Source organism: Sphingobium anseongense (genome assembly GCF_037725245.1).
GTDB lineage: Bacteria > Pseudomonadota > Alphaproteobacteria > Sphingomonadales > Sphingomonadaceae > Sphingobium.
Map to the genome: position 1 here is coordinate 284,960 of NZ_JBBJUL010000004.1, position 54,848 is coordinate 339,807.

At 65.8% G+C, this 54,848-nt stretch carries 59 protein-coding genes, 2 tRNA genes and 1 other RNA gene; 37 read left to right on the top strand and 25 right to left on the bottom strand.

Translation table 11 applies throughout. The features are described from left to right. Positions 1-233 precede the first annotated feature (233 nt). Complete coding sequence (locus WG908_RS07660; RefSeq protein WP_340185970.1) at positions 234-1,823, top strand: beta-helix domain-containing protein; 1,590 nt, start codon at positions 234-236, stop codon at positions 1,821-1,823. Between the two features lie 83 nt (positions 1,824-1,906). Further along, positions 1,907-4,597: a TonB-dependent receptor domain-containing protein gene (locus WG908_RS07665; RefSeq protein WP_340185971.1), complete on the top strand. Its 2,691-nt coding sequence runs from the start codon at positions 1,907-1,909 to the stop codon at positions 4,595-4,597. 109 nt (positions 4,598-4,706) lie between these two features. Here WG908_RS07665 and WG908_RS07670 read toward each other — a convergent pair whose 3' ends face one another. Then, positions 4,707-5,354, bottom strand: coding sequence for a prolyl hydroxylase family protein (locus WG908_RS07670; RefSeq protein ID WP_340185972.1), 648 nt, complete (start codon positions 5,352-5,354; stop codon positions 4,707-4,709). Positions 5,355-5,502: 148 nt separating this feature from the next. Here WG908_RS07670 and WG908_RS07675 point away from each other — a divergent pair, with 148 nt between their 5' ends. Genes WG908_RS07675 through WG908_RS07735 form a run of 13 tightly spaced genes read left to right on the top strand, consistent with a single transcriptional unit; the run spans position 5,503 to position 17,376 of the window. Next, entirely contained in the window at positions 5,503-6,345 is an 843-nt protein-coding gene (locus WG908_RS07675) for a type II secretion system protein N (protein WP_340185973.1), read from the top strand. Then, positions 6,342-8,501, top strand: coding sequence for a type II secretion system secretin GspD (gspD, locus tag WG908_RS07680; protein ID WP_340185974.1), 2,160 nt, complete (start codon positions 6,342-6,344; stop codon positions 8,499-8,501). The genes WG908_RS07675 and gspD overlap by 4 nt, the downstream gene beginning before the upstream one ends. 11 nt (positions 8,502-8,512) lie before the next feature. Then, the gene (gspE, locus tag WG908_RS07685; RefSeq protein WP_340185975.1) at positions 8,513-10,060 is read left to right on the top strand and encodes a type II secretion system ATPase GspE; all 1,548 of its coding nucleotides are present in this window, start codon (positions 8,513-8,515) and stop codon (positions 10,058-10,060) included. After that, the gene (gene gspF / locus WG908_RS07690; RefSeq protein WP_340185976.1) at positions 10,053-11,270 is read left to right on the top strand and encodes a type II secretion system inner membrane protein GspF; all 1,218 of its coding nucleotides are present in this window, start codon (positions 10,053-10,055) and stop codon (positions 11,268-11,270) included. Before gspE ends, gspF begins: the two co-directional genes overlap by 8 nt. A gap of 9 nt (positions 11,271-11,279) precedes the next feature. Further along, positions 11,280-11,804 carry a type II secretion system major pseudopilin GspG gene (gene gspG, locus WG908_RS07695; RefSeq protein ID WP_340185977.1) on the top strand — a complete coding sequence of 175 codons (525 nt, stop codon included), beginning with the start codon at positions 11,280-11,282 and terminating at the stop codon, positions 11,802-11,804. Beyond that, positions 11,776-12,306: a GspH/FimT family pseudopilin gene (locus WG908_RS07700; RefSeq protein WP_445326681.1), complete on the top strand. Its 531-nt coding sequence runs from the start codon at positions 11,776-11,778 to the stop codon at positions 12,304-12,306. Before gspG ends, WG908_RS07700 begins: the two co-directional genes overlap by 29 nt. After that, positions 12,299-12,670: a type II secretion system minor pseudopilin GspI gene (gene gspI / locus WG908_RS07705; RefSeq protein WP_340185978.1), complete on the top strand. Its 372-nt coding sequence runs from the start codon at positions 12,299-12,301 to the stop codon at positions 12,668-12,670. Before WG908_RS07700 ends, gspI begins: the two co-directional genes overlap by 8 nt. Beyond that, the gene (gspJ, locus tag WG908_RS07710; RefSeq protein WP_340185979.1) at positions 12,670-13,320 is read left to right on the top strand and encodes a type II secretion system minor pseudopilin GspJ; all 651 of its coding nucleotides are present in this window, start codon (positions 12,670-12,672) and stop codon (positions 13,318-13,320) included. The genes gspI and gspJ overlap by 1 nt, the downstream gene beginning before the upstream one ends. After that, the gene (gene gspK, locus WG908_RS07715) at positions 13,313-14,299 is read left to right on the top strand and encodes a type II secretion system minor pseudopilin GspK (protein ID WP_340185980.1); all 987 of its coding nucleotides are present in this window, start codon (positions 13,313-13,315) and stop codon (positions 14,297-14,299) included. The genes gspJ and gspK overlap by 8 nt, the downstream gene beginning before the upstream one ends. Continuing rightward, positions 14,296-15,414, top strand: a complete 1,119-nt coding sequence (gene gspL / locus WG908_RS07720; protein WP_340185981.1) for a type II secretion system protein GspL — start codon at positions 14,296-14,298, stop codon at positions 15,412-15,414. The genes gspK and gspL overlap by 4 nt, the downstream gene beginning before the upstream one ends. After that, positions 15,411-15,899 carry a type II secretion system protein M gene (locus tag WG908_RS07725; protein ID WP_340185982.1) on the top strand — a complete coding sequence of 163 codons (489 nt, stop codon included), beginning with the start codon at positions 15,411-15,413 and terminating at the stop codon, positions 15,897-15,899. The genes gspL and WG908_RS07725 overlap by 4 nt, the downstream gene beginning before the upstream one ends. After that, positions 15,896-16,618, top strand: coding sequence for a type II secretion system protein N (gene gspN, locus WG908_RS07730; protein ID WP_340185983.1), 723 nt, complete (start codon positions 15,896-15,898; stop codon positions 16,616-16,618). Before WG908_RS07725 ends, gspN begins: the two co-directional genes overlap by 4 nt. Further along, positions 16,615-17,376 carry a prepilin peptidase gene (locus WG908_RS07735; protein ID WP_340185984.1) on the top strand — a complete coding sequence of 254 codons (762 nt, stop codon included), beginning with the start codon at positions 16,615-16,617 and terminating at the stop codon, positions 17,374-17,376. Before gspN ends, WG908_RS07735 begins: the two co-directional genes overlap by 4 nt. Here the strand turns inward: WG908_RS07735 and WG908_RS07740 are convergent. From WG908_RS07740 to WG908_RS07755, 4 genes are all read right to left on the bottom strand, one after another. Beyond that, a tRNA-Thr gene (locus WG908_RS07740) sits at positions 17,367-17,438 on the bottom strand. The genes WG908_RS07735 and WG908_RS07740 overlap by 10 nt on opposite strands. 27 nt (positions 17,439-17,465) lie before the next feature. Beyond that, positions 17,466-18,335, bottom strand: a complete 870-nt coding sequence (locus WG908_RS07745) for a hypothetical protein (protein WP_340185985.1) — start codon at positions 18,333-18,335, stop codon at positions 17,466-17,468. Continuing rightward, entirely contained in the window at positions 18,332-19,645 is a 1,314-nt protein-coding gene (locus WG908_RS07750) for a replication-associated recombination protein A (protein WP_340185986.1), read from the bottom strand. The genes WG908_RS07745 and WG908_RS07750 overlap by 4 nt, the downstream gene beginning before the upstream one ends. A 29-nt stretch (positions 19,646-19,674) precedes the next feature. Next, entirely contained in the window at positions 19,675-20,853 is a 1,179-nt protein-coding gene (locus WG908_RS07755) for a glycosyltransferase family 4 protein (RefSeq protein ID WP_340185987.1), read from the bottom strand. A gap of 96 nt (positions 20,854-20,949) precedes the next feature. Here WG908_RS07755 and WG908_RS07760 point away from each other — a divergent pair, with 96 nt between their 5' ends. After that, positions 20,950-21,168 carry a hypervirulence associated TUDOR domain-containing protein gene (locus WG908_RS07760; protein WP_340185988.1) on the top strand — a complete coding sequence of 73 codons (219 nt, stop codon included), beginning with the start codon at positions 20,950-20,952 and terminating at the stop codon, positions 21,166-21,168. A gap of 76 nt (positions 21,169-21,244) precedes the next feature. Next, positions 21,245-21,901: an MOSC domain-containing protein gene (locus tag WG908_RS07765; RefSeq protein WP_340185989.1), complete on the top strand. Its 657-nt coding sequence runs from the start codon at positions 21,245-21,247 to the stop codon at positions 21,899-21,901. Positions 21,902-21,915: 14 nt separating this feature from the next. Here WG908_RS07765 and WG908_RS07770 read toward each other — a convergent pair whose 3' ends face one another. The 11 genes from WG908_RS07770 to WG908_RS07820 all read right to left on the bottom strand — a co-directional run bounded on the left by WG908_RS07770 (position 21,916) and on the right by WG908_RS07820 (position 31,005). Further along, positions 21,916-23,358 (bottom strand): DUF2142 domain-containing protein, encoded by a 1,443-nt coding sequence (locus WG908_RS07770; protein ID WP_340185990.1) that lies wholly within the window; start codon positions 23,356-23,358, stop codon positions 21,916-21,918. 101 nt (positions 23,359-23,459) lie between these two features. Next, positions 23,460-24,407, bottom strand: coding sequence for a hemolysin family protein (locus WG908_RS07775; protein ID WP_340185991.1), 948 nt, complete (start codon positions 24,405-24,407; stop codon positions 23,460-23,462). 8 nt (positions 24,408-24,415) lie between these two features. Beyond that, complete coding sequence (gene ybeY, locus WG908_RS07780; RefSeq protein WP_340185992.1) at positions 24,416-24,931, bottom strand: rRNA maturation RNase YbeY; 516 nt, start codon at positions 24,929-24,931, stop codon at positions 24,416-24,418. After that, a complete protein-coding gene (locus WG908_RS07785; RefSeq protein WP_340185993.1) occupies positions 24,928-25,932 on the bottom strand; it encodes a PhoH family protein in 1,005 nt (334 codons plus the stop codon). Before WG908_RS07785 ends, ybeY begins: the two co-directional genes overlap by 4 nt. Positions 25,933-26,033: 101 nt before the next feature. Beyond that, on the bottom strand, positions 26,034-27,383 hold the full coding sequence (gene miaB / locus WG908_RS07790; protein WP_340185994.1) for a tRNA (N6-isopentenyl adenosine(37)-C2)-methylthiotransferase MiaB: 1,350 nt from the start codon (positions 27,381-27,383) through the stop codon (positions 26,034-26,036). 9 nt (positions 27,384-27,392) lie between these two features. After that, the gene (locus WG908_RS07795) at positions 27,393-28,073 is read right to left on the bottom strand and encodes a lysophospholipid acyltransferase family protein (RefSeq protein WP_340186075.1); all 681 of its coding nucleotides are present in this window, start codon (positions 28,071-28,073) and stop codon (positions 27,393-27,395) included. A gap of 84 nt (positions 28,074-28,157) precedes the next feature. Then, positions 28,158-28,580, bottom strand: coding sequence for a Fur family transcriptional regulator (locus WG908_RS07800; protein ID WP_340185995.1), 423 nt, complete (start codon positions 28,578-28,580; stop codon positions 28,158-28,160). Positions 28,581-28,696: 116 nt separating this feature from the next. Then, positions 28,697-29,119, bottom strand: a complete 423-nt coding sequence (locus WG908_RS07805; RefSeq protein WP_340185996.1) for a Ros/MucR family transcriptional regulator — start codon at positions 29,117-29,119, stop codon at positions 28,697-28,699. Positions 29,120-29,234: 115 nt separating this feature from the next. Continuing rightward, positions 29,235-29,714 (bottom strand): GNAT family N-acetyltransferase, encoded by a 480-nt coding sequence (locus WG908_RS07810; RefSeq protein WP_340185997.1) that lies wholly within the window; start codon positions 29,712-29,714, stop codon positions 29,235-29,237. Beyond that, a complete protein-coding gene (gene tsaB / locus WG908_RS07815) occupies positions 29,711-30,334 on the bottom strand; it encodes a tRNA (adenosine(37)-N6)-threonylcarbamoyltransferase complex dimerization subunit type 1 TsaB (RefSeq protein ID WP_340185998.1) in 624 nt (207 codons plus the stop codon). Before tsaB ends, WG908_RS07810 begins: the two co-directional genes overlap by 4 nt. Positions 30,335-30,429: 95 nt before the next feature. After that, positions 30,430-31,005 (bottom strand): NifU family protein, encoded by a 576-nt coding sequence (locus tag WG908_RS07820; protein WP_340185999.1) that lies wholly within the window; start codon positions 31,003-31,005, stop codon positions 30,430-30,432. 112 nt (positions 31,006-31,117) lie between these two features. Between WG908_RS07820 and WG908_RS07825 the strand changes: the two genes are divergently transcribed. The 4 genes from WG908_RS07825 to WG908_RS07840 all read left to right on the top strand — a co-directional run bounded on the left by WG908_RS07825 (position 31,118) and on the right by WG908_RS07840 (position 35,954). Further along, complete coding sequence (locus WG908_RS07825; protein ID WP_340186000.1) at positions 31,118-31,588, top strand: pyridoxamine 5'-phosphate oxidase family protein; 471 nt, start codon at positions 31,118-31,120, stop codon at positions 31,586-31,588. Between the two features lie 282 nt (positions 31,589-31,870). Next, the gene (locus tag WG908_RS07830; protein WP_340186001.1) at positions 31,871-33,235 is read left to right on the top strand and encodes a DEAD/DEAH box helicase; all 1,365 of its coding nucleotides are present in this window, start codon (positions 31,871-31,873) and stop codon (positions 33,233-33,235) included. A 136-nt stretch (positions 33,236-33,371) separates the two neighbouring features. Further along, positions 33,372-35,222: a dihydroxy-acid dehydratase gene (gene ilvD / locus WG908_RS07835; protein WP_340186002.1), complete on the top strand. Its 1,851-nt coding sequence runs from the start codon at positions 33,372-33,374 to the stop codon at positions 35,220-35,222. A 51-nt stretch (positions 35,223-35,273) separates the two neighbouring features. Further along, positions 35,274-35,954, top strand: a complete 681-nt coding sequence (locus tag WG908_RS07840; RefSeq protein ID WP_340186003.1) for a Crp/Fnr family transcriptional regulator — start codon at positions 35,274-35,276, stop codon at positions 35,952-35,954. Between the two features lie 62 nt (positions 35,955-36,016). Here WG908_RS07840 and aguB read toward each other — a convergent pair whose 3' ends face one another. The 3 genes from aguB to rpsD all read right to left on the bottom strand — a co-directional run bounded on the left by aguB (position 36,017) and on the right by rpsD (position 38,825). Next, on the bottom strand, positions 36,017-36,865 hold the full coding sequence (aguB, locus tag WG908_RS07845) for an N-carbamoylputrescine amidase (RefSeq protein WP_340186004.1): 849 nt from the start codon (positions 36,863-36,865) through the stop codon (positions 36,017-36,019). 117 nt (positions 36,866-36,982) lie between these two features. Next, positions 36,983-37,969, bottom strand: a complete 987-nt coding sequence (locus WG908_RS07850; protein WP_340186005.1) for an agmatine deiminase family protein — start codon at positions 37,967-37,969, stop codon at positions 36,983-36,985. A 241-nt stretch (positions 37,970-38,210) separates the two neighbouring features. Further along, positions 38,211-38,825 (bottom strand): 30S ribosomal protein S4, encoded by a 615-nt coding sequence (rpsD, locus tag WG908_RS07855; protein ID WP_340186006.1) that lies wholly within the window; start codon positions 38,823-38,825, stop codon positions 38,211-38,213. 188 nt (positions 38,826-39,013) lie between these two features. On the opposite strand from rpsD, the gene WG908_RS07860 reads away from it, so the two are divergent. After that, positions 39,014-39,310, top strand: a complete 297-nt coding sequence (locus tag WG908_RS07860) for a chorismate mutase (RefSeq protein WP_340186007.1) — start codon at positions 39,014-39,016, stop codon at positions 39,308-39,310. A 9-nt stretch (positions 39,311-39,319) separates the two neighbouring features. Here WG908_RS07860 and WG908_RS07865 read toward each other — a convergent pair whose 3' ends face one another. Genes WG908_RS07865 through rpiB form a run of 5 tightly spaced genes read right to left on the bottom strand, consistent with a single transcriptional unit; the run spans position 39,320 to position 42,672 of the window. Then, entirely contained in the window at positions 39,320-40,039 is a 720-nt protein-coding gene (locus WG908_RS07865; RefSeq protein ID WP_340186008.1) for an RNA methyltransferase, read from the bottom strand. Continuing rightward, a complete protein-coding gene (locus tag WG908_RS07870; RefSeq protein WP_340186076.1) occupies positions 40,036-40,419 on the bottom strand; it encodes a GIY-YIG nuclease family protein in 384 nt (127 codons plus the stop codon). Before WG908_RS07870 ends, WG908_RS07865 begins: the two co-directional genes overlap by 4 nt. A gap of 11 nt (positions 40,420-40,430) precedes the next feature. Then, the gene (nrdR, locus tag WG908_RS07875) at positions 40,431-40,892 is read right to left on the bottom strand and encodes a transcriptional regulator NrdR (protein ID WP_340186009.1); all 462 of its coding nucleotides are present in this window, start codon (positions 40,890-40,892) and stop codon (positions 40,431-40,433) included. 7 nt (positions 40,893-40,899) lie between these two features. Continuing rightward, on the bottom strand, positions 40,900-42,222 hold the full coding sequence (gene glyA / locus WG908_RS07880; RefSeq protein ID WP_340186010.1) for a serine hydroxymethyltransferase: 1,323 nt from the start codon (positions 42,220-42,222) through the stop codon (positions 40,900-40,902). A 12-nt stretch (positions 42,223-42,234) separates the two neighbouring features. Next, a complete protein-coding gene (rpiB, locus tag WG908_RS07885; protein WP_340186011.1) occupies positions 42,235-42,672 on the bottom strand; it encodes a ribose 5-phosphate isomerase B in 438 nt (145 codons plus the stop codon). 104 nt (positions 42,673-42,776) lie between these two features. Between rpiB and WG908_RS07890 the strand changes: the two genes are divergently transcribed. Next, positions 42,777-42,944, top strand: a complete 168-nt coding sequence (locus WG908_RS07890) for an LPXTG cell wall anchor domain-containing protein (protein WP_340186012.1) — start codon at positions 42,777-42,779, stop codon at positions 42,942-42,944. A gap of 25 nt (positions 42,945-42,969) precedes the next feature. Here the strand turns inward: WG908_RS07890 and WG908_RS07895 are convergent, their stop codons facing one another. After that, entirely contained in the window at positions 42,970-43,626 is a 657-nt protein-coding gene (locus WG908_RS07895; protein WP_340186013.1) for an alpha/beta hydrolase, read from the bottom strand. On the opposite strand from WG908_RS07895, the gene WG908_RS07900 reads away from it, so the two are divergent. The 14 genes from WG908_RS07900 (at position 43,625) to WG908_RS07965 (ending at position 54,820) form a co-directional block, all read left to right on the top strand. Next, positions 43,625-43,762 (top strand): hypothetical protein, encoded by a 138-nt coding sequence (locus tag WG908_RS07900; RefSeq protein ID WP_340186014.1) that lies wholly within the window; start codon positions 43,625-43,627, stop codon positions 43,760-43,762. The genes WG908_RS07895 and WG908_RS07900 overlap by 2 nt on opposite strands. Then, entirely contained in the window at positions 43,755-44,822 is a 1,068-nt protein-coding gene (locus tag WG908_RS07905; protein WP_340186015.1) for a cysteine desulfurase family protein, read from the top strand. Before WG908_RS07900 ends, WG908_RS07905 begins: the two co-directional genes overlap by 8 nt. Next, positions 44,819-45,919: a cysteine desulfurase family protein gene (locus tag WG908_RS07910; protein ID WP_340186016.1), complete on the top strand. Its 1,101-nt coding sequence runs from the start codon at positions 44,819-44,821 to the stop codon at positions 45,917-45,919. Before WG908_RS07905 ends, WG908_RS07910 begins: the two co-directional genes overlap by 4 nt. A gap of 16 nt (positions 45,920-45,935) precedes the next feature. Beyond that, positions 45,936-46,271, top strand: a complete 336-nt coding sequence (locus WG908_RS07915) for a 2Fe-2S iron-sulfur cluster-binding protein (RefSeq protein ID WP_340186017.1) — start codon at positions 45,936-45,938, stop codon at positions 46,269-46,271. Between the two features lie 6 nt (positions 46,272-46,277). Further along, positions 46,278-47,243 (top strand): SGM family class A beta-lactamase, encoded by a 966-nt coding sequence (gene blaSGM / locus WG908_RS07920; RefSeq protein WP_340186018.1) that lies wholly within the window; start codon positions 46,278-46,280, stop codon positions 47,241-47,243. A 51-nt stretch (positions 47,244-47,294) separates the two neighbouring features. After that, an RNA gene (gene ffs, locus WG908_RS07925) (signal recognition particle sRNA small type) lies at positions 47,295-47,390 on the top strand. 58 nt (positions 47,391-47,448) lie between these two features. Beyond that, entirely contained in the window at positions 47,449-49,089 is a 1,641-nt protein-coding gene (locus tag WG908_RS07930) for a DNA polymerase III subunit gamma/tau (protein ID WP_340186019.1), read from the top strand. Next, the gene (locus WG908_RS07935; protein ID WP_340186020.1) at positions 49,086-49,409 is read left to right on the top strand and encodes a YbaB/EbfC family nucleoid-associated protein; all 324 of its coding nucleotides are present in this window, start codon (positions 49,086-49,088) and stop codon (positions 49,407-49,409) included. Before WG908_RS07930 ends, WG908_RS07935 begins: the two co-directional genes overlap by 4 nt. Positions 49,410-49,546: 137 nt before the next feature. After that, complete coding sequence (lon, locus tag WG908_RS07940; RefSeq protein WP_340186021.1) at positions 49,547-51,943, top strand: endopeptidase La; 2,397 nt, start codon at positions 49,547-49,549, stop codon at positions 51,941-51,943. A gap of 159 nt (positions 51,944-52,102) precedes the next feature. Beyond that, entirely contained in the window at positions 52,103-52,375 is a 273-nt protein-coding gene (locus tag WG908_RS07945) for an HU family DNA-binding protein (protein WP_340186022.1), read from the top strand. A gap of 235 nt (positions 52,376-52,610) precedes the next feature. Further along, a tRNA-His gene (locus tag WG908_RS07950) sits at positions 52,611-52,687 on the top strand. 153 nt (positions 52,688-52,840) lie between these two features. Further along, a complete protein-coding gene (locus WG908_RS07955) occupies positions 52,841-53,887 on the top strand; it encodes a Glu/Leu/Phe/Val family dehydrogenase (RefSeq protein ID WP_340186023.1) in 1,047 nt (348 codons plus the stop codon). A 41-nt stretch (positions 53,888-53,928) separates the two neighbouring features. Next, positions 53,929-54,300, top strand: a complete 372-nt coding sequence (hisI, locus tag WG908_RS07960) for a phosphoribosyl-AMP cyclohydrolase (RefSeq protein WP_340186024.1) — start codon at positions 53,929-53,931, stop codon at positions 54,298-54,300. Beyond that, complete coding sequence (locus tag WG908_RS07965) at positions 54,287-54,820, top strand: hypothetical protein (protein ID WP_340186025.1); 534 nt, start codon at positions 54,287-54,289, stop codon at positions 54,818-54,820. The genes hisI and WG908_RS07965 overlap by 14 nt, the downstream gene beginning before the upstream one ends. Positions 54,821-54,848: the final 28 nt, after the last annotated feature.

Genomic DNA, 54,848 nt, shown 5'->3' on the forward strand with positions numbered 1-54,848 from the left:
GGCAAGCCCTTTTCGTTGAGGCGCGGGCGCGAGGGCCGGCCCTGTCACGCCATTGTCATCAACGACTTCAAAACGTCATATAAGTGACATTCACCTGTCTCAAAACGACAATCAACCTGTCACGCGCCGCGCCTAACCGCCCAACGGAGGGCGACAGGGGGCGTAGTCCGATTCGATAAACTCCCTTGCGCTCCGCATTCAACATAACCCGGCATCGCCGGAGCGGAGACGACATGGCCAAGACTAAGCATTTCCAGACCATCCTGATGGCGGGCTGCGCCTGTGCGGCGTTGAGCGCCTGTGGCGCCGACGACATCGCGTCGCCCGGCGAAGGCACGATCGTCATTCCCGCGCCGACGCCGAGCCCCTCGCCGACCCCGACACCCACCCCCACGCCCACCGGCGTCACGCCCGCCGCCAACTGCCCGACCCTGTCCGGTTCGGCGCAGTTCGCCGACCTTGGCACCATTGGCGGTAACGGCAACACCTGGCGCAACTGCGCATTCCCGGCGCGCTTCACATCGTCGGTCGCGATCGCCAAGGTCCCCGGCGTCATCTATTCGCTGCCCGGCCGCGTCGATGTGGGCACCGATCAGGGTCCGGCCAGCACCAACACCGACGTCACGCTGACGATCGATCCGGGCGTCGTCATATTCGCCAATACGGGCGCGTCCTACCTGGCCGTCAATCGCGGCAACAAGATCAACGCCGTCGGCACCGCGACCAGCCCGATCATCTTCACCAGCCGCGAAAACGTGCTGGGCACCGCCACCGACCAGTCGTCGGCCCAGTGGGGCGGCATCGTGCTGCTCGGCCGCGCCAAGATCACCGATTGCCAGGCGCCTGCCGCGGCTCCCGGCACCGTGGCGTGCGAGCGTGACACCGAAGGCACCAGCAACGCCCTGTACGGCGGCGCGAACGACGCCGACAGCTCGGGCCGCATGAGCTTCGTGCAGATCCGCTATTCCGGCTTCGTGCTGGCGGACGGCAAGGAGCTTCAGGGCCTCACCCCCTCGGGCACCGGCACCGGCACCGTGATCGACCATATCCAGGTCCACAACAGCTCCGACGACGGCATCGAAGCGTTCGGCGGCAATGTGCACTTCAAGCATCTGGTGCTGACCGGCAACGAAGACGATAATTTCGATTCAGACGTCGGCTATCGCGGCACCGTGCAGTTCGTCATTTCGGCGCAGCGCGAAGGCAATAATATCGGCGACACCTTCCTCGAAACCGACTCGAACGGTTCGGCCACCAACAGCAACGCCAGCGAAGACGCGCTGCCCCGCCAGTATCTGAAGGTCGCCAACTTCACGCACATCCAGCGTTCGAACACCGGCGATGACGGTGCATCCATGCTGGTTCGCGGCGGCGCCGACATCGCGCTGGTCAACGGCATCATCGTCAGCCCGAACCAGAGCTGCCTGCGCATCAACAGCGCAGCGACGGTGCGCGACGCCGATGCCGCGCTCCAGGACGCCGGCAAGCCGCGCTACCTGTCGGTGGCGATGCAGTGCAACAGCACGCCGTTCAAGGGCACCGGCGGCGTCGACGTGGCGCTGGTCCAGTCGATCTTCGCGGCCGACGCCAACAGCACGTTCAGCTACACGCCGTCGCTGACCAACCTGTTCGTCAACGGCGCGACCGAAACCGGCCGCACCGCGATCGACCCCAAGACGGTCGACGCCGCGTTCACCACCACCAACTATGTCGGTGCGGTGAAGGATGCGAACGACAACTGGTATGTCGGTTGGACCTGCAACTCGGTCACCGCGAGCTTTGGCAGCGCCAGCGGCGCCTGCACGGCGATCCCGACGACCTGATCGCCTCGATCGACGGGACGGGGGAGCGCGGATATGCCGCGCTTCCCCGCGCCCTTATCGCACAACTTCCTAGGGGACTTTCCATGTCGAAGCCGTTGAGCTTGGCGCGCCTGCTTCTGATTTCCACCGCTCTTGTCGCTCCGGCTGCCATCGCCCAGACGGGCGACGCCGCACCCGACCAGTCGACCGCGTCGGGCGTGCCCTCGGTTGCCGAGGAAGCCGACGCCCAGAGCGGCAATGTCGACGTGTCGATCCCCGGTGCGGACATCATCGTCACCGGTCGCGGCCGGACCAATATTTCGCAAAGCGCGCCGCAGGTGGTCAACGTCCTGTCGGCCACCGACATCAAGCGCACCGGCGAAGGCGACATCGCCGGATCGCTCCAGCGGGTGACCGGCCTGTCGGTCGCTTCGGGCGGCTATGTCTATGTGCGCGGGCTTGGCGACCGCTATTCGCTGGCGCTGCTCAACGGTTCGCCGCTGCCCAGCCCCGAGCCGCTCAAGCGGGTCGTGCCGCTCGACATCTTTCCCACCAACGTCATCGCATCGACCCTGGTGCAGAAAACCTATTCGGCCAATTTCCCCGGCGAGTTCGGCGGCGGCGTCATCAACCTGACGACCAAGGCGATCCCGGTCGAAAGCTATCTGGAGATCGGCGGCGGCGTTTCGGGCAACAGCGAAACATCGGGCGAGCTTGGCTATACCTATTATGGATCGAAGTCCGACTGGACCGGGTTCGACGACAGTTCGCGCGATGTGCCGCCGTTGCTGAAGAATGCGTTCGGCGCGGGCATTCCCTTTGCCGACATTTCGCGTGGCGACCAGCAGAATATCGCGATGCAGTTTCTCAACAGCAATACGTCGGTCCTGCAACGGACCAACAGCGTGCCGTTCAATTTTTCCGCTTCGCTCAATGGCGGCACCGCGGTCGACGTCGGCAGCGACGGGCGGCTGGGCATCATCGCCACCGCAGCCTACAGCAACAAATGGCGCACGCGCGAAAACCTGCAACAGGCGTCGCTCGATGTCGCCACCGGCGCGGGCAAAAGCTATAATCAGGTCGTCACCGACAACCAGATCACGGTCAACGCGCTGGTCGGCGTGGGGCTGGAGCTGGGCGACCAGAAGCTGCGCTGGACCAACCTCTATATCCGCGACACGCTCAAGCGCGGGGCGCTGGCCGTTGGCCAGAATGACGGCCTGATCCAGGGCGCGGACTATCTGACGCAGCAGACCGCCTGGTATGAGCGCCAGTTGATCGACACCCAGCTGGTCGGTGAGTTCGAACTGAGCGATGCGCTGAGCCTGGATGCGCGCGGCGGCTATGCCAATTCGCAGCGTGAAGCGCCCTATGAGCGCGAATTCGTCTATGTCCGGTCCAACCGGGAACTGGCCATCGACCCGGTGGGCGATCGTTTCGTCAACCTGCTGAACCGGCAGCGCGGCGACGCTTCGGTGACGTTCAGCGCGCTCAACGAGGATCTGTGGTTCGCCGGTGCGGACCTGAGCTATACATTCTCACCCGACTTCACCTTCACGGCGGGCTATGCCTTTACCGACACCAAGCGTCGCTCGTCGCGATACGAACTGCATTTCGATGCGGTCAACCTGCCGATCCCGGTTCAGCAGTTGCGCCCCGACTATCTGCTGTCGGACGCGACGATCCAGCTTTTCGACCTGGGCCTGCTCGATTTTTCGGGCAATTATCCGGTCTATGACGCGGCGCTGCGGGTTCATGCCGGCTATGGCCAGGTGCAGGCCGAACTGTTTCCGGGCCTGAGCGTCAACGCCGGCGTCCGTTATGAAAAGGGCGAGCAGTCGGTCACGGGCCTGGATGTCTATTCCACCGGCATCACCGAGTTCAACCAGATCAAGCAGGATTACTGGCTGCCGGCCGTCACCCTGACCTTCGACGCGGGCAGCGGCCTCCAGTTCCGGGTCAACGGGTCCAAGACGATCGCCCGGCCGCAGTTCCGCGAACTGATCGCCCAGCCGTTCGTCGATGTCGACGCCAACCGTTTCTATCGCGGCAACCCGTTCCTTCAGGACAGCGAGTTGCTGAACGCCGAAGCGCGCGCCGAATGGTATATGGGGCGCGACGATCGCCTGACCCTGGCGGGTTTCTACAAGAAGATCGACAATCCGATCGAAACCTACACGACCATCAACGATACCTATTCGGTCACGACCAGCTTCGCCAACGCGCCCGAAGCGACGCTGTATGGTTTCGAGCTGGAAGCGCAGAAATATATCCCGCTCGACAACCTGTCGGCATCGCCCTTCTTCCAGAGCCGCCGCCTGGTGCTGATCGGCAACTATACCTACACCCAGTCGAAGCTGAAGGTCAGCGACGGCGACAAGACCATCCCCTACACCTATACCACCGGCGACCTGCCGGCGGCGTCCGACTATTTCATCCACGGCGCGCCGATGACCGGGCAATCGGACCATCTGGTCAATTTCCAGATCGGCCTGGAAGACACCGACAAGCTGTCGCAGCAGACGCTGCTGGTGACCTATGCCAGCGACCGGGTGACCAGCCGCGGTCCCAACCTGCAACCCGATATCGTCGAGCGGCCCGGCCTGACGCTGGATTTCGTCGCGCGGCAGGGCGTGGTCATGCCCGGCGGCATCAATGCCGAATTCAAGCTGGAAGCGCGCAACATCACCGGCCGGAAATATCAGGAATTCCAGGAAGCCGGAGGCACGCGGGTCTATTATAACTGCTACAAGCTCGGCACGTCGGTCGCGGGGTCGGTGACCGTCGCTTTCTGATCCGAAGGGAAGGGCCGCATCTGCGGTCCGCCCCGTTCAACGAATGCGACCGGCCCGTTTCCGACGAGCCGGTCGCATTCGTGTCTGCGGGAAAGGAACAGGGAGGCAGTCAGCCCCAGGGGCGTTCGCGATACCATTTGGTGATGACGTGCTTGACGCCGCCGCGCACCTTCATGCCGTGATGGAGGCTGGCGGGATTGTAGACGCCGGGCGACAGGCGGTTATTCCATGCGAGCAACTTGCCGGTTTCGGGCTGAACGGTCTTGCCTATCCTGGGAAAGCGGGTGGCCCCGCCGGCGGCGGGTTCGTCCAGATAGACCATCAGCGTCCAGGTGCGATTGCCCGCCACGGAGCAATATTTGGCGAAGTCGACGCCCTTGGGATCGAAAAAATCGGTATGCGGCTTGAATTCCTGGCCTGCGGCATAACGCTGGCCCTGGATCGGTTCGCCATGGGCGGGGTCGATCCCGGCGAAGGCGGCGAGCTTTCGGTCGATGGCCATGACGAACGGGTCGGCCATGTCGAGATCGCAGGTCTCGCTGGTGCGGAACGCGCCGTCGCCATTGGCGTCGGCAATGGTCGACGGTCGGCGATCCGTTTCGATTCGCGCGATCAGACCGGCGCATTCGTCGGGGTCGAGAAAGGCGCGGCGAATGAACAATGCGATCTCGCGGCTGGGGACGCGCTGGACGCCCGGCTGGCCGGATATCCACAGCGGATCGGCGTCGATGCCGACGGGCGGGCTCGAAAGGTCCATGAAGCCAGGCTGCTAGCGCGTGTCCCCCGAAAATCAAGCATATCGCGACACTGACAGCGACTGTCATAATTGAGTCACATGATTGTCATTTGTGGGTAAGATCGGCCGCCTAGCAGGCGATGGCCCAAGGGGGATGAGTTCAGCGGTCATGCGTGTGTACCTTAGCAGCGGTGTAGCCGATATCGGCCGGCGCTTGCGCCCGATCGACTGGTTGCGCCTGGTCGAGCTGTTGATGCTCGCCCTGCTGGCGTTGCAGGTCGCCCGGCTGTTGTGGGCGGTCGTGACGCCGGTTGGGCCCTACGGGCCATGGCAAGCGCGCCGCGCCGATATTCCCTCGATCGAAGCGCGCAAGGCGCTGTTCGCGAGCTTCGACCCGTTTTTCCCGGCTGGCCCGCCGCAGGCCGCAAGCGGCGTCGTGACGTCGCTGGCGCTGACGCTCTATGGCATTCGCGTGAATGAAGGGTCGGGCCAGGGATCGGCGATCATCGCCACGCCCGACGGGATGCAGAACAGCTTTGCGGTCGGCGACGAAATTCTGCCGGGCGTCGTGCTTAAGGCCGTCGCCTTCGACCATGTGGTGATCGACCGGGGCGGCGCCGCCGAACAGCTGTTCATCGACCAGTCGCAGCCCACGGAGGCGGTGTCGCCGGCCGAAGGCGGCGTGGCGCCCGCTGCGGCGACTATCGCGCCCGCGCCGCAGCCGCCGACGGGAAGCCCCACCGCCGAAAGCCTCAAGCGCGATGTCGGCTTTGCCCCGCGCACGCAGGACGGCCGGATCACCGGGCTGGTGCTGAGCGTCAAGGGGCCGGGCTTTACCGCCGCCGGCTTTCAACCGGGCGATGTCGTGACGCAGGTCAATGGCCGGTCGATCGGGTCGGCCGGCGACATCTCTGTCCTCCAGAACCAGATCGCGCCCGGCGCGCGCCTTTCCCTGATGGTGGAGCGCGGCGCGGCCGTGGTGCCCATCGCCCTGACGTTGCAAGGCCAATGACCAGACATTTCCTGACCCTTTCCGCTGCCATGACGCTGGCGCTCGCCGGACCGCTTTGCGGTCCGCTGCTGGCGCAGCAGACGCTCAACGTGCGCGACGCGGATATCCGCGCCTTCATCCAGGACGCCGCACGGGTCACCGGCCGGACCTTCATCATCGACCAGAGGGTGCAGGGCAAGGTGTCGGTGGTGACCGACCGGCCGCTCAGCCGATCGGAATATTTCGAGATTTTCCTGTCGACGCTGCGCGCCAACGGGCTGGTGGCGGTGCCAGCGCCGGGCGGCGCCTATCGCATTCAGCCGTCCGACGGCGCGGCGGGGCAGCCGAGCGCGGTGGGGCGCGCGGCCAATCGCAACAGCTTCGTCACCGAAGTGTTTCGCCTGCGTTCGATCGACGCGGCGTCCGCGCTCGAAACGCTGCGGCCTCTGGTCAGCCGCGACGGCAGCGTCACCGCCAACCGGGCCGGGCACAGCGTGGTCGTTGCCGACTATGCCGACAATATCGCGCGCATCCGCCAGGTGATCGCCCGGATCGACCGCGATTCGACATCGACGCAGATGGTCATGCTGAAAAATGCGGGCGCGCGCGAAATCGCGACGTCGCTCCAGGCGCTGGTCGCGGGCGGCACGGGCGAGGGCGCGGCCCCGGCGGCGGCGACCGTGGTGCCGATCGACAGCAGCAACGCCATCGCGATTCGCGGCGACGCGGGCGCGGTCGCGCGGCTGGCGGAGATGGCGCGCAGCCTGGACCGGCAGGCGGCGAGCGGGACCGAGATTCGCGTCTATTGGCTCGAACATGCCGATGCCGAAAAGCTGTTGCCGGTGTTGCAGCAACTGATCGGGCAATCGCCGAGCGCCTCCGTCAGCGCATCGACGCCCGCGCCGACTTCGGCCGCGCCCGCGGCAACGCCGGCGCCGGCCCCCGCATCCGGCGGACCGGGCAGCGGCATCGCGACGCGCGGACCGGCGATCGTCACCCGCTATGAAGGCGCGAACGCGATCATCGTCGCGGCGGGCAGCGATGTGCAGAGGATGCTGGGCGAGACGATCCGCCAGATCGATACGCGGCGCGAACAGGTGCTGGTCGAAGCGATCATCGTCGAGATCAGCGATGCCGCCGCCAGGAAGCTGGGCGTGCAATTCCTGATCGGCAGCACGTCGACGGGCTTTGCCGCGACCAACTATTCCAATGCCTCGCCCAATCTGCTGACGCTCGCCGGGGCCTATGGCGCGACGCAGTTGGGCAGCACGACGACCACGGTGGTGGCGCCGGACGGCACGCGCACGACCACCGAAACCCGCGAGAATGGCGACCTGGCGGGAACGTTGCAGGAAGCGGCGATCAACAGCCTGCAAAGCGCGACCGGGATCATCGGCGGGCTGGGCACGCGCATCGGCGACAACGGCATTTTCGGCGCGATCATCAATGCGGTGAAGTCCGACACCGAAAGCAACCTGTTGTCGACGCCGTCGGTGATGACGCTGGACAATCAGAAGGCATCGATCCTGGTCGGGCAGCAGGTGCCCGTCACCACCGGCGAGGCGCTGAGCCAGAATTTCGACAACCAGTTCCGTACCGTGCAGCGGCAGGATGTCGGCATCAAGCTGGAGGTCAAGCCGCAGATCAATACCGGCGGCGCGATCAAGCTGTTCCTCAAGCAGGAAGTGTCCAGCGTCGCCGGGCCGGTGAGCAATTCGAGCAGCGACCTCATCATCAACAAGCGCGAGATCGAAACGACCGTGACGGTCGACGATGGCGAGATATTGGCGCTGGGCGGGCTGCTGGACGACAATGAGCGGCGCACGATCGAGCGCATTCCGCTGCTGTCGGACATTCCCGGCCTTGGCGAACTGTTCAAATCGCGCAGCAAGAGCCGGACCAAGACCAACCTGATGGTCTTTATCCGCCCGACGATATTGCGCAGCAAGGAGGACGCGCGTCGCCTGACCGCCCAGCGCTATGGCTATGTTCGCGACATGCAGGCGCGGCGCAATCCCGATGTCGAGCCGACCATCGACGAGCTGGTGCGCGATTATATGGGCGCGGTCCCGCCGGTCGCGGACGTGGCTGCGCCAGGACAGATCATCGAGCCAGAGACGCGCCAGTCGAGCAGCGTGGTGCGACCTGTCGACGTCGCGCCGGGCACGCAGCAGTGACGAGCGAGCAAATGCCCGGCCCCGACATCCCGCCCATCCCCGAAATCCGGGCCGGCATCGCGCCGCGCGCGGTAGACATTCCTTATGCCTTTGCGCGCAGGAATGGCGTGGTGATGCTCGATGCCGATGGCGACCGGGTGGAGATCGCCGTGCGCGAGGGCAGCGATCCGCGCGTGCTGCTGGAAGTGCGGCGGCACCTGGCGCGCAGCTTCGACGTGCACTTTGTCGATGCGGCGCAATTCGACAAGCATTTGTCCGAACGTTACGCCATGGACGGCAGCGCGGCGGCGATGGCGGGATCGCTCGACATGGGCGCGGACGAGCTGGACATGCTGGCGACCGACCTGCCGAGCGCCGAAGACCTGCTCGACAGCGCCGACGACGCGCCTGCCATCCGCCTGATCAACGGCATCATCGCCGAAGCGGCGCGGCAGGGCGTCAGCGACATTCACATCGAACCCTATGAAACCGGCCTGGTCGTGCGGATGCGGATCGACGGCCTGTTGCGCGAGACGCTGCGCATGCCGCCCCATGTCGCGCCGGTGGTGGTCAGCCGCATCAAGGTGATGGCGCGGCTCGACATTGCCGAGCGGCGAGTGCCGCAGGACGGGCGTATCGGCCTGACGCTGGGCGGCAAGCTGCTCGACGTGCGTGTTTCGACGCTGCCGAGCCGAGCGGGCGAACGGGTGGTGCTGCGTATCCTCGACAAGGACAATGCGGGCATCAGCCTCGACCTGCTGGGCATGTCGGGTGCTGCGGACCGGATTTTTCGCGAGGGGCTGAACGAGCCGAACGGCATCATCCTGGTGACGGGGCCGACAGGGTCGGGCAAGACGACGACGCTGTATGCCGGGCTGCGCCAGCTGAACGATGGTAGCCGCAACATCCTGACGGTCGAGGATCCGGTCGAATATGCCATCGAGGGCGTGGGGCAAACGCAGGTCAACGCCAAGGTCGGACTGACCTTTGCCGCCGGGCTGCGCGCGATTTTGCGGCAGGACCCGGACGTCGTGATGATCGGCGAAATCCGCGACCGCGAAACCGCCGAAATCGCGGTGCAGGCGTCGCTGACCGGCCATGTGGTGCTGTCCACCGTCCACACCAACGATGCGGTCGGCGCGATCACCCGGATGCGCGACATGAAGGTCGAACCCTTTCTGCTGGCGTCCACGCTGCGCGCCGTCATCGCCCAGCGGCTGGTGCGCAGGCTGTGCCAGAGCTGCCGCGAGCCGGTGCAGGCCGACAAGTCGGCGAGCGCGCTGCTGGGCTTCGACCCCGGCACCATCATCTATCGCGCGCGCGGGTGCGAAGCATGCAACGGCACCGGCTACAAGGGGCGCATCGGCGTGTTCGAGGCGATTCGGGTGGACGATACGATCCGCCGCCTGATCAACGATGGCGGCGATGAATCGCTGATCGCGCGCCATGCTTTCCTCAATGCCCCCAATCTGGGGTCGGCGGCGCGGGCGTTGGTGCGCGACGGGCAGACGACGGCGGAAGAAGCGATCCGGGTGTCGCGGCGCGACGGCGCGGAGGCCGAAACGGTCGCAGATGGCTGATTTCGATTATGTGGCGATCGACCCCGCCGGACGCGAGCGATCCGGGTCGATCAGGGCCGAAACGATGGAGGATGCGCGCGCCCGGCTGGACGCGCGGCGGATGTTCGTCGTCCGCATGGAGCCGGGCGCGGCGCAGGCGGCGCGGCAGCGCGCCGGGCTGTCGCTGCGCGCGCCGCGCCTGTCGGCCAAGGAATTGACCCTGTTCACGCGCCAGCTGTCGACGCTGGTGCAGGTCAGTCCGCTGGAGGAAGCGCTGCGCACCATCGGCCGGCAGAGCGAGCGCGACAGCGTGCGCGCCATCGTGGGCAAGGTGCATGGCGGGGTGCTGGAAGGCCGCCGCCTCGCCGACGCGATGGGCGCGGAGCCGAAAAGCTTCCCGCCGCTCTACCGCGCGATGATATCCGCCGGCGAAAGTTCGGGCAGCCTGCCCACCATCATGGAGCGATTGTCCGACCTGATGGAGCGGCAGGCGGTGATCCGGTCCAAGGTGCTGACCGCCATCGCCTATCCGACCGTGCTGGCGGGCTTTGCGATGTTCGTGGTCGCGGCGCTGATGATCTTCGTCGTGCCCAAGGTGGTCGAACAGTTCGATACGGTGGGGCAGACGCTGCCGCTGCTCACGCGGATCGTGATGGGACTGTCGGCATTCCTGGCCGCCTATTGGTGGCTGTTGTTGATCCTGCTGGCGCTGGCGGTGGTCGGCGCGTGGCGCGCGCTCAGGGTGGAGGCGATCCGCTATCGCTTCGACGGCGTCATGCTGCGCCTGCCCATCATCGGCCGGTTGATCCGCGATCTGCATGCGGCGCGAATGGCGCGGACGCTGTCCACCATGATCGCCAGCCGCCTGCCGCTGATGGAAGGGTTGGCGCTGACCACCGGTACGGTCCACAACCGGGTGCTGCGCCGGGCTTCGGACGAGATCGTCGAAGCGATCCGGGGCGGCGGCAGCCTGTCGGCGGCACTGCGGCGGGCGGGCGTGTTCCCGCCGCTGCTGGTCTATCTGGCCGCGAGCGGGGAAAGCGCGGGCAAGCTCGATGCGATGCTGGAACGCGCGGCCGACTATCTGGAACGCGAATTCGACGCCTTCACCTCCACCGCGCTCGCGCTGCTGGAGCCGGCGATCATCATATTGATGGGTGGCGTGGTCGCCGTCATCATCCTGTCGATCCTGCTGCCGATTTTGCAGCTGCAAAGCCTGACCGGGGCTTGAGGAGTGCACATGCCTGAACTTGACGCTACATCCGTTCGCCTGAAGCGTTCCGCCGAACACGGCTTCACGTCCTTGAAGCGTTCCGCCGAAAACGGCTTCACGTCCTTGAGGCGTTCCGCCGAAAACGGCTTCACGCTGGTCGAACTGATGGTCGTGATCGTCATCATCGGCCTGCTGGCGACGATCGTGGCGATCAATGTCATCCCCGCGACCGACACGGCGCGGGTGGAAAAGGCCAAGGCCGACATCGCGACGATCGAGCAGGCGCTGGAACAGTATCGACTCGACAACCTGACCTATCCGTCCGCGACCGACGGGTTGCAGGCTTTGCTCAGCCCGCCGCCATCGCTTGTCCAGCCGCAGCGCTATCGCCGGGGCGGATATATCAAGAAGCTGCCCGACGATCCCTGGGGCCGGGCCTATGGCTATGCCGCGCCGGGGCGCAAGGGCGCGTTCGACATCATGTCGATGGGCGCGGATGGCCAGCCGGGCGGGGAAGCGGAAAATGCCGATCTCTATTCCAGCGAGCTTTGATCCGCCCACCGTTCGGTTCGGGCGCCATCGGGAAGCGGCCGCACGGCAGGCTACCGACAGGCGCGGACCCAACGGATTTACGTTGCTGGAACTGATGGTCGTGCTGACGATCATCGGTTTCGTATCGGCGGCGGTGGTGATGGCGATCCCCGATCCGCGCGGGCGCATCATCGACGATGCCGACCGCTTTGCCGCGCGTGTTGCCGCCGCGCGCGACGAAGCGGTCGTCACCGCGCGACCGATGGGGGTTTGGGTATCGGCATCGGGCTATGGCTTCGAGCGCCGCGCACGCGGGCAATGGACGCCGATCGAACAGAAGCCGTTCGCCACCACCGACTGGGCGCCGGGCACGCGGGCCGTCGTCGGCAGGGATGGTCGCCGGCAGATCGGCTTCGACAGCACCGGCTTGCCCACCGATCCGCTGACCGTCACGCTGGCGCGCGATACCGAGCGGGTGTCGGTGTCGGTCGACATGGCGGGCAAGGTGGCTGTCGGTGGGTGATCCGCGACATTCGGCCGAACGCGGCTTCACGCTGCTTGAATTGCTCGTCGCGCTGGCGGTGTTCAGCCTGGCGGCGCTGGCGCTGGTGCGGTTGCAGGCGGTGACGCTGCGAACCGCCGCCGACCTCGACAGCAAGGCGCTCGCGCAGATCGTCGCGCGCAACCTGATGGTCGAATGGCGCACCGATCCGCAGCCGCCGGTGCTGGGCGATACGCAGGGGATGGTCGAGAATGGCGGGCGGCAGTGGCACTGGACGCGCGCGGTCAAGCGCACCGACGATGCACGGCTGATGCAGGTCGATGTCGCGGTGCAGGGCGCGAGCGGATCTCCCGCGGTCCTGAGCTTCGTGACGGTGGTCGAGTGATGGATGCCCGACAGGCTGACCTGGGCCGTGGCGAGCCCGGCTTCACGCTGATCGAACTGCTGGTGGCGCTGGTGATCTTCGCGATGCTGGCGGGAGCGGGTGTGCTGCTGCTGGGCAACAGCGTGTCGGCGCAGGCGCAGGTCAAGACGCGGCTCGACGATCTGGCGGCGGTGCAGCGGGCGGCGGGCGCGATGGGAACCGACCTTGGTCAGGCGCTGCCACGGATCAGCCGGACCGAGGCCGGGACGCTCGCGCCCGCATTCTGGGCGCATGATGGCGGCGAGGGCGCGCCGCGCCTGCAATTTGTGCGCGGCGGATGGGACAATCTGGGCGATCTTTCCCGCCCGTCGTTGCAAAAGGTGGAATATTGGGTGCGGCAGGGGCGGCTGGAGCGGCGCACCTATGGCCAGGTCGATGGCGCGAGCGGGGACGATCCGGCGACGCTGCTCGACCGGATCGATGATGTGACGCTGCGCTTTCGCGACGGCCGGGGCGAGTGGCGCGATGCATGGACGCCAGCGCAGCCCGACCTGATGCCCCGCGCGGTGGAAATGGTCGTCACGCGCACCGGCGAGCCGCCGGTTACGCTGCGCTTCATGGTGGGTCCGGGGCCGGCAGATGCGACGTCGACGGACAAGGCCGATGGCTGAACCCCGTGAAAATGAGCGCGGTGCAGCGCTGCTGACGGTGTTGCTGCTGGTGGCGGTGATGGCGGTGATTGCCGCATCGGCGCTGGAGCGGCTGGCGCTGGCGACGCGGATGGCGGGCAATGGCGGCGCGGTGGATCAGGCGCGGGCCTATGCCGATGCCGGCGCGGAAATGGCGCGACTGAAGATCGGCGACCTGATCGCGCGGACGCCGGGACGAACCACCCTGCGCGGCGGCTGGCTGGGCACGCCGCAGGCGCTTCCGGTGCCGGGCGGGACGGCGACGGCGCGCGTGACGGACGCGGGCAATTGTTTCAACCTGAACAGCCTGGTCGCGGGGACGAACGAAGCGAGCCTGAAGGTTCGTCCGGTCGGCGTCACCCAGTTCCAGGCGTTGATGCAGGCGCTGGGCATCGACGCGCGGCAGGCGCAGATGGTGGCGGCTTCGGCGGCAGACTGGATCGACAGCGATGCCGTTCCCCAGCCCGGCGGCGCGGAGGACGACGCCTATGCCCGCGCGCCGACACCCTATCGCGCCGCCAACCGATTCATGATCGACGCGAGCGAATTGCGGGCGGTCGCTGGCGTGACCCCGGCGATCTACGATGTGCTGCGGCCATGGCTGTGCGCGCTGCCGAGCGCCGACCTGTCGCCGATCAACGTCAACACGCTGTTGCCCGAACAGGCGCCGTTGTTCGCCATGCTGCTGCCCGGCATGGTTTCGGCGGGGCAGGCCCGGCAATATCTGGCGCAGCGACCGGCCGGTGGCTATGGCAGCACGGTGGAATTCTGGGACGGGTTGGCGCGGCAGGGCATAAGCCCGCTGGGCGAAGTCGGGGCGCAGGTGAAAATGACGACGCGATGGTTCCATGCGGACATCGATGTCGATGTCGGGGGCATAGAAGTGAACGAACGGGCGCTGATCGATGCGCAGCAAAGCCCCGCGCAGATCGTGCGGCGCGGCGGGAGCGATGGAGCATGAGCGTGCGCGAGGGGCTGATCGTCGCCTTGCCGGAGGACCTGGCGGGAGAGCCGCTGTGGCTGCGCGTGGTCGATGGCGGCATCATCCAGTCGGGCGTGGGCGCCAACTGGCTGTCGGCGTGCGGCCTGACCGCCTTGCCGACGGACTGCCGGGTGATGCTGGTGCCGCCCGCGGCGCTGACGCCGCTATACTGGGTGGCGCATCCCGACCTGCCGGCGCGGCAGGGGCGGGCGGCGGCGCGAATGACTGCGCTGGCGAGCGGGATCGCGGCGGCCGACAGCCTGTTCGCGGCGGATGACGCCAATGACGATCCGGCAATGGCGCACGTCATCGCCGTCGCGGCGCGCGCGGACATGCAGCATTGGTTGCTCTGGGCGCAGCATCATGGGCTGGACCCGGACCTGATCGTGCCTGCCGCGCTGCTGCTGCCGGCGCCGGAAGCGGGCTATGCGCGCGGGACGCTGGGCGGCGGCATCGTGCTGCGCGGGGCGGACATGGCGCTGAGCGGCGATCTGGCCGAGGCGATCGCGGGGCAGGGCGCGGCGGTGACCGACATAGCCGCTGACGAGGTGAATGCGCGCGCCATTGCGGCGCTGACCGATCCGCCGCTCGACATGCGGCAGGGGGATTTCGCCAAGCGGGTGCGGCGCTCGGTCGATCGGCATGCGCTCGTGCGGATCGCCGTGGGGGCAGGGTGCATCATGCTGATCAGCCTGCTGATCGCGCTGATCGGCATCGCGCGCCATTATGGCGAGGCGGGTCGGCTGGACGATGAAAGCCTGACGCTGGCGCGGCAGGTGCTGCCGCAGGAAAGCGACGTGGTGCAGGCGGACGCGGAACTGAACGCCCGGCTCGCCGCGCGCGGGGCCAGCGGCTATTCCTTTACGGCGCCCGTGTCCGGCCTGATGACGGCGATGCAGGGCGCGCCGGGGGTTGCGGTGACGGCGCTGTCGCGCGATCCCGACGGGTTGTTGCGCGTGACGCTGGCGGCGGCGCGCGCGTCGGACATCAATATCGTGTTGGTCGCGCTTCAGGCGGCGGGGTTCACGATCACAGCCACGTCCAGCCAGGATCCGGGTGGGCGAACGCTGGCCGACATAACGGTGCGGGCATGATGGACAGTGTGAAAACCGCATGGATGGCGCGTTCGCGGCGCGAACAGTGGCTGCTGGGGGTGATGTTCGCGCTGCTTGGCGCTGTGATCCTGTGGTTCGGGGTGGCGGCGCCGGTGGACCGGGCGCGGCACGATGCGCGCGCGGCAATGGCGCAGGCGGCCGACCGCAACGCCGCGATCCGCGCGAAGGTAAAGGCGCTCAAGACACTGCCCGCCAGCAGCGGGGCGACAGCGGATGCGATGCCGCTGGATCAATATGTCGGGCAGAGCGCGGCCGAAGCGGGCCTGACGCTGGAACGCGCGCAGGCGCAGGGGGCGGACCGGATGGACATCGCCATCGCGTCGGTCCGGCCGATGAGCTTTTTCGCCTGGGCGACGCAGCTTGAGCAGCAGGGCGTGCGGATCGAGACGATGAGCGCGCGACCCTCCGCCACGGCAGGCAGCGTATCGGTGCAGGCCGTGATGGTCCGGGGTGGGGCGCAATGAGCGGATTTCGATGGTCGCGCCGGGTGCGGATCGCGCTGCTGATCGTGCTTCTGCTCGGGCTGCTGCTGTTCTTTCCCCTGGCGATCGCGCTCGGCATCGCCGGGGTCGACCGGTTGGGGGTAAGCGGGCGCGACGTGCGCGGATCGATCTGGCAGGGCCGCATCGACCAGTTGATGCTGGGGCCGGTGGCGATGGGCGACGTGCGGGTCGCGCTATCCCCGTTGCCGCTGCTGGTCGGGCGCGCGCGGTTCGACCTGAGGCGCAAGGCGGGGCTGGCCGACGATTTCGAGGGTGCGGTCAGCTTTGCGCCGGGACGGATAGGCATCGACGATGTGACCGGCGCGGTGCCGATGGGCCGCCTGATGTCGCCACTGCCGATCGGCAGCCTGTCGATGGAGGATGTGAGCGTGCGATTTGCCGCCGGGCGCTGTGGCCATGCCGAAGGTCGCGTCCGCGCGCAGGTGATGGGACAGATAGCGGGCCTCAACCTGTCGCAGGGCCTGAGTGGCGTTGCGGCCTGTGACGGCGACGCGCTGTTGCTGCCGCTGGTGAGCCAGTCGGGACTGGAAAAGATCACGCTGCGGCTGCGCGAGACGGGGCGCTACACCGCCGAGATGCGGGTCGAGACGAGTGACCCGACGCTCGCCGGGGCGCTCGCCGCTGCCGGTTTTCAGAGCGTCGGCAATGCGCGGTTGCTGAGCGTCGAAGGGTCGCTGTGATCACGCTCCTGCCTGCCCTGCTGGGCGGGGCCGCAGGCGCGATAGCCGGCAGTTTTCTGGGCACGATCATCCTGCGCTGGCCCAAGGGTTTGGGCGTGGCGCGAGGGCGATCGGCCTGCGACGGCTGTGGCCGGGTGCTGGCCGCCGTCGATCTGGTGCCGCTGTTGAGCGCGATTGTCGCGCGCGGGCGGTGCCGGACCTGCGGCGCGGCGATCGACCCGCTGCATTGGCGGATGGAGGCAGGGTGCGGCGCTGTCGGCGCGCTGGCGATCGGGCTGATGCCGGGCCTGGGCGGCGCGGGCTGGGCGCTGCTGGGGTGGCTGCTGCTGACGCTGGCGATCCTCGATTGGCGGCATTTCTGGTTGCCCGATCTGCTGACGTTGCCGCTCGCATTTCTGGGGTTCACGATCGGATTGTGGACGACGCCGGTGAGCGTGCTGGACCGGGGGATCGGCGCGCTGGCCGGCTATCTCGCCCTGCTGGGTGTCTCGCTTGGCTATCGCAGGCTGCGCGGACGCGAGGGATTGGGGCTGGGGGATGCCAAGCTGCTGGGGGCGCTGGGCGCGTGGTTCGGCTGGCAGGCGCTGCCCTTCGTCCTGCTGATCGGCGCGGGGCTTGGGCTGATCGCCGTACTGGCGGCGACGGCGACCGGACGGCGGATGGTAGCGACGACGCAGGTGCCGCTTGGCACCTTCCTCGCCATCGCGGCGGTGCCGGGCTGGCTGGCGGCAGCGCGCCTGATCCACGGTGCCGGATGAGGGGATCGAACCCCCGACCTTCGGTTTACAAAACCGCTGCACTACCGCTGTGCTAATCCGGCGTCCCGTGGAACGCCCGCCCCTTACTATCAGATGACGCCGAACGTCCAGCCCTCCGTTGCCGCAATATGGCGCGTCAGGCCGGTCGGGGACCACAGCGCGGGATCATCGGCAACCTTGCGCAGCCAAGCGGCGGTCAGCATCGCGTCGGTGGCATGATCGTCATAACGGTCGAGCGCCGCGTGCGGGCGCACGTCCAGGCCCGCCAGCGCCACGTCGAGCGCGCCGCCGCTGCGCATCTTCGACAGCCCCTTGCGGATGCCGGCGGCCCGCGCGGCGATGGCGGTATAGATTTCGACGATCAGCGGCCCGGTGTCGGGAACAGGATCGAACGGCCATATCGGCACCTTGCCGCGCAGCCGGTGCAGGACGCGCATGCCGGTGAGGCTCGACTTGCCCACCTGCGCCGCACCGACGAGGTTGAAGCAGCTATAGGGCGACAGGCCCATGGCGAGTTGGCCCAGTTCGCACTGTCGCAGGCGGCCGCGCCCCGGAGGGTAGAGGTCGCCGCAGTCGCGCTGCTGGCGGAAATGGCGACGGATGTCGCGATGGGCGATAATGCCGCCGACGCCCAGATGCGGGTCGCCCGAGCACAGATCATCGACCATGGCCCAAAGCGCGGGCGCGTCTGGAGGAGAGGCGGGCCAGTCGGGGAAATAGGCGTTACGGTCGATGAAGGGCAGGGCCGGCGACAGGTCGAGGCCGACGAGGATGCGGGTGCCCGTGGCCGCATGATCGGCGAGCCACCCGCAGATCGCCTCGCGACTCCAGCCCCGTTCGGGTCGCAGCAGTTGGGGCGCGGCGTCGCCCCGCCCGGCATGGGCGAGCGCAAGGCCCCTGGGCCGCTCCACCGCCTGACCCGACCAGTCGATGACGGCGAACCGATCGAACGGCTTCATGCGTTCCGTTCGCGCCGCAGCCTGTCCCAATGGGCGATGCGATCGGCAATGCGCGCCTCGAACCCGCGGTCGGTGGGCGCGTAGAACGCTTGCGGCGTCATGTCTTCCGGCCAGTAATTGTCGCCCGAAAATCCGTCTGCCTGGTCATGGTCATAGGCGTAATCCTTGCCATAGCCGATATCCTTCATCAGCCTGGTTGGCGCATTGAGGATGTTGGCAGGCGGCATCAGCGATCCGGTGTCGCGCGCCGATTTCCACGCGGCCTTCTGCGCCACATAGGCGGCGTTGGATTTGGGCGCGGTGGCGCAATAGAGGCAGGCCTGAACGATCGCCAGCTCGCCTTCGGGAGAGCCAAGAAATTCGTATGAATCGCGCGCGGCGAGGCACTGGATCAACGCCTGTGGGTCGGCGAGGCCTATATCCTCGCTGGCGAAGCGGACAAGCCGGCGAAGGACATAGAGCGGCTGTTCCCCGGCGGTCAGCATCCGCGCCAGATAATAGAGCGACGCCTGAGGATCGGACCCGCGCAATGCCTTGTGCAGGGCGGAGATGAGATTGTAGTGGCCTTCGCGATCCTTGTCATAGACCGCCAGGCGACGATGCAGCAGTTCGGACAGGCCAGCGGGATCGAGCGGATCGGCGATGTCGATGGCATAGAGCGTTTCGGCCTGATTGAGCAGGAAGCGGCCGTCGCCGTCGGCGCTGGCGACCAGCGCCTCGCGCGCTGCGGGCAGAAGCGGCAGCGGCCGGCCCATCAGCGTTTCGGCGCGGCCGAGCAACTGTTCGAGCGCGGCCGTGTCGAGCCGGCGCAGGATCAGCACCTGCGCGCGCGAAAGCAGCGCGGCGTTCAGTTCAAAGCTGGGATTTTCGGTGGTGGCACCCACCAGCGTGACCGTGCCGTCTTCGACAAAGGGCAGGAAACCGTCCTGCTGGGCGCGATTGAAGCGATGGATTTCATCCACGAACAACAAGGTGCGCTCGCCCAGGCGCGCATGGTCGCGAGCGGCGGCGAATATCTTCTTGAGCTCGGCGACGCCGGAAAACACCGCGGAGATCGGTTCGAACCGCATCCCGACATCCTGCGCCAGCAGGCGGGATATGGTGGTTTTGCCGGTGCCGGGCGGCCCCCACAAAATGATCGAGGATAATCGTCCCGCCGCCACCATCCGGCCGATGGTGCCTTCCGGTCCGGTCAGATGATCCTGCCCGACGACCTCGTTCAAGGTGCGGGGGCGCAGCCGGTCGGCAAGCGGCGCGTCGCGCTCGGTGTCGGTGGCGGCACCGGATTCGGGGGCGAACAGGTCTGTCATCTGCGCCCCATATAGGAAGCATGCGCGCGTCAGGGAACCGGGCTGGCGTGCGGCCGCGCGCCGCGCTCGCGCTGGCGGATGACGCGCAGATAGGTGTCGACCAGCGCCTGATTGACCTGGTCCCAGCCGAAGCGTTCGACCATCGCCTGGCTGGCCCCCCCGGCATCGGCCCGCGCCTGCGCATCGTTGCAGTAGGCCTGGAGCGCATCGGCGAATGCGCCGATCGCGCCGGGGCGCACCAGACGCCCGGTCACGCCGTCGGTCACCAGGCTTTCGCTGCCCGTGGCGCGGGCGGCGACCGTGGGCAGGCCGCACGCCATCGCTTCCAGCGTCACATTGCCGAAGGTTTCCGTGACCGACGGATTGAACAGCATGTCCATGCTCGCGACGGCGCGGCCCAGATGTGGGCCTTGCTGGAAGCCGGCGAATACGCCGTCGGGCAGGCGGCTTTGAAACCATTCGCGCGCAGGCCCGTCGCCCACCACCAGCACCCGGTGGCGCACCTGCCGAAGGTTGAGCTGGTCGATCGCATCGGAAAAGACGTCCAGCCCCTTTTCCATCACAAGCCGCCCGACAAAGCCGATGACGGGCACATCGTCGGCGATGCCGAGCGAGCGGCGCCATTGCGGGTCGCGACGGGCGGGGGTGAAGATATTGCGGTCGATGCCGCGCGTCCAGATGCCCACGTCATAGCTCATCCGCTGTTCGCGCAGCAATTGCGCCATCGATTCGGATGGCGCAACGATGGCGTCGCAGCGGCGATAGAAGCGCCGCAATATCCCTTCGACCACAGGTTCCAGAAAGGCGAGGCCGTAATAGCGCGGATAGGTTTCGAAGCGGGTATGCACCGACGCCACGATCGGCCGGTCGTGGCGTCGCGCCCAGCTGAGCGCGCGATGGCCGAGCGGATCGGGGCTGGAGACATGGACGATATTGGGCGCGAATTTCGCCAGGTCGCGCCGCACCCGGCCCGACATGCGATAGGGGATGCGATATTCGCCCCGGCCCGGCACCGGCACCGATGGCGTGCTGACCAGATCGCCCGCCGGCTCGAACGCGGGAGTGTCTGTGGTCGGCGAATAGACGCGGACGCTTGCCCCCTGCCGCAGCAGATAGCCGACGATACGGTTCAGCGCCTGGTTGGCCCCGTCGCGCACATAATTGTAATTGCCGCTGAACAGCGCGACGCGAAGGCCTGTGACATCCATGTGACGCCATTAACCCAGCCGCATGGAAAGACCAAGGGAACCACCGCGCATCTCGATGATTTTGCGGACAGGTTCTTAAAAACAGGAGGTTATTCCATGTCCGCAACCTTTCGTCAGGGATCGCGCGTCAAGTGGAACTGGGGGCAAGGCGTGGGACGCGGCAAGATTGTCGAACGGTTCGGCCGTCATGTGGAACGCAGGATCGAAGGCGCGCTGATCCGCCGCAACGGATCGATGCGGAACCCGGCGTTCCTGGTCCGGGCGGACAATGGCGCCGAGGTGCTGAAGCTCGAATCGGAACTTAGCTCCGCCTGACCCTGACCTTTCAACCTTTGGCCCCTGGACGCGCTCTCGGCCTTGGCCAGGGCGCGCAAAAATGGCATGGGGCGGGATGCCCGCGCTGTCCTCCATGATCGCCCAAACACTGTTGGTAGGCCTGCCCCGCCCATTTCGCGGAAATGACCATAGCGCGATCGCCAAGGCGGCCGTGGCTGGCCCTGTGCGGGTCGGCTGGCTGGGGCTGGAAGGCGATGGCGTTGCCGATCCTGTCCATCATGGCGGCTGGGACAAAGCGGTGCATCTGTATGCGCAGGATCATTATGACTGGTGGCGGGATCGCAGGCCCGGCCATCCGCTGTGGGACGCGCCCGGCGCATTCGGCGAGAATATCGCATCGCGCGGAATGACCGAAACCGACATCTGCGTCGGCGACCGCTTCACCTTCGGCAGCGCCATCCTGGAGGTGAGCCATGGTCGGCAACCATGCTGGAAGCTCGATTACCGCTTCGGCGTGCGTGACATCAGCGCGACGATCGTCAAGAGCGCGCGGTGCGGCGTATATTTCCGGGTGATCCGCGAGGGCGAGGCGGCGGCGGGCGACGTCATGACACTGCTGGAGCGCCCCCAGCCGTCATGGACGGTCGAGCGCGTCTTCCGGCTGCTGATCGGCGGCGGGCACAAGCGCGATCCCGAATCGGTGGCGGCGCTGTCGACCCTGACGGTACTGGCCGAAGCATGGCGCAGCCGAGCGGCGCAACTGGCCCGATAGACATCGGCCAGCGTTCACCATCGGGGCGAGGGGAGAAGGAGCGCGTCAATCGGCCTGTCGTGCGGCGGCATCCCGTCGCTGGTGACGAAGCCATGGACCCAGAAGCTGTCGATCGCGGTTCCCAGCGCGACGACCAGCAGCAGCGGCGCGACGACCGACAGGATGCGCGGGGCGGCCCGCATCCCCCAGGCGGGCATCAGCGCCATCAGCGCGAGCGGCATCAGCGGCAGGAAATAGCGGCCCTGCGTGCCTTGAACATAGTCGGCGGCAAGCGGCGTGCCGGTCAGGTACATGGCGGTTTCGACAAGCAGCGCCGTGCCGATGGCGACGGCCAGCCACCAGAGCCGCTGGCCGAACGAAAAGCGCGTGCCGCTGCCCGACAGCAGGGCGCCGGCGAGCATGAGCGCCGCCAGAGGATAAGCGAGCAGAGGCAGCAGGATCGCGTTCCAGCCCAAGCGCCCCACGATCTGGAGCGCATAGACCGGCGCGCGCTCGACGATGCTGGACAGCAGGATGCGGGCAAAGCCTGCCGGATCGCCCAGGATATAGCCGAGCTGATCGGCCAGGGGCGCGGTCATGACGTTCTCGCCGGTCTTGCGGGAGATGATGTGATAGAGGGCGGGCGTACCGCCGGAATAGCTCATCCAGCCGATGAAGACGATGGCGCCCGCCGCCATCGCGCCCAGGATCAGCCCTGGCCCCCGTTCGCCCCGGCGCGGCCAGCGCAGGCCCGCGGCCATCAGCGGCAGATAGACGCCCTTTGCCAGCGCGAGCAGTGGCGCGACCAGGAAAAGGGCAGCGGTGCGTGCGGGACGGGGCGGGGCGTGGCCGATCCTGAGCGCCAGCGCCAGGCCGAGGAAGCCGACCGAATTGATCACGGCGTCGGGCGAAAGCGATCCGGTCTGGTAAACGGCGGTCGGCAACAGCGCGACGCCCAGCAGCGCCATGCGACCGAACGGCAGCAGGCGCAGTGCCAGCAGGATCAGGCCGAGCGCCACGAGCGCGTTGACCATCCGGCCTGTGTAAAAGGCGCCCAGGCGCGGCAGGCCGATCGCATCGCCGATCACCAGCCCCGCCGCGCCGGGCGCATAAAGGGTGGGCGCATAATTGGCGACATTGGGAAAATCGGCAAAGCGGCGGCCGGGGCGCGCGGCATCGGCGCTCCACGCGCGCCGGAGCATGTCGAGCGAATAAAGCTGGATCGCGCCCGGCGTTTCGGTCGGGAAATCGACATCGTGCAGGTCGGTCGCCGCGCGGGGCAGTTGCGCGCCGATCATCGGCCCCTGCGTCTGCGTGAGGACGCCGCCTTCGCTCAGCAGCAGCGCCTTCATATAATGCTGATTTTCGTCGGGCGCCTGAAACGGCGGCGTGATGAGCGTGAACAGCAAGGTCGCGGCAACCACGAGCGTGAACAACCAGCGTTCAACGTGCGTCAATGATGCCGTGTCGCTGTACATTCCCGCCCTGACGCCCCGCGCCGATGACCGGCGGCGGGCACGAGACTAGGGGGCAAGGCTTAACATTTCCAGACGGCGACGAAATATTGCCGGTACGGACATCAAGGATCGTCATGCGCGACATGCGCGACGGGTGGATGGAGGCGCAGGCGCGTGACGCGGCGGCCGTCGCTGGCGACGATCTCCAACTTCCAGCCGCTATTTTCGTGCATCAATATTTCGCCCGGATCGGGCACGCGCCCGGCAAGGACGAAGGCGAGGCCTCCCAGCGTATCGACATCTTCCTCGACATCGGCCAGGCGCTGATCGATCTCGTCCGCGACATCGTCCAGTTCGGCGCGGGCATCGGCATCCCACATGCCGCCTTCCAGCGGCACCAGCATCGCTTCGGGCGCGTCGTCATGCTCGTCCTCGACATCGCCGACGATTTCCTCGACCAGATCCTCGAACGTCAACAGCCCCTCTGTCCCTGAATATTCGTCCAGCACGATGGCGAGGTGCGTACGCTTGGCGCGCATTTCAGCGAGCAGGTCGAGCGCACCCATGCTTTCGGGCACATAAAGCGGCTGGCGGATCAGCGGCGCGAGGCTGTCCGGCACCGGCGACTTGCCGGCCAGGATCGCGAAGGCGTCGCGAATGTGAACCATGCCGACGATAGTATCGAGATTGTCGCGATAGACCGGAATGCGGCTGTGCCCCGTCTCGGCGAACAGCGCGGAAAGATCGGCGAAGCTCGCCCGTTCCTCGATGGCGATGATGTCGGCACGCGGGACGGCGACATCATCGACCGTATGTTCGCTGAAATGCAGGAGATTGCGGACCATCTGCCGCTCGATCGCCGACAGGTCGCCCTTGGCCGACGGGGCGGGGCCTTCATCGGCCTCGTCCTCGTCATATTCGTCGAGCGCTTCCTCCAGCTCCTTGCGAAGGCTGTGGTTTTCGCCGTCGCCGAACAGCAGCGACTTGATGCCGCTCCATAAACCGCCTTCACCGTTGCTACTGTCCGGCTCTTTCGAACTGGCGGCGTCCTTCGGGCTGCCTTCAGCCATGGCGTTTGTCATTCCCCTGTTGTGCGGTCCCCATAGGGGTCGGCAAGACCGATGCTGGCGAGGGCTTCCGTTTCCAGAGCCTCCATCGCCTCGGCCTCGCTGTCTTCCATATGGTCATATCCCAGCAAATGAAAAGTCCCGTGAATGATGAGATGAGCGGCGTGGTCGTCGATGGTGATGCCCTTTTCGGCCGCTTCGCTCGCGCAGACCCCCTGCGCCAGCACGATGTCGCCCAACAGGACCTCGCCATCGTCGGTATTGTCGAGTCCTTCGAGCAGATCGGCCTGCACCATCGGGAAGGACAGGACGTTGGTCGGCCGGTCCTTGTCGCGATAATCGCGATTGAGGTCCTGGACCTCCGCGTCGCTGGTCAGCTTGACCGCGACCTCGAAGGCGGTCGACTGGCTTTCGAACGCGGCATAGGGGCTGTGGCGGATCGCCGCCACCACCGCCCTGCCGGCCAGACGTTCCCAATCGAATCCCGGCATCCAGCCGCCTTCGTTGATCAGCGCTACGTCGATCATGGGCGCGCGTCCGGCCCTTCATAAGCGTCGACGATCCGCCCGACGATGGGATGGCGGACCACGTCGGCGATGCCGAAGGGGACGACCGCGATCCCCTCGACCCCCTCCAGCCGCCCGACCGCATCGGCGAGGCCCGATGTGCCGGGTTGCGGCAAGTCGACCTGCTTGGGATCGCCGCAGATCACCATGCGGCTGCCTTCGCCAAAGCGGGTGAGGAACATCTTCATCTGGGCGATGGTGGTGTTCTGCGCCTCGTCCAGCACGATGAAGGCATTGGCGAGGGTGCGGCCGCGCATGAAAGCGATGGGCGCGATCTCGATTTCGCCGCTGGCGATCCGCCGTTCGACCTGTTCGGCCGGCAGCGTGTCGTACAGGGCGTCGTAGATCGGCCGCAGATAGGGATCGACCTTTTCCTTCATGTCGCCGGGCAGGAATCCCAGCCGTTCGCCCGCCTCGACCGCCGGGCGCGACAGGATCAGCCGGTCGACGCTGCCGGTGATCAACTGGCTCACCGCCTGCGCTACCGCGAGATAGGTCTTGCCGGTGCCCGCCGGACCGAGCGCGAAGATGACATCGTTGCGGGCCAGCGCCTCCATGTAGGTCGCCTGCATCGCCGAACGCGGCACGATGGTCTTCTTGCGCGTGCGGATCATCACCTTGGGCGGCTCGGCCACGTCATGGCGGATGATGCCGTCCAGCGTCGGTTCGGACGACATGGCGATGACGGCCTCCACCGCGCCGGTGTCGATTTCCTGTCCCGCGACGATGCGGTTGTAGAGGCCGGTCATCACGTCGCGCGCGCGCGCCGCCGCCTGCGCCTCTCCCTCGATCTGGAGCTTGTTGCCGCGCGCGGCGATATAGACGCCCAGGCGATTTTCGATCGCGACCAGATTCTGGTCGTACTGGCCGAACAGGGCGCCCAGCAGATGCGGCTTTTCAAACGTCACCTCGATGCGGGCGCGTTCGGCGGTTTCGGGCCTGTGATTGGGTCTTTTGGGCATTTAGAAGCCTCCCTCGCTCGTCTTCCATCCCCGCATGACACTTGCCGGCCCTGATCGGGGTAGATGGCTTCCCGCCTGCGCGGGAACGACGATGCTTTGGTTCAAGCGGCTTTCCTTCTGCTGAGTTGCCCGGCCAGACTATTGGGGCCGGCGCTGATGATGTCCACATCTATCATGTCGCCGATGGCCAGATCGGGCGCGGTGACATGCACGGATTGGAGCCACGGTGTCTTGCCGACCAGTTGCCCCGGATGCCGCCCCTTGCGCTCCAGCAGGACCGCCATGGTCCGGCCGACGCTGGCGGTGTTGAAATCCAGCTGATGCCGGTTGATTGCCGCCTGTAGCCGGGCGAGGCGTTCGTCCATGACCTCGGCCGGAACCTGATCGTCCATATCGGCTGCCGGGGTGCCGGGGCGGGGGCTGTATTTGAAGGAATAGCATTGTGCGTAGCGCACCTGGTCGACGATCTTCAGAGTATCGCTGAACTCCGCATCGCTTTCGCCAGGGAAGCCGACGATGAAGTCGCCCGACACCGCGATGTCGGGCCGCACCGCGCGGACGCGGTCGATGATCCGCAGATAGGTTTCGACCGTATGGCTGCGGTTCATCGCCTTCAATATCCGGTCGTTGCCGGACTGAACGGGTAAATGGAGGAAGGGCATCAGCTTGTCGATTTCGCCATGCGCGGCGATCAGGCCGTCGCTCATGTCATTGGGATGGCTGGTGGTATACCGGATGCGATGAAGGCCCGGTATCGCCGCCAGTTCGCGGACCAGCCCGTCCATGCCCGTTAGGCGGCCCCTGCCGTCCTCGCCGGTCCAGGCATTGACGTTCTGGCCAAGCAGCGTGATCTCGCACACGCCGCCATCGACCAGCGCCTTGGCTTCGTCGACGATCGCCGCCCAGGGCCGGCTGATTTCCGCGCCGCGCGTATAGGGCACGACGCAATAGGTGCAGAATTTGTCGCACCCTTCCATGATCGTCAGGAAAGCGGTCGGTCGGGCCTGCTTGGTGCGGCCGGGCAGCGCGCCGAATTTGGATGCGGCCGGCATGTCGGTATCGACCGCCGCTTCGCCCCGGCCCGCCATGCCGATGAGGTCGGGGAGGCGGTGATAGGCCTGCGGTCCGACGACGATGTCGACCGTGGGCGCGCGGCGGCTGATTTCGGCTCCTTCGGCCTGCGCGACGCAGCCTGCGACCGCGATCATCGGGCGGGAGCCGTCCTCCCGGCGCAACCGGCCGATGTCCGAATAGACCTTGTCCACCGCCTTTTCGCGAATGTGACAGGTGTTGAGGATGACCAGATCGGCTTGCGCGCCATCGGCGGCTGCGCTCATGCCCTGCGCGCCCAGCATCTCGGCCATGCGCTCGCCGTCATAGACGTTCATCTGGCAACCGAAGGATTTGACGTGGAAAGAGGCCGGGGTCTTGGGCGTGTCGGTGTGATTCATGGGGTCCAGCTATACAGGCGCACCGTGCGCAGCGGAAGCCGCCTGTTGGCGGTCGATGCTGAGCGCGATTTTCCGATGCGCTTGCGCCGCCAGGGCCTTGCGATCGGCCAGTTCGGCGGGATCGAACGGATCGAGAAAGTGCAGCGTCACCACCAGCGGCCCTGGTCGCGCCAGCAGGCGGGCGGCATTGGCGCCGGCCGGTTCCGCTCCGTGCCAGGCGATCTGCCCGGTCGCCGCTCCATAGTCGATATGCACCGGCTGGATCATCACCGCGCGCGGCGGCGGCATCAACCCGGCGAGCAGCGACGGCTTGAACGGGAGCAGGCCGGACCCGTCGCTCGTCGTGCCTTCGGGAAACAGCGCGACCGGCTGGTGACCGCTCAATGCCGCGCGCAGGCGGTCGAGCTGGCCGCCAATATCCTGCCGCCGGCTCCGCGCGACGAAGATGGTGTTATTCTGTGCCGCGAGCCAGCCCACGACCGGCCACCGCTCTATGCCGTCATGCGCGACGAATGCCGTGCCCGTCGCGCCGCCCAATGCGAGGATGTCGATCCAGCTGACATGGTTGGCGATGAAGAAGACGTCGGCGCAACGCGGTTCGCCCGCCACGCGCACCTGCGCGCCCACCGCACGAGCGGCCAGACCCAGGAAGCGGCGGGGCCAGCGCGAATGCCGGCCCATCAGCTTCATGAACAGATGGGGCGGCAGGCACACCAGCAGGGCGGCCGCCAGCGCGGCGATCCGCCGCCAGCGACGACAGGCCGCGCGCACGGTTCAGGCCTTGCGGTCGATCGAGACGCCGTACAATTCCATGCGGTGATCGACCAGGCGGAAACCCAGCTTCTCGGCGATCTGGCGCTGGAGCTGCTCCAGTTCGGGATCGACAAATTCAATCACCTTGCCGGTTTCGACGTCGATCAGATGATCGTGATGGGCTTCGGGGGCGGCTTCGTAGCGCGCGCGGCCGTCGCCGAAATCATGGCGCTCCAATATGCCCGCTTCCTCGAACAGCCTGACGGTGCGATAGACCGTGGCGATGGAAATGCCGGGGTCCACGGCGGCCGCGCGCGTGTGGAGGCTCTCGACGTCAGGATGATCCTCCGCCTCGCTCAACACCTGCGCAATCACCTTGCGCTGTTCGGTGATGCGAAGCCCTTTTTCGTGGCACAGGGCTTCAATATCAATTTTTCGGTTCATGCAGGCTCGCTGGCTGGAAGGGGTATGGCCCGACCTTAGCCGCTTTTCCGACGCTGCAAAAGAGCGGGAAGGGCGGCCCGTCGATCATGGGCCGTCCTTTCGATCCGCACGGACGGTTATTTGGCGCGGCGACGGCGGCGGTTCGTTCCCAGGCCGATTTTCTTGGCCAGGGTGCGGCGCTGTTCGGCATAATTGGGGGAGACCATCGGATAATCGGCGGGCAGGCCCCACTTGGCGCGATAATCCTCCGGCGTCATCTGATAATGAGCCATCAGATGGCGCTTGAGCATCTTGAGCTTCTTGCCGTCTTCCAGGCAGACGATATAGTCTGGCTTGACCGACGATCGCACCGATACCGCCGGCTCCAGCTTGATTTGAGGAACCGGCGCGGGGCCGGACAGGCCCGCCAACGCGGCATGAACATTCTGGATCAGCGCCGGCATGTCAGAAACGGCAACGCTGTTGTTCGAAACATGCGCGGCTACGATATCCGATGCCAGCGTGATCAAAAGCTCGCTCTGTGCTGATGCGGTTTCCATTTTCGTTGCTCCGAAACGACCGGCTCCCTTTGCGCGGCCCGCCCGAAGAACAAATTCCGCAGGAACGGTGTCGCCCGGCCGAGCGTATCATAGCATGATTTCAATAGGGTTGCCCTTATAAAAGCATATCAATTCGAAAACTGAGCGCGTCGTGAAGTTGTCCATCCTTGCCGCGATAATAACCTGGCCGGCGATGCACATATTCGAACCCTGCCTTCTCATACAAGGCGACGGCCAAGTTCGAAGCCCGCACTTCCAGGTTCATCGAAGTAATGCCCCGGCTTCGCGCGGTCGACAGGCTGTGATGGAGCAGATCGCGCCCTGCGCCCCTCCCTCGCCATGGCGGATCGACCGCCAGCAGCAGCAATTCGCATTCGTCCAGCACCGACCGGACGAGCGCGAAACCGAGCGGCGCGGCGTCGACCGAGGCGATCGTCAGCCAGGTGCCCGGCATCGTCATCACCCCTGCCAGCTGGCCGGCCGTCCAGGCTTCGCCGTAAACGGGGTCAAAGGCGCGATCCATCACATGCATGGCGTCTGCCACGGCGTGCCGGTCGGGCTGTTCATGCCGGACAAGAGACAGGCCGGGAATCATCGCGCCGGTGCATCCATCGGCTGCGCGTCGGCCCCGCGCAGATAGAGCGGGCGGGGGGGCAGCGCGACCAGGCCTTCGATCATCGCGTAGGCGCGGGCGTCGGGATAAAGGCCGATCGCGGTTCCCGCGCCCCGCGCTGTCACCAGCGCTTCGGCGCCGGTGCCGTAGGCAACCGGCAGCGTCCATTGTTCGGCCAGCGTCGCGATGGGCGTCGATTGCGGTTCGTTCAGGGCGGTTTTGCCGTCGGCGGCGAACATCTGCCAGAACAGTTCGCCATGGCCGCCGGTGATGGTCACGGCGATGGGGTCGCTGCCGTGATCGGGGGCGGCCATCGCGGCCACCAGCGACAGCGCGGTATAGCCATCGACAGGGACATTCCAGGCAAGCGCGAGCGCGCGGGCGGCGGCGACGCCGATGCGGACGCCGGTGAAGCTGCCCGGCCCCACGTCCACCGCTATCCGGTCTGCCCGGCCGCCATCGGGCAGAGTGGCGATGGCGGGAACAAGCGTTTCGGCATGGCCGCGCCCGACGATTTCATGGACATGGCCGATCGGTTTGCCATGTTCGAACAACGCGACGGATAGCGCCTGCGTCGCTGTGTCGATTACCAGAATGCGCAACCACTATCCCCGACGATGATGCCGTTCGCGACGGCCCATCCGGCGGTTAACCGATCAACGGCATTTTGCAAATGTTACGCTTGGAGGGCGGGGGGTCAGACGGCGCGGACCTCGGTTACTTCGGGAACATAATGTTTGAGCAACTGCTCGATACCGTTCTTGAGCGTGGCGCTGGACGAGGGGCAGCCCGAACAGGCCCCCTGCATCTGGAGATAGACCTTCCCCTTGTCGAAACCGCGATAGATGATGTCGCCGCCGTCATTGGCGACGGCGGGGCGCACGCGCGTGTCGATGAGTTCGCGGATCTGTTCGATGATTTCCGCGTCGGCGGGATCGTCGGTAAAGTCGCCATCGTCGGGCGGCACCGCTATCCCGGCGGCCGTGCCAGGCGCGAACAGCGGCATGTTGGCCGAAAAATGGTCCAGCAGCAGGCCCAGAACATCGGGCTTGAGGTCCGACCAGCCGATGCCGGGCGCGGCGGTCACCGAGATGAAGTCATGACCGAAGAACACGCCCGTCACGTCGCCCAGGCCGAACAGGGCGTCGGCCAGCGGCGATGCTTGGGCATCCTCGGGCGAAGCGAAGTCGCGGGTGCCCATGTCCATCACTATCCTTCCGGGCAGGAATTTGAGCGTGGCGGGATTGGGCGTGGTTTCGGTCTCTATCAGCATGGCCGCTATGTGGTCCCAAAGGGCCGGATATTCAAGCATATCCTTGGGCCGGGGAGGAACTTACCGCTGGCCCGCCCATTGATATGCCGTCCCCCGCCCAAGGAGAATGGTGATGAACAACGAGACGGAAATTCGCGAGCGCTTCTGGCACGAACTGGAATCCAGTCCCTTCCTCATGGTCGGCCTGAGCGGATCGCACCAGCACAGCCTGCCCATGACCGCGCAACTCGACCGCAACGCCAACCATGCCTTCTGGTTCTACACGACGAAGGATAATCGGCTGGCGCCGGGCGGCCCGGCTATGGCTCAGTTTTCGGCCAAGGACCATTATCTGTTCGCCTGCATCGAAGGTACGCTGACGCCGGAAACCGATCCTGCCGTCATCGATCGCTACTGGTCGAAGGATGTCGAGGCCTGGTATCCGGGCGGTCGCAACGATCCCAACCTGCTGATGCTGCGCTTCAACCTTGGCACCGCCGAAATCTGGCGCGCGGACATGTCGATCAAGGGCATATTCAAGCAATTGTTCGGCGGCGACGTCCGCGACGAAATGAAGGGCAAGCACGCCGAAGTCGTGCTGTAAGAATTGTCTATCTGCACTTGCGGCCATTGCGACGACGCAATGGCCGCTTGCTTTCTGCACGCTCATCGGTCATACGCGCCGCAACGCAGCATTTGGGTCTGATCCCACCAGCGATTGGCAGCGTGATCGTCCCGGCCCCCGAAGGGCCCAAGGACCGGCCAATGACAGTCTGCGCCAAGCTTGAGGCTTCCCTTTTCACGCGGGTCGTTTCGTAACCCGCCTCGCGCCCTCGCTGCGTCTTGCAGACATGAGTTGGCGCATGGCTGACTTGTGAGTTTATACATGGAATTCAAAGACTTTGGTCTCGCCGAGCCCATTACCAAGGCGCTTGCGTCCAAAAATTACGTGACTCCCACGCCGATCCAGCAAAAGGCGATCCCCGTCCTGCTGGACGGTCGCGACCTGTGCGGTATCGCCCAGACCGGCACCGGCAAGACCGCTGCGTTCGCGCTCCCTAGCCTCGACTTTTTCGCCCGCCACCCCAAGCCGACGCCGATCAAGGGCTGCCGCATGCTGGTGCTGGCCCCAACCCGCGAACTTGCCGCCCAGATCGCGCAGAGCTTCCGCGACTATGGCCGCTTCCTGCGCCTGTCGGTCGAAACCGTGTTCGGTGGCGTGCCCATCGGCAAGCAGATTCGCGCGCTCCAGGCGGGCGTCGATATCGTCGTCGCGACGCCAGGCCGGCTGCTCGACCTGATCGACCAGCGCGCGATGACCCTCAAGGACGTGGAAATCTTCGTTCTCGACGAAGCCGACCAGATGATGGACATGGGCTTCATCCAGCCGCTCAAGCGCATCGCCAAGATGCTGCCGCAGGGTCGCCAGAACCTGTTCTTTTCGGCTACCATGCCCAAGGAAATCGAAGCGCTCGCCGCCCAGTTCCTCAATGATCCGGTCAAGGTCAGCGTCGCTCCCCAGGCAACCACCGCCGAGCGCATCCGCCAGCAGGCGACCTTCGTCAACCAGGCCGAAAAGCAGGCGCTGCTGACGATTACCGTCAAGGACGAGGCGATCAACCGCGCGCTGATCTTTACCCGCACCAAGCATGGTGCCGACCGCGTCGTGCGCTTTCTGGAGGGCGCGGGCATCCCGGCCGCCGCCATTCACGGCAACAAGAGCCAGGGCCAGCGGACCACCGCACTCCAGGCGTTTCGCGACGGCCGTGTGAAGCTGCTCGTCGCGACGGATATCGCGGCGCGCGGCATCGACGTGTCTGGCGTCAGCCATGTCATCAATTTCGAGCTGCCCAATGTGGCCGAACAATATGTTCACCGCATCGGCCGGACGGCGCGTGCCGGCGCGGAAGGCATCGCGATCAGCTTCGTGGCGGACGATGAGCGGCCTTATCTCAAGGCGATCGAACGCACGACCCGCGTGAAGCTGGACATCGTGCCGCTGCCGGACAATTTCATGGAAGCCGTGCGCAACCTGCCCAAGGCGGCGCCCAAGAAGGAGCAGACGCCCCAGCAACAGGCGCGCCGTGCCGACGGGCAACGCAGATATCAGGACGGCCAGAAGCGCGGCACGCCCGACCGGGCGCATCGTCCCGATGCCGAGGGTGGCGAGAAGCGGCCCTTCCGTCGCCGTCGCAGCGGCAGCGTGGGCGCGCACAAGGGCGCGGTCCAGCGCACCGGCGCGCCGCGCTGATCCCATGCGGTCAAGCGCACGACGCGCGCCTTCTGAGTGAACACCGAACGGGAAGTCGTGCTATAACGGCTTCCCGTTTTGCGTGAACCCGCCTAAAGGCACGGTTTTACGACAGATTATAACCCAAGGATCGGCCATGCCCGTCTATCGTTCCAGAACCACCACCCACGGTCGCAACATGGCGGGCGCACGCGGCCTGTGGCGCGCGACGGGCATGAAGGACGAGGATTTCGGCAAGCCGATCATCGCCGTGGTCAACAGCTTCACCCAGTTCGTGCCCGGCCATGTCCACCTCAAGGACCTGGGCCAGCTGGTCGCGCGCGAAATCGAAGCGGCGGGCGGTGTCGCCAAGGAATTCAACACCATCGCGGTCGATGACGGCATCGCCATGGGTCATGGTGGCATGCTCTATTCGCTGCCCAGCCGCGACCTGATCGCCGACAGCGTCGAATATATGGTCAACGCCCACTGCGCCGACGCGATGGTGTGCATTTCCAACTGCGACAAGATCACGCCCGGCATGCTGATGGCGGCGATGCGGCTCAACATCCCGGCGATCTTCGTGTCCGGCGGCCCGATGGAAGCGGGCAAGGCCGATATTCGCGGGCAGACGCTGGCGCTCGATCTGGTCGACGCCATGGTCGTCGCGGCGGACGAAAGCTACACCGACGAGGAAGTTGCGGTGATCGAGCGGTCGGCCTGTCCCACCTGCGGCAGCTGTTCGGGCATGTTCACCGCCAACAGCATGAACTGCCTGACCGAGGCGCTGGGCCTGTCGCTGCCCGGCAACGGTTCGGTGCTGGCGACCCATGCCGACCGCGAAAAGCTGTTCCGCGAGGCCGGGCACACGATCGTCGACCTTGCCAAGCGCTGGTACGAACAGGATGACGCGCGCGCGCTGCCGCGCACGATCGCCAGCCATGCCGCATTCGAAAACGCGATGAGCCTGGATATCGCCATGGGCGGATCGACCAACACCGTGCTGCACCTGCTGGCCGCCGCGCATGAGGGCGAGGTGCATTTCACCATGGCGGATATCGACCGGCTGTCGCGCCGCGTGCCATGCCTGTGCAAGGTCGCACCGGCCAAGCAGGACGTGCATATGGAGGATGTCCATCGCGCGGGCGGCATCATGGCGATCCTGGGCCAGCTCGACAAGGCGGGCCTGCTCGACGCCAGCCTGCCGACCGTCCATTCGCCCACGCTGGGCGACGCGCTCGACCGCTGGGACGTCAGCCGGACCAGCAGCGAGAGCGTGCGGGAATTCTACAAGGCGGCGCCGGGCGGCGTTCGCACCACGGTCGCGTTCAGCACCAGCAACCGCTGGAAGGAACTGGATCTCGATCGCGAAGCCGGCGTCATCCGCAGCGCCGACCATCCTTTCTCGAAGGATGGCGGCCTCGCCGTGCTGTTCGGCAATCTCGCGCCCGAAGGCTGCATCGTCAAGACCGCGGGCGTGGATGACAGCATCCTGACCTTCCACGGCACCGCGCGCGTCTATGAAAGCCAGGACGCGGCGGTCGCGGGCATATTGGGCAATGAGGTAGTGGCCGGCGATGTCGTCGTCATCCGCTATGAAGGGCCAAAGGGCGGGCCGGGGATGCAGGAAATGCTCTATCCCACCAGCTATCTGAAATCCAAAGGCCTCGGAAAGGCCTGCGCGCTCATCACCGACGGGCGCTTTTCGGGCGGCACGTCGGGCCTGTCGATCGGCCATGTTTCGCCAGAAGCAGCCGAAGGCGGGCTGATCGCGCTGGTACAGACGGGCGATCCCATCATCATCGACATCCCCAACCGCATCATCCGACTGGACATCGACGACGCCGCGCTCGCCAGCCGTCATGAGGATATGGTGGACCGGGGCAACAAGGCGTGGAAGCCGTTCGGCCGCAAGCGCGAGGTGTCGCCGGCGCTGCGCGCCTATGCCGCTATGACCACCAATGCGGCGCGCGGCGCGGTGCGCGACGTCGCTCAGATCGAAAAGTAGCGCGTCGCGCGCCAATGCCGCATAATCCCCCACAGAATCATGGGGGCGATTATGGACGCGGACGCGATCTACGACAGCTTGCCCAAACAGGCTTTGCTGGCGTCGCTGGAACGGGCCGAACTGTCCGAACTGCTGCGTGACACGCGCGAGCACAGGGCCGGGAAGGGCGACGTGCTGCTGCGACAGGGGGACAGGGGCGATGTCCTGGTCATCCTGCTGTCGGGGCAGGTGCGCGTCACCGTCTATTCCTCCAACGGGCGCGAGATCGTGCTGGCCTATGCCGGGCCGGGCGAAGTGCTGGGTGAAATCGCGTTGCTGGATGGCGGCACGCGAACGGCGAGCGTCATCGCGATGGAGCCGCTGCGCTATCTGACGCTCGCGCGCCCCGCGTTCGAGCGGGTGATCGCGTCCAACCACCGCATCGCCCTCAGCCTGATGACCGAACTCGCCTGCCGCCTGCGCATTGCCAATCAGACGATCGAGACAGATCGCGCCTACGCCGCCGGGCCGCGCCTCGCGCGCTTCCTGCTGCGGTTGCTGGGGGAAGACGGCGCGGCGCGCGTGATCACGCTCAGCCAGACCGAACTGGCGATGTTCGCCGGGATCAGCCGCGAAAATATCAACCGCCAGCTTGGCCTGTGGGCGCAGGACGGCATCGTCGCCATGACCCACGGCAAGATCGAGATAGTGGATATCGCCCCGCTGGAGGAAATTGCCGAGGCGATGGAATAGGGCATCGTGCGGAAAAGTGGAAACCGGTTTTCCGCCAAAACGATGCGATCTGCACTCAAGCGTCAGATGTCCTGCGCGATCCGCCCGTAAAGATCAGGCCGCCGATCGCGGAAGAAGCCCATGCCCGCGCGATGCTTGCGCGCGCGCTCCAGGTCCAGCGTGGCGACCAGCGCGCCATGGTCCTTTGCGTCGGCCTCCGCGACGAAATCGCCCCATTCGTCGGTGATGAAGCTGTGGCCGTAGAATATCTGGCCATCCTCGTCGCCGATGCGGTTGGCCGCGATCACCGGCATGCAGTTGCTGACCGCATGCCCCAGCATCGCCCGCCGCCACATGCGCGACGTGTCCAGATCGGCGTCATAGGGCTCCGATCCGATCGCGGTCGGATAAAACAGCATTTCCGCGCCCATCAGCGCCATCGCCCGCGCGCATTCGGGATACCATTGGTCCCAGCAGATGCCGACGCCGATCGTGCCGTAGCGCGTCTCCCACACCTTGAAGCCGCTGTTGCCGGGCCGGAAATAAAATTTCTCCTCATAACCCGGCCCGTCGGGAATATGGCTTTTGCGATAGACGCCCATGATCTCGCCCTGATCGTCGATCATCGCCAGCGAGTTGTAATGATGCTGGCCGTCGCGCTCGAAGAAGCTGGTCGGGATATAGACGCCCAGATCCTTTGCCAGCTTGCGCATGTCCTGCACGGCGGGATGGGTATCGACCGGCTGCGCGGTGGCGAACAGCGCCTCATCCTCCACCCGGCAGAAATACGGCCCTTCGAACAGTTCGGGTGGCAGAATGATCTTCGCGCCGCGTACGGCGGCCTTGCGGACATGGTCCGAGACGCGAGCGATGTTGTCGGCCATATCGTCGGTGAAGGCGAGCTGGAGCGCGGCAACGGTTACTTTGGTCATATTGTCTGTTTCTCCGTTCGCCCTGAACCTCTTGAAAGGCTGCACCGACCGATAGCGAGGTGTCTTCGCTTCCGCTCAGGCACGGGCGCCGACTTGGCTCAGCCCGGACGGCTGATGTTAAACACCTGGCATCTGCTGGCTGCAACAGTGGAAACTGCCGCCGCCCGACAATATGGCATCGCTGGGCAGGCCGACAATGTCCCGCCCCGGAAAGAAGGGGGCAAGCGAATGGAGCGCCGCCTGATCGTTGGGCTGGCCATAGACGGGCACGATGACGGCCGCGTTGCCGATATAGAAGTTCATATAGCTGGCGGGGATCGCTTCGCCATCCACCAGCACCAGGCCGGGGGAGGGGACGTCCACGACCTCGACCCCATGCGCCCTGGCCCGCGCCCGCGCATCGGCATAGATCGCCGCGTTGGGATCATCGGGCGTCGTCGCTTGCGGAATCGCCAGCACCCCCGGCGCGACGAAGCGCGCCAGATTATCGACATGGCCGTCGGTATGATCGCCCAGCAATCCGTCACCCAGCCACAGCATGTCGGACAGGCCCAGGCTTCCCGCCAGCAGCGTTTCGATCTTGCCCCGGTCGAGGTCGGGATTGCGGTTGGGATTGAGCAGGCATTGCTCCGTGGTCACGAACAGGCCGGTTCCATCGGTATCGACCGCGCCGCCTTCGAAAATCCAGTGCTGCGTGTCGGTCGGCAGGCCGGTGATGGCGGCCAGCCGCGCGCCGATATCCTCGTCCCCCGGCATCCGATATTTGCCGCCCCAGCCGTTGAAGCCGAAATCGACGAGCGCGCGGTCACCCGATCCGTTGCGCACCGCGATCGGCGCGGTGTCGCGCAACCACACGTCGCCCAAGGCCTGCACGATGACCGTGACGCCCGGATCCACCAGCGCGCGCGCCGCATCCGCATCGGCCTGGTTCGCGACGATCAGCCTTACCTCTTCGCCGCGCCCGCCGGCATGGACGGCATCGGCGAAGGCCGCGATCTGGCCACGGGCGGCATCGAACGCGCCGGGCCATTCTGCGGGGTTGGTCGGAAAACCGATCCACACCCAGTCATGGGGCGCCCATTCGGCGGGCATCCGGTAGGTCATGAACGTCATCCTCGCGGCACGATGGCCGATCCGTGAACTGATCGGGTCGGCGGCTGCATAGCGTCAAGCAGCGGGGCTGGACAGGGGGTGCGTGGCGTTCTGCCCCTGACGGATCGCGAATGGCGCGGACTTGACTGCCGCGGGGTCGGTTGGGGCCGGCGCGTGGGGCAAGGTCCGTTGCCGACACGAAAAAGGGCGGCTCCTTGCGGGGCCGCCCTTTTACTGAACAGTGGTGAACGGATCAGCGCGAATAGAATTCGACGACCAGGTTCGGTTCCATTTTGACAGGGTAGGGTACTTCGTCCAGCGTCGGAACGCGGACATAGGTGACCTTCGCGGCGCCATCGGGCGACACATAATCGGGAATGTCACGCTCGGCCAGGCTCTGTGCTTCCATGACCAGCGCCATTTCCTGCGCCTTCTTGCCCAGCGTGATTTCGTCGCCCGGCTTCACCAGGCGCGACGCGATGTTGCACTTCACGCCGTTCACATAAATGTGGCCGTGGCTGACGATCTGGCGCGAAGACCAGATGGTCGGCGCGAACTTGGCGCGATAGACGACCGCGTCCAGGCGGCGTTCGAGCAGGCCGATCAGGTTCTGGCCGGTGTCGCCCTTCATGCGGGCGGCTTCGGTGTAGGCCTTCTTGAACTGCTTTTCGGTGACGTCGCCATAATAGCCCTTGAGCTTCTGCTTCGCCTTGAGCTGGATGCCGTAGTCGGAAATCTTGCCCTTGCGGCGCTGGCCGTGCTGGCCGGGGCCATATTCGCGCTTGTTGACGGGCGACTTGGGACGGCCCCAGATATTCTCGCCCATGCGGCGGTCGAGTTTATACTTGGCGCTGGAACGCTTCGACATAGAGATTCCTTACAAATGCTAACAACGATGTTCCCGGTAACGCCTACGTCCATATTGCTGGAAAGCTCAGGGGCAGGGCCGCTGCTTCACCGGGGTGCAGGGCCAATTGCGAAGGCGCGCCTATGACGAAGGGGGGCGTGCATGTCAAGCCTCGACAGGGGCCGGCGCGGGCCTTAGTCAGCATAGCCATGAACCCCGATAGCTATGGCACGATGGAACAGGTCCGCGCAGGCGTGGATATGATAGACCGGCAACTGGTGGCGTTGCTGGCCGAACGCTTCGCCCATATGCGGGCCGCCGCCCGCATCAAGGCCGACCGGGACGCGGTGCGTGACGAGGGGCGCAAGGCCGAGGTGATCGCGAACGCGCGCATCGAAGCGGAACGGCAGGGGCTGCCGGGCGATATGGTCGCAGCGCTGTGGGACCAACTGGTCGAAGCGTCGATCGCCTATGAAATGGCCGAGTTCGACCGGCTGAAGGGCTGATCGACGCGATCAGGGCCGACGCGGCCGATCCAGCTTCGAGAACACCCCGCGCAGCGTGCGGACTTCCAGGTGGTTCCAGCCGGGCTTGGTCAGCAGGTTGCGCAGCGTCAGCCGGGTCGCGGTCGCGCGGTCGGGCGGAAAGAAATAGCCGGCGGCATCGAGCATCGTTTCCAGCTGGCCGATCATCCCGTCCAGTTCTTCCTGCGGGGCGGGCACGCCGATGTCGGTCAGCGTCGGCTGCTCCAGCGTCGCTTGCTTGGACCATTCATAGGCGCACAGGATGACTGCCTGCGCCAGGTTGAGCGATCCGAAGTCCGGGTTGATCGGCACGGTCAATATCTTGCGCGCGACCGCGACATCCTCGGTTTCCAGTCCCGACCGCTCTGGGCCGAAGATGATCGCGCTGCGCCCGGCCTGTGCATGGATTTCCCGTGCGGCCTCGTCCGGCGTCACCACCGGCTTTGTCACCCCGCGCTTGCGGACAGTGGTGGCATAGACATGGGGGCAATCGGCGATCGCTTGCGCCAGCGTGTCGAAAACCTGCGCCTGCTCCAGCACGATATCCGCCCCCGCCGCCGACGGCCCGGCATCGGGGTTGGGCCAGCCATCGCGCGGGGCCACCAGCCGCAACTGGGTGAGGCCAAAGTTGAGCATGGCGCGCGCCGCCTTGCCGATATTCTCGCCAAGTTGGGGGCGGACGAGGACGATGACGGGGAAGGGCGCGTTCATCCCGTCCAGCTCCGTTCGGTTCGAGCCTGGTCGAGCCTAGTCGAGACCCTTGGTCGAGAACGCGCTGCTTCGGAAACCGCGTCCCAGTCCCCCCGGATCAACGCTTCCTTCTTTTTGCGCGACCAGTCTTTCACTTGACGCTCCCGTTCAAGAGCGTCAATTCGATCCGTGAACTTCTCGCTGAACACCAGTTGGACGGGACGGCGATCATGAGTATAACCCGGCAACTCGCCGGTTTGATGTTGTCCGACCCGCCGATCAAGGTCGTCAGTGTGGCCAGTGTAATAGGTGCCGTCAGAACAGCGAAGAATATAGACCCAGAACTCATGCTGCGTGACGTTCTCGACAGGCTCGAACCGAACGGCGGTGAGATCGGAGATGAGACCTCATCTCACTCACCCCCCACCGCCTTGACGCTGCCGGCGAAATCCTCGAAATCCTTGGCGTCGGTGAAGTCCTTATAGACGCTCGCGAAGCGGATATAGGCGACGCTGTCGAGGCCCTTCAAACCCTCCATCACCATTTCGCCGATGGCGCGCGCCGGGATTTCGCTGTCGCCGCTGGTTTCGAGTTGGCGCTGTATCCCCGATATGAGTTTTTCGATGCGGGCCGGCTCGATCGGTCGCTTGCGGCAGGCGATGTCGATCGACCGGGCCAGCTTGTCGCGGTCGAACGCTTGCCGGCGGCCTTCGCTCTTTGCCACCCAGATGTCGCGCAGCTGGATGCGCTCGAATGTCGTGAAGCGCGCGGCGCATGCTTCGCACTGCCGGCGGCGGCGGATGGCGGCGCCATCCTCCGTCGGCCGGCTGTCCTTTACCTGGCTGTCTTCATGACCGCAAAAGGGGCAGCGCAAGGGCCGATTACCCCTGGTAGATCGGGAAGCGCGCGCACAGCTTGGCCACGCGCTCGCGCACATCGGCTTCGACCGCGGCATCGCCATGTTCGCCATGATCCCGCAGCGCCGCCAGCACGTCGGCGATCATGTCGCCGATATGTTCGAACTCCGCGATCCCGAAGCCGCGGGTCGTGCCGGCGGGCGAACCCACGCGGATGCCGCTTGTCTTGGTCGGGGGCAGCGGGTCGCCCGGCACGCCATTCTTGTTGCAGGTGATGAAGCTGCGCTCCAGCGCCTCGTCCGCATCCTTGCCCGAAATGCCGTATGGGCGCAGGTCGATGAGCGCCAGATGCGTGTCGGTGCCGCCCGAAATGACGGCCAGGCCGCGCTGTTCCAGCCGCGCCGCCAGCGCCCTGGCATTGGCGACGATGGCGGCGGCATAGGTCTTGAACTCGGGGCGCAGCGCTTCGCCGAACGCGACAGCCTTGGCGGCGATCACATGCATCAGCGGGCCGCCCTGAAGCCCAGGGAAGATCGCCGAATTGATCTTCTTGGCAATCGCTTCGTCATTGGCCAGGATCATGCCGCCGCGAGGCCCGCGCAGCGTCTTGTGCGTTGTCGTGGTGACGACATCGGCATAGGGCAGCGGCGATGGATGGGCGCCGCCCGCCACCAGCCCGGCGAAATGCGCCATGTCGACCATGAACAGCGCGCCGACCTTGTCCGCGATGGCGCGGAAGCGGGCGAAATCGATCTCGCGCGGATAGGCGCTGCCGCCGGCGATGATCAGCTTGGGCTGGCACTCGACGGCCATCTTCTCGACTTCGTCATAGTCGATCAGGTGCGTGTCCTCGCGCACGCCATATTGCACCGCATTGAACCACTTGCCCGACATGCTGGGCTTCGACCCATGGGTCAGGTGCCCGCCCGCATCGAGGCTGAGGCCCATGATCGTTTCGCCCGGCTTGACCAGAGCCAGCATCACGCCGCCATTGGCCTGCGCGCCCGAATGAGGCTGGACGTTGGCGAAGTTGCAGCCGAACAACTGCTTGGCGCGGTCGATGGCGAGCTGCTCGACCACGTCCGACGGCGCGCAACCCTGATAGTAACGCTTGCCGGGATAACCTTCGGCATATTTGTTGGTGAAGACGCTGCCCTGCGCTTCGAGCACCGCCTGGCTGACGATATTTTCCGATGCGATCAGTTCGATCTGGGTCTGCTCGCGCTTCAATTCCTGGCTGACGCCGGCGAAGACCGCCGGATCGGCTGCCGCAAGGCCGGTCGTGAAAAAGCCATCCGCGCGGATGGCGGACAGGTCGGGCTGGGCGTTAAGGGTTGCTGTGCTCATCGAAGGATCCTTTCAGAGCGCGGGCTGGGATAGTTTCTCGACGCGGCCGGTATGGCGGCCGCCGCCGAAATCGGTGGACAGGAACGCCGTGACGCAGGCCTTGGCCATGTCGATCCCCGTCAGGCGCGCACCCAGGGCGATGACATTGGCATCATTATGTTCGCGTGCGAGCGCCGCCGACAGCGGTTCACCGACCAGCGCGCAGCGGCAGGCGGGGTTGCGGTTGACCGCGATCGAAATGCCGATGCCCGATCCGCACAGCGCGATGCCCCGTTCGGCAGAACCGGCCGCAACAGCGGTTGCCAGCTTGTAACCGAAATCGGGATAATCGACGCGGTCGGCATTGGCCGGCCCCAGATCCTCGACCGCATGCCCCGCATCGCGCAGCCACGCGGCGAGCTCTGCCTTCAGGTCGACGGCGGCATGGTCGGAAGCAATGGCGATTTTCATCGGCGGCCCTCGCGCATGGAAGCGGGTGATTCGTTCTGCGCGCCTCTTAGGGACAGGCGCGCCCAATTGCCACAGTCCAGCTTGGCGACTATGGCCCGCTTCACATGACGGGCACGATATTATCCATCCTGATGCTGGCGGGCATCCTGCTGACCGGCGGCGGCATCTATGCGCTGGTGAAGAAGCGCGACACCCGGCGCGGCTGGCTGATGCTGGTCGCCGGGCTGGTGATGTTCGCCAATGTCGCGATCATGGCGATGCCTGTGTCGTAAATCGCGGCCCGGTTTGCTTCGCGCGTCAGCGGATCGGCGAATCCGGCGACAGGCGCATGTCGAGATAATTGTCGACCGACTTCATCAGCTGGTCGAGTTCATGCTCGAAAAAATGGTTGGCGCCGCGGATTTCATCATGGTGGATGGTGATGCCCTTTTGCGTGCGCAGCTTGTCGACCAGCTTTTGCACCGCGCTCGCGGTCACCACTTCGTCCGCCGTGCCCTGGACGATGATGCCCGACGACGGGCAGGGGGCCAGGAACGAGAAATCATACATGTTGGCGGGCGGCGCGACCGATATGAAGCCGCGGATTTCCGGGCGGCGCATCAAAAGCTGCATTCCGATCCAGGCGCCGAAGGAAAAACCGGCGATCCAGGTCGTCTGCGCTTCGGGATGGAAGCTTTGCACCCAGTCGAGCGCCGACGCCGCATCGGACAGTTCGCCGATGCCGTTGTCGAACGTGCCCTGGCTGCGGCCAACGCCGCGAAAGTTGAAGCGCAGGACGGCAAAGCCGCGCTTGACGAACGTCTTGTAGAGCGCCTGGGTGATGCGATCGTTCATCGTGCCGCCGCCCTGCGGATGCGGATGCAGGATCATGGCGACCGGCGCGCGCGGGCGGGGCGGGGGGCTGAAGCGGCCTTCTAGGCGACCTTCGGGACCGGGGAAAATGACGTCGGGCATGGCACCTGTTATCGTTCTGGGCCTTTCGGCGTGGAAGCCGGCGGCGGGTTTGGAGGCTGCGGCCAATCGCTTGGCTGGTGGCGCGGAGCAGGAAGCCTATATAGATGCCATCAGCATTTCCGCAACGCATGAGTGAAACGATCCGAGTGAGCCTGTCCGACCGTCTTTATCTCGATCATGCCGCGACCATGCCGATGCTGGCGTCAGCAAAGGCGGCGATGGTCGACGCGCTCGATCGCTGGGCCAATCCGTCCAGCCCGCACGCCGACGGCCGCGCCGCGCGCGCCGCGCTGGAGGATGCGCGGTCGCGGATCGGCCGGGCGCTCGGATGGGACGGGCATGTCCTCTTTACCTCGGGCGCGAGCGAAGCGATCGCAATCGGGATTGGCCGCGCGAAGGCAGCGCGCATCATGACCTCGCCGGTGGAACATGACGCCGTGCTGCGGGTGACGAAAGATCGCGACCGGCTTCGAGTGGACGATCGCGGCATGGCGCATTCGGGCGGGGCGACGGCGATCAGCGGGGCCGACAGCCTGTTCGCCGTCCAGCATGTCAACAATGAAACCGGCGTCATCCAGCCGCTCGATGATTTCCCCCGGAACGACGCGCTTCTGTTCGCCGATTGCGCCCAGAGCGCGGGCAAGCTGGCACTGCCTCACGCCGACATGATCGCCATCAGCGCGCATAAATGCGGCGGCCCGCCAGGCGTTGGCGCGCTGCTGCTGCGCGATCTGGCGCTTATCGAGCCGACCGGCGGGCAGGAACAGGGCTATCGCGCCGGCACCGAAAATCTCCCCGCCATCCTTGGCTTCGCCGCCGCGCTCGATGCCCCGCGCGACTGGCTGGAGGAAGCCGCGCGCCTGCGCGCCCGCCTCGATGCCGCGATCGAGGCGGCTGGCGGGCAGGTCGTCGCGCGCGATGCGCCGCGCATTCCCACCATCGCCAGCTACGCCATGCCCGGCGTTTCCGCCCGCAGCCAGCTGATCCAGTTCGACCTGGCCGGCATTTCGGTGTCGGCGGGCAGCGCCTGTTCCTCCGGCTCGCTCAAGCCCAGCCACGTGCTCAAGGCGATGGGCTGGGACGATGAGGGCGCGGCGCAGGTTATTCGCGTCAGCTTCGGCCCCACCACCAGCGCCGTCGATATCGACCGCTTCCTTGCCGTCTGGACGGCGATGGTCGAGCGCGCGCGCCAATGATCTACCTTGATTATCAGGCGACCACGCCGCTCGCGCCCGAGGCATTCGACGCGATGGTGCCGCTGCTGCGCGACCAGTTCGCCAATCCGCACAGCGCCCACCGGCCCGGCCGCGCGGCGGCGGCGGCGGTGGAGGTCGCCCGCGACCGCGTCCTTTCCGCCATGGGCATGCCCGCCGGTCGCCTGATCTTCACGTCCGGCGCCACCGAAGCGCTCAACATCGCCATATATGGCGCGGCGCGCGCCCAGGCCCGCCATCGCATCGTTGCCATCGCCACCGAGCATGCGGCCGTGCGCGACACCGCGCTGGCGCAGGACGGGTTCGAAACGACGCTGCTGCCGGTCGGCCCCGACGGCATCGTCGACATCGATGCCGCCCGCGCGGCGATCGGCACCGATGTCGCGCTGGTCGCCGCGATGCTGGTCAATAACGAGATCGGCGTGATCCAGCCGGTCGATGCGCTCGCGGCGATGGCGCATGATGCCGGCGCGCTGTTCCTGTGCGATGCGGTGCAGGGTTTTGGCCGCGTGCCGCTGCCGATCGCCGCCGACATGATCGCGCTCAGCGGCCACAAGGTTCACGGCCCCAAGGGGATTGGCGCGCTGTGGCTGCGCGACGGCCTCGACCTGCCGCGCCTGCTGCATGGCGGCGGGCAAGAAGGCGGCCTGCGGTCGGGCACGCTATCACCGGCATTATGCGCGGGCTTCGGTGTCGCCGCGCACCTGCTCACACAGCGGGCGGAGGAGGATGCGGTCCATGTCGAAGCGCTCTGGCGCCGCGCCCTTGACCTGTTCGCCGGCTGGACGCTCAATGGTAGCGCCGCCGCCCGTTATCATGGTAATCTCAACCTGCGTCGGGAAGGGCTGGACGCAGCGAGACTGTTGTCGGAATGTCGCGACATCGCCTTTTCGCTCGGATCGGCGTGCGCGAGCGGGTCCGGCCGTCCAAGCCATGTCTTGCAAGCGATCGCATTGTCGGACAGACAGGCGAAAGGATCGGTGCGCATTGGCTTTGGCCGATATACCAGCACGGCCCAACTGGAGGATGCGGCAAGACAGTTGAACCAGGCGGCAGCGGCTCAGGGCCTGCCGGCATGAGGAGCGTGGCGACAGCATGACCCGGGTTATCTTCATCAGCGCCAACGGCGAGGACCGCCAGGCCGTCGATGCCCCCGCCGGCGCGGTCCTGCTGGATGTCGCGCAGGCCGCGGGCCAGCCGCTCGAAGGAACGTGCGAAGGTCAGATGGCCTGTTCGACCTGCCACGTCATCATCGAAGGGGATGGTTTCGACAGGCTGGCCCGCGCCAGCGAGGCGGAAGAGGACATGCTCGATCTCGCCGCCGCCGCCACCCGCACCAGCCGACTGTCCTGCCAGATCATACTCAAGCCCGATATCGATTCGATCACCGTCCGCATTCCCGGTGAATTCTATAACATGCAGGGCGTTTGACTGCCGATGAAGCGTTTCCGACTGATCGCCTGCGTCGCCATCGCGCTGTCGCCCGCCATCGCCACCGCCGCGCCCCGCAAGCCAGCGCCCAAGCCGCAGCAGGTGGAAGAAGCGCGCAAATCGCTGATGCCGCCGCCTCCGCGCTATCTGGTCAGTCAGTCGGTGATCCAGTCGCTCCGCAATCCGCGCGAGATCGAGGCTGCGACCGGTGGCCGGCTGGGCGTCGCCCTGGTCGACAGCAAGGGCGCGCTGCTGCTGGGTTTCAACCGCGACGAGCGGTTCGCCATGTGTTCGACCTTCAAGGCGCCGCTTGCCGCTGCCGTGCTGACGGGCGCCGACGCCGGAAAATTCGGGCTGGAAGGGCAGATACCCTTCAGCAAGGACGATATTCTCGATCACGCGCCGGTGGTGAAGAAAAACAAGAAGCGCGGCCGCATGTCGATGGCGGAACTGGCGCAGGCGGCGGTCGAGGTCAGCGACAACAGCGCCGCCAACCTGCTGCTGCCCATGCTTGGCGGACCGCCCGGCCTGACCGCCTTTTTTCGTGCCCATGGCGATACGGCGTCGCGCCTCGACCGCATCGAACCCGCGCTCAATGAAAATGCGGTCGGCGACCCCCGCGACACCACCACGCCCGCCGCCATGGCCGGGCTGATGGCGCGGTTGCTGTTCAGCCATATGAAGCCGCAAAGCGCCGACATGCTGCGCGGCTGGCTCAACGGCAGCACGACCGGCGACAATCGTATCAAGGCGGGCCTGCCCGAAGGCTTTTCGTCGGGCGGCAAGACCGGCACCTGCGGCACCGCCTATAATGACGTGGCGCTGGTCAAGGCCCCCGATGGCGAGGAATATCTGCTCGCGGTCTATCTCGACCGGCCGACGGTGAAAGCCAAGGATGCCGAAGCCGCCATCGCCGAAACAGCCCGCTCCGCGCTGGAGTTTCTGGGCAAGGCGCAAAAAAGCGGGCTTTGACCGGCAGGCAGGGGGTCTTGCGCCCCGCCCGGCAATTCGCCATATGCCGCGCCGGGAGTCGGGCGGACGTGGTCGTCGCCAACTTGGTCAGGTCCTGACGGAAGCAGCCACAACGATTTTGCCGCGGGTCGTTCCGGCTCCTACCTTCCACCATTGGGCCAGCTTGGGCTTCGACAGGTTCGGCCCGACCCGCTAGACTGGCATGATGTCCGATTCCCCTCAGCCCTATCGCGTGCTCGCGCGCAAATATCGGCCGCAGAATTTCAGCGAGCTGATCGGGCAGGACGCCATGGTCCAGACGCTCGGCAACGCCATCAAGCGCGGGCGGCTGGCGCACGCCTTCCTGATGACGGGGGTGCGCGGCGTCGGCAAGACGTCGACCGCGCGGCTGATCGCCAAGGCATTGAACTGCATCGGCCCCGATGGCCAGGGCGGTCCGACGATCGACCCCTGCGGCATATGCGAACCGTGCTGCGCGATTGCCGAAGGCCGCCATATCGACGTGATCGAAATGGACGCCGCCTCCAACACCGGCGTCGACGACGTTCGGGAGATTATCGAGGCGGTGCGATATTCCGCCGTTTCGGCGCGCTACAAGGTCTATATCATCGACGAAGTGCATATGCTGACGCGCAATGCCTTCAACGCGCTGCTCAAGACGCTGGAGGAACCGCCGGCGCACATCAAATTCCTGTTCGCCACGACGGAGGTGAACAAGGTGCCGGTGACGGTGCTGTCGCGCTGCCAGCGGTTCGACCTGCGCCGCATTTCCGCCGAACAGCTTGCCGCCCACTTCGCCTATGTGACCGGCGCCGAAGGGGTGGAGGCCGAGCCCGAAGCGCTCGCGCTCATCGCGCAGGCGGCCGAAGGTTCGGCGCGCGATGGGCTGTCGATCCTCGACCAGGCGATCGCCCATGGCGAAATGGGGCCAGATGGTGAAGAGGGCGGCGCGCCGCGCGTTACCGCCGCGCAAGTGCGCGACATGCTCGGCCTGTCCGATCGCGGCTCGATCCGCCGGCTGATGGGGTTGCTGCTGGAAGGGAACAGCGCCGCCGCGCTTGCCGCCATCCGCGATCATTATGCGCTGGGGGTCGAACCGCTGGCGCTGATGCGCGGTCTGCTCGAACTGGCGCACGCGATCACCGTCGCCAAGGCGGGACGCGGGGAAGCCGATGCGACCCAGTCGGTCGAGGAGCGTGAGGCCCTGGCGGACTGGGCGGCATCGCTCGGCTTCGCGCCGCTCCATCGCCTGTGGCAATTGCTGCTCAAGGGCCATGACGAAGTGGCGAGCGCGGTCCTGCCCATCGAAGCGTGCGAGATGGCGCTGCTGCGCGTCATCCATGCCGCGACCATGCCCGATCCGGGCGACATCGCCCGCTTGCTGCGCGAAGGCGGCGGCGCATCGCTCGCGCCCGCCGGCGGTGCCGCCACGCCTACGCCCCAGGGCATCGTTCCGCCGCCGGCTGCCAATCTGCCCGGCACGGCCGAAGATATCGTCAACCTGCTGTGGAAGCATAACCGCGCGCAGATGGCCGAACATTTCCGCGATTGCGCGGCGCTCGTCCGGCTGGAACCGCCCGAGCTGGAGGTACGGCTGACCAGCCCCTGGACCGCAGGCGATTTCTACCGCGACCTTGCCCAGATTCTCCGCACGGAAACCGGCATCGGCTGGCAGGTGCGCCATAGCGACGGCCCGGCCGGGCCGACCCTGATGGAACAGGAACGGATGCAGGCACAGGCCGCGCGTGCCGCCATTCTCGATACCCCGGTGGTCAAGGCGGCGCTTGCCGCTTTCCCCGATGCCGAGCTGGATGATCAGCTTGAACCATGGAGCGTAACACAATGAAAGACCTGAACGAAATTTTGGGCATGGCGACGCGCGTGCAGGAGGAGCTGACCCGCGCGCAGGAAAATCTCGACAAGATCGAGGTCGAGGGCGCGGCCGGTGGCGGCCTCGTCAAGGTGCGCGCCTCTGCCAAGGGCCGGATTCTCGGCGTCGCCATCGACGAAAGCCTGCTGGCGCCGTCGGAAAAGCAGATATTAGAGGATCTGGTCACCGCCGCCTTCAACGACGCGCGCAAGAAGGCCGACGAGGTCAGCAACGCCGAAATGAGCAAGATGACGAGCGGCCTTTCGCTGCCGCCCGGCTTCAAACTGCCGTTCTGACCCGGCCTGCCCATCCCATTAGGGCGTTGTTCAGCCGCGCGAATATAGGACGAGGCGATTGATTGCTGCGACGGCCATGCCCATAAAGGGATTGGATCGCACATTTGGGCCATAGAGAACAAGGCCCCGGAGACTGCATGACTACCCAATTCCCGCTTCTGCCCCTGCGCGACATCGTCGTATTCCCGCAGATGATCGTTCCGTTGTTCGTTGGCCGCGACAAAAGCGTCGCCGCACTGGAAACGGCGATGGAGCGGGACAAGGACATCTTCCTCGTGTCGCAGCTCGACCCGGCCGAAGATGATCCGGTTCGGGATTCGCTGTACGATACCGGCGTCGTCGCCACCGTCCTCCAGTTGCTCAAGCTGCCCGACGGCACCGTGCGCGTGCTGGTGGAAGGCAAGCAACGTGCGCAGCTCATCGACGTGCAGGTCGGCGAAACGCATCTGAGCGCGCAGGTCGCCCCGATCGATGACGTCGTGGCCGAAGGGCCTGAAGCGCAGGCGCTGATGCGCTCGGTCGCCGAACAGTTCGAAAATTATGCCAAGCTCAACAAGAAGCTGCCCGCCGAAACGCCGGTGCAGCTGCGCGAGATCGAGGATGCCGGCCGCCTCGCCGATGCGGTGGCCGCCAACATCAACGTCAAGGTCGCCGACAAGCAGGCCCTGCTGGTCGAAATCGACCCGGTCAAGCGGCTGGAGATGGTTTTCGCCTTCATGGAAGGCGAACTGGGCGTGCTCCAGGTCGAAAAGAAAATCCGTGGCCGCGTGAAGCGCCAGATGGAAAAGACCCAGCGCGAATATTATCTGAACGAGCAATTGAAGGCGATCCAGCGCGAACTGGGCAATGGCGAGGGCGAGGAAGGCGACGAGCTTGCCGAACTGACCGAGAAGATCGCCAAGACCAAGCTCTCCAAGGAAGCGCGGGCCAAGGCGACGGCGGAACTCAAGAAGCTCAAGGGCATGCAGCCCATGTCGGCCGAAGCCACCGTGGTGCGCAACTATCTCGACGTGTTGCTGGGGCTTCCCTGGGGCAAGAAGGGCAAGGTCAAGAACGATCTCAAGAAAGCGCAGGCGATCCTGGACGAGGATCATTTCGCGCTGGAAAAGGTCAAGGACCGGATCATCGAATATCTCGCCGTTCAGGCGCGCACCAACAAGCTCAAGGGACCGATCCTGTGCCTGGTCGGCCCGCCGGGCGTCGGCAAGACCTCGCTTGGCCGTTCGATCGCCAAGGCGACGGGGCGCGAATTCGTGCGCCAGTCGCTGGGCGGCGTACGCGACGAGGCGGAAATTCGCGGGCACAGGCGTACCTATATCGGCTCGCTGCCGGGCAAGATCGTCACCAACCTGAAAAAGGCGGGAACGATGAACCCGCTCTTCCTGCTCGACGAGATCGACAAGCTGGGTCAGGATTTCCGCGGCGACCCGGCATCGGCCTTGCTCGAAGTGCTGGACCCCGAACAGAACAGCAAGTTCCAGGATCATTATCTCGAAATCGATGTCGATCTTTCCGACATCATGTTCGTGACGACCGCCAATTCCCTGAATTTGCCGCAACCTCTGCTCGACCGCATGGAGATCATCCGGCTGGAGGGCTATACCGAGGACGAGAAGGTCGAGATCGCTCAGCGCCATCTTTTGCCCAAGCAGATCGACGCCCACGGCCTCAAGGAAGGTGAATTCGAAGTCACCGAGGAAGCCGTGCGCGACCTCATTCGCTATTATACGCGCGAAGCCGGGGTCCGCACGCTCGAGCGTGAGATTGCCCGGCTCGCGCGCAAGGCGCTGCGCAAGATCCTCGAAGGCGTCTATGCCAGGGTGGTCATCACGCGTGAGACGTTGTCCGACTATGCCGGCGTGCAAAAATTCCGTCACGGCATTGGCGAGGAAGAGAACCAGATCGGCGCGGTAACCGGGCTTGCCTGGACCGAGGTCGGCGGTGAACTCCTGACCATCGAAGCGGTGACGGTGCCCGGCAAGGGGGCGATTCGCACGACCGGAAAGCTCGGCGATGTCATGACCGAATCGATCCAGGCGGCCTTTTCCTATGTCAAGGCGCGCTCGCCGGGCTATGGCATCAAGCCGAGCATCTTCAATCGCAAGGATATCCATATTCACCTGCCCGAGGGTGCAGTGCCGAAGGACGGCCCGTCAGCAGGCATCGGAATGGTGACGTCCATCGTCAGCACATTGACCGGCATCCCCATCCACAAGGATGTAGCGATGACCGGCGAAGTCACCCTGCGCGGTCGGGTTCTGCCCATCGGCGGGCTCAAGGAAAAGCTGCTTGCCGCCCTGCGCGGCGGCATCAAAACGGTGCTGATTCCGGCCGAAAACGAGAAGGATCTGGCCGAAATTCCGGCAAATATCCGCGAAGGGCTGGAAATCGTACCGGTCAGTCATGTCGACCAGGTTCTCGCCCGCGCGCTGACTTCGCCGATCGTGGCGATCGCGTGGACCGAGGAAGACGATCTGGCCGCCCAGCCGACACCTGGGACCGGGCGCGATTCCGACGCTGCACTGCGGCATTGAATCGACGGAAAATTGCCGATTTGTCGACGTGGCGGTCAATCCGTCGCTAACCGATTTACTTCGTCGCTTTCCCTTTGACAGCGCCTGTAAGCTGGGCCTTATTGGCGCGCCTTTAGCCGCGATTCAAATCAACCACATCAAGAAGGGGGTTCCCAAGGCATGAACAAGCAGGATCTGATCGGCGCAGTCGCCGACAGCAGCGGTCTCAACAAAAATGATGCTGCAAAGGCTGTCGAGGGCGTTTTCGACGCTATAAGCGCCGCCTTGAAAAAGGGCGACGAAGTGCGCTTGGTAGGCTTCGGCACTTTTTCCGTTTCACAGCGCAAGGCTTCGACGGGCCGTAACCCGCGCACCGGCGAAACGATGACGATCAAGGCATCGACCCAGCCAAAATTCAAGGCCGGCAAGGGCCTCAAGGACGCCGTCAACTAAAAGCAGACAGCATCGACCCGATCCGCCGGCATCGCGGGCGGGCCGTTTCAGGAGAGGATGCGACGATCGCGAACCAGGGGTTCGGATCGAGCCGGCGGATACAGGCACGAAAAGGGGACGAAGCCTTTGCGCTTCGTCCCCTTTTCCAATTCCGCCGGGCACAGGGCGATTGGATGCTTGACGCTGGCGGGTGCGCCGCATATGTGCCGCTTCTCTTGAGGCCATGGTCTCTGTGGCGATCGTAGCTCAGTTGGTTAGAGCGCCGGTTTGTGGTACCGGAGGTCGCGGGTTCAACCCCCGTCGATCGCCCCATTCAGCTTCTTCCGCGTGCCTCCGGGGCGATTCCGCGCTCCTGAATGCGGCGGCGGTCATTTGCCGATGGCATTTCCCTCGATCCAGGCGACTATGGCCTTTGCGGCTTGGTTATATTATTAGCCCGGCGAGCATTTTTGTTACGAGGGACGTATGGCTGCCTGGGATCTTCCCGATTTCGACGATCATGAAGGCGTGCACCTGTTCCGCGACCGCGCCAGCGGGCTGACCGCCGTGATCGCAATTCATTCCACCACGCTTGGCCCGGCGGCCGGCGGCGTGCGCTATTGGCATTATTCCCAGCGGGCGGATGCCGTGACCGACGCGCTGCGTTTGTCGCGCGGAATGAGCTACAAGAACGCGATGGCCGGGCTGCCGATGGGTGGCGGCAAGGGTGTCATCCTGGCCGATGCCGACGGCGCGAAGACGCCAGAAATGCTGCACGCCTTTGGCCGCGCGATAGACACATTGGGCGGCCGCTATGTCACCGCCGAAGATGTCGGCATCAACGAGGCCGACATGATCGCGATCGCCGGCCAGACGCGCTTCGTTTCGGGCCTGCCGGTCGGCGCCGGCGCGGCGGGCGGCGATCCGGGGCCGGTGACGGCCCACGGCGTCTATCTGGGCGTATGCGCGGCTGCGCGCGCCGCCCTGGGCCGCGCCGACATGCGCGGCGTCCACGTCGCGATCCAGGGGGGGGGCAGCGTCGGCGGCGGTCTGGCGCGCAAGCTGGCGGCCGACGGCGCGCGACTGACCCTTGCCGATGTCAATGCCGACCGGGCGCGGGCGCTTGCCGATGAGCTGGGCGCGCAGGTGGTGACGGCGGACGCCATCATCGGTGTCGAAGCGGATATTTTCAGCCCCAACGCGTTGGGCGCAGTGCTCAACATACACAGTATTCCGCTGCTGCGCGCGGGCGTGGTCGCTGGCGGAGCGAACAACCAGCTGGCGACCCCGGCCGATGCGGCCCGGCTTCACGCGCGTGGCATCCTCTATGCGCCCGATTATGTCATCAACGCCGGCGGCATCATCAATGTCGCGCTCGAATATCTGGGGCATGGCGACCGTGCCGAGGTCGATGCGCGCGTCGCGCTCATCCCCGATCGGCTGCGGACCATCTGGGCGGAATCGGCCGCCAGCGATCGTCCTGCGGCCGACGTCGCCGACGCCATGGCCCAGCGGCTGATCGGGCGCGGCTGACCGGGGTTCGCAATGCGGGTCTTTGCCTCTATGGAAGGGGCATGACCGATGCACGCGACCAGGGCCTTACCCTCAATCCCCGCTTCGACAGTCAGGGGCTCATCACTGCGGTGGTGACCGATGCCGACAATGGCGATGTGCTGATGGTGGCGCACATGAACCGGCAGGCGCTGGACTTGACGGTTGAGACCAGGTTCGCCCATTTCTGGTCGCGCAGCCGCAACAGCCTTTGGAAAAAAGGCGAAACCTCGGGCCATATGCTTGCCGTCCGCGACATTCGGATCGATTGCGATCAGGATGCCGTGTGGGTGAAGGCGGTGCCGGCCGGTCCCACCTGTCACACCGGCGCCCGCAGCTGCTTTTTCCGCCGGGTGAATGCCGAAGGGCTGTCGGAGGTCGATGCGGCGTCCTGATCTGGCGGTTTCGCTGCTGCTGCTGCTCGCGGCGTGCCAGCGCCCCGACGAGCGCACCCCCGACGAACGTGCGGAAGTCGCGAATTCCGATTCGTCGCTTGAGCGCGCGGCGATCGAAAGCGGTCTGGTCGCCGATGTGGATCGGGTCTCGCCCATTGGCCTTTATCAACGCCGGCACGAAGCGGGCCGCGACCAGCTGTGCATCGTGCCCGACGGCCCCAACCGATTCCGCTTCGGCATGGAGGTGATGTTCGGCGCCAATGAATGGTGCCGGGGCAGGGGCACCGCCCGCCGGGCGGGCGACAAGCTGATCATGCGCTTCCCTGGCGACCGCTGCACCATCGTCGCGCAATATGATGGCGACCGGATCGCCACGCCCGGCGTGCTCGACCTCAATTGCGCCGCACTGTGCGAATCGCGCGGCTCGCTGGAAGGCGTCACCTTCCCGCGCCTCGCCGACGGTCGCGCGGCGGCGGTCAATGCGCGCAACGCCGATGGCGACGCCCTTTGCGGCCAATGATCGACGGCATGACAGACTGGTGCGGACC

Bases quoted from the DNA above. Each gene is read 5' to 3' on its own strand.
- WG908_RS07660 (WP_340185970.1), top strand. From the start codon at position 234: ATGGCCAAGACTAAGCATTTCCAGACCATCCTGATGGCGGGCTGCGCC.
- WG908_RS07665 (WP_340185971.1), top strand. From the start codon at position 1,907: ATGTCGAAGCCGTTGAGCTTGGCGCGCCTGCTTCTGATTTCCACCGCT.
- WG908_RS07670 (WP_340185972.1), bottom strand. From the start codon at position 5,354: ATGGACCTTTCGAGCCCGCCCGTCGGCATCGACGCCGATCCGCTGTGG.
- WG908_RS07675 (WP_340185973.1), top strand. From the start codon at position 5,503: ATGCGTGTGTACCTTAGCAGCGGTGTAGCCGATATCGGCCGGCGCTTG.
- gspD (WP_340185974.1), top strand. From the start codon at position 6,342: ATGACCAGACATTTCCTGACCCTTTCCGCTGCCATGACGCTGGCGCTC.
- gspE (WP_340185975.1), top strand. From the start codon at position 8,513: ATGCCCGGCCCCGACATCCCGCCCATCCCCGAAATCCGGGCCGGCATC.
- gspF (WP_340185976.1), top strand. From the start codon at position 10,053: ATGGCTGATTTCGATTATGTGGCGATCGACCCCGCCGGACGCGAGCGA.
- gspG (WP_340185977.1), top strand. From the start codon at position 11,280: ATGCCTGAACTTGACGCTACATCCGTTCGCCTGAAGCGTTCCGCCGAA.
- WG908_RS07700 (WP_445326681.1), top strand. From the start codon at position 11,776: ATGCCGATCTCTATTCCAGCGAGCTTTGATCCGCCCACCGTTCGGTTC.
- gspJ (WP_340185979.1), top strand. From the start codon at position 12,670: ATGGATGCCCGACAGGCTGACCTGGGCCGTGGCGAGCCCGGCTTCACG.
- gspK (WP_340185980.1), top strand. From the start codon at position 13,313: ATGGCTGAACCCCGTGAAAATGAGCGCGGTGCAGCGCTGCTGACGGTG.
- gspL (WP_340185981.1), top strand. From the start codon at position 14,296: ATGAGCGTGCGCGAGGGGCTGATCGTCGCCTTGCCGGAGGACCTGGCG.
- WG908_RS07725 (WP_340185982.1), top strand. From the start codon at position 15,411: ATGATGGACAGTGTGAAAACCGCATGGATGGCGCGTTCGCGGCGCGAA.
- gspN (WP_340185983.1), top strand. From the start codon at position 15,896: ATGAGCGGATTTCGATGGTCGCGCCGGGTGCGGATCGCGCTGCTGATC.
- WG908_RS07745 (WP_340185985.1), bottom strand. From the start codon at position 18,335: ATGAAGCCGTTCGATCGGTTCGCCGTCATCGACTGGTCGGGTCAGGCG.
- WG908_RS07750 (WP_340185986.1), bottom strand. From the start codon at position 19,645: ATGACAGACCTGTTCGCCCCCGAATCCGGTGCCGCCACCGACACCGAG.
- WG908_RS07755 (WP_340185987.1), bottom strand. From the start codon at position 20,853: ATGGATGTCACAGGCCTTCGCGTCGCGCTGTTCAGCGGCAATTACAAT.
- WG908_RS07760 (WP_340185988.1), top strand. From the start codon at position 20,950: ATGTCCGCAACCTTTCGTCAGGGATCGCGCGTCAAGTGGAACTGGGGG.
- WG908_RS07765 (WP_340185989.1), top strand. From the start codon at position 21,245: ATGCCCGCGCTGTCCTCCATGATCGCCCAAACACTGTTGGTAGGCCTG.
- WG908_RS07770 (WP_340185990.1), bottom strand. From the start codon at position 23,358: ATGTACAGCGACACGGCATCATTGACGCACGTTGAACGCTGGTTGTTC.
- WG908_RS07775 (WP_340185991.1), bottom strand. From the start codon at position 24,407: ATGGCTGAAGGCAGCCCGAAGGACGCCGCCAGTTCGAAAGAGCCGGAC.
- ybeY (WP_340185992.1), bottom strand. From the start codon at position 24,931: ATGATCGACGTAGCGCTGATCAACGAAGGCGGCTGGATGCCGGGATTC.
- WG908_RS07785 (WP_340185993.1), bottom strand. From the start codon at position 25,932: ATGCCCAAAAGACCCAATCACAGGCCCGAAACCGCCGAACGCGCCCGC.
- miaB (WP_340185994.1), bottom strand. From the start codon at position 27,383: ATGAATCACACCGACACGCCCAAGACCCCGGCCTCTTTCCACGTCAAA.
- WG908_RS07795 (WP_340186075.1), bottom strand. From the start codon at position 28,073: ATGAAGCTGATGGGCCGGCATTCGCGCTGGCCCCGCCGCTTCCTGGGT.
- WG908_RS07800 (WP_340185995.1), bottom strand. From the start codon at position 28,580: ATGAACCGAAAAATTGATATTGAAGCCCTGTGCCACGAAAAAGGGCTT.
- WG908_RS07805 (WP_340185996.1), bottom strand. From the start codon at position 29,119: ATGGAAACCGCATCAGCACAGAGCGAGCTTTTGATCACGCTGGCATCG.
- WG908_RS07810 (WP_340185997.1), bottom strand. From the start codon at position 29,714: ATGATTCCCGGCCTGTCTCTTGTCCGGCATGAACAGCCCGACCGGCAC.
- WG908_RS07820 (WP_340185999.1), bottom strand. From the start codon at position 31,005: ATGCTGATAGAGACCGAAACCACGCCCAATCCCGCCACGCTCAAATTC.
- WG908_RS07825 (WP_340186000.1), top strand. From the start codon at position 31,118: ATGAACAACGAGACGGAAATTCGCGAGCGCTTCTGGCACGAACTGGAA.
- WG908_RS07830 (WP_340186001.1), top strand. From the start codon at position 31,871: ATGGAATTCAAAGACTTTGGTCTCGCCGAGCCCATTACCAAGGCGCTT.
- ilvD (WP_340186002.1), top strand. From the start codon at position 33,372: ATGCCCGTCTATCGTTCCAGAACCACCACCCACGGTCGCAACATGGCG.
- WG908_RS07840 (WP_340186003.1), top strand. From the start codon at position 35,274: ATGGACGCGGACGCGATCTACGACAGCTTGCCCAAACAGGCTTTGCTG.
- aguB (WP_340186004.1), bottom strand. From the start codon at position 36,865: ATGACCAAAGTAACCGTTGCCGCGCTCCAGCTCGCCTTCACCGACGAT.
- WG908_RS07850 (WP_340186005.1), bottom strand. From the start codon at position 37,969: ATGACCTACCGGATGCCCGCCGAATGGGCGCCCCATGACTGGGTGTGG.
- rpsD (WP_340186006.1), bottom strand. From the start codon at position 38,825: ATGTCGAAGCGTTCCAGCGCCAAGTATAAACTCGACCGCCGCATGGGC.
- WG908_RS07860 (WP_340186007.1), top strand. From the start codon at position 39,014: ATGAACCCCGATAGCTATGGCACGATGGAACAGGTCCGCGCAGGCGTG.
- WG908_RS07865 (WP_340186008.1), bottom strand. From the start codon at position 40,039: ATGAACGCGCCCTTCCCCGTCATCGTCCTCGTCCGCCCCCAACTTGGC.
- glyA (WP_340186010.1), bottom strand. From the start codon at position 42,222: ATGAGCACAGCAACCCTTAACGCCCAGCCCGACCTGTCCGCCATCCGC.
- rpiB (WP_340186011.1), bottom strand. From the start codon at position 42,672: ATGAAAATCGCCATTGCTTCCGACCATGCCGCCGTCGACCTGAAGGCA.
- WG908_RS07890 (WP_340186012.1), top strand. From the start codon at position 42,777: ATGACGGGCACGATATTATCCATCCTGATGCTGGCGGGCATCCTGCTG.
- WG908_RS07900 (WP_340186014.1), top strand. From the start codon at position 43,625: ATGGCACCTGTTATCGTTCTGGGCCTTTCGGCGTGGAAGCCGGCGGCG.
- WG908_RS07895 (WP_340186013.1), bottom strand. From the start codon at position 43,626: ATGCCCGACGTCATTTTCCCCGGTCCCGAAGGTCGCCTAGAAGGCCGC.
- WG908_RS07905 (WP_340186015.1), top strand. From the start codon at position 43,755: ATGAGTGAAACGATCCGAGTGAGCCTGTCCGACCGTCTTTATCTCGAT.
- WG908_RS07910 (WP_340186016.1), top strand. From the start codon at position 44,819: ATGATCTACCTTGATTATCAGGCGACCACGCCGCTCGCGCCCGAGGCA.
- WG908_RS07915 (WP_340186017.1), top strand. From the start codon at position 45,936: ATGACCCGGGTTATCTTCATCAGCGCCAACGGCGAGGACCGCCAGGCC.
- blaSGM (WP_340186018.1), top strand. From the start codon at position 46,278: ATGAAGCGTTTCCGACTGATCGCCTGCGTCGCCATCGCGCTGTCGCCC.
- WG908_RS07930 (WP_340186019.1), top strand. From the start codon at position 47,449: ATGTCCGATTCCCCTCAGCCCTATCGCGTGCTCGCGCGCAAATATCGG.
- WG908_RS07935 (WP_340186020.1), top strand. From the start codon at position 49,086: ATGAAAGACCTGAACGAAATTTTGGGCATGGCGACGCGCGTGCAGGAG.
- lon (WP_340186021.1), top strand. From the start codon at position 49,547: ATGACTACCCAATTCCCGCTTCTGCCCCTGCGCGACATCGTCGTATTC.
- WG908_RS07945 (WP_340186022.1), top strand. From the start codon at position 52,103: ATGAACAAGCAGGATCTGATCGGCGCAGTCGCCGACAGCAGCGGTCTC.
- WG908_RS07955 (WP_340186023.1), top strand. From the start codon at position 52,841: ATGGCTGCCTGGGATCTTCCCGATTTCGACGATCATGAAGGCGTGCAC.
- hisI (WP_340186024.1), top strand. From the start codon at position 53,929: ATGACCGATGCACGCGACCAGGGCCTTACCCTCAATCCCCGCTTCGAC.
- WG908_RS07965 (WP_340186025.1), top strand. From the start codon at position 54,287: ATGCGGCGTCCTGATCTGGCGGTTTCGCTGCTGCTGCTGCTCGCGGCG.